The sequence below is a fragment of the Pseudomonas cichorii genome, assembly GCF_003700275.1.
GTDB lineage: Bacteria > Pseudomonadota > Gammaproteobacteria > Pseudomonadales > Pseudomonadaceae > Aquipseudomonas > Aquipseudomonas cichorii_B.
In genome coordinates this window covers 57672-115342 of the sequence record NZ_RBRE01000033.1, presented here as the reverse complement: position 1 = coordinate 115342, position 57671 = coordinate 57672, and the positions used below count along the sequence as shown (strand labels likewise).

At 59.2% G+C, this 57671-nt stretch carries 51 protein-coding genes and 1 pseudogene (1 of these 52 only partly in view); 39 read left to right on the top strand and 13 right to left on the bottom strand.

What is annotated here, in order from left to right; translation table 11 throughout:
- The 23 genes and pseudogenes from mnmG to ALQ04_RS07660 form a co-directional block, all read left to right on the top strand.
- A protein-coding gene (mnmG, locus tag ALQ04_RS07765; RefSeq protein ID WP_122315207.1) for a tRNA uridine-5-carboxymethylaminomethyl(34) synthesis enzyme MnmG crosses the window boundary here: on the top strand, window positions 1-1347 show its 3' portion. The gene continues 546 nt to the left of window position 1, outside the view; the window shows 1347 of its 1893 coding nt (coding positions 547-1893); the start codon falls outside the window, past its left edge; its stop codon occupies window positions 1345-1347.
- On the top strand, window positions 1344-1988 hold the full coding sequence (gene rsmG / locus ALQ04_RS07760; RefSeq protein ID WP_183142131.1) for a 16S rRNA (guanine(527)-N(7))-methyltransferase RsmG: 645 nt from the start codon (window positions 1344-1346) through the stop codon (window positions 1986-1988). The genes mnmG and rsmG overlap by 4 nt, the downstream gene beginning before the upstream one ends.
- A gap of 18 nt (window positions 1989-2006) precedes the next feature.
- The gene (locus tag ALQ04_RS07755) at window positions 2007-2798 is read left to right on the top strand and encodes a ParA family protein (RefSeq protein ID WP_122315171.1); all 792 of its coding nucleotides are present in this window, start codon (window positions 2007-2009) and stop codon (window positions 2796-2798) included.
- Between the two features lie 9 nt (window positions 2799-2807).
- Window positions 2808-3680 (top strand): ParB/RepB/Spo0J family partition protein, encoded by an 873-nt coding sequence (locus ALQ04_RS07750; protein WP_122315170.1) that lies wholly within the window; start codon window positions 2808-2810, stop codon window positions 3678-3680.
- Window positions 3681-3826: 146 nt separating this feature from the next.
- Complete coding sequence (locus tag ALQ04_RS07745) at window positions 3827-4234, top strand: F0F1 ATP synthase subunit I (RefSeq protein ID WP_122315169.1); 408 nt, start codon at window positions 3827-3829, stop codon at window positions 4232-4234.
- A gap of 16 nt (window positions 4235-4250) precedes the next feature.
- Entirely contained in the window at window positions 4251-5120 is an 870-nt protein-coding gene (atpB, locus tag ALQ04_RS07740) for a F0F1 ATP synthase subunit A (RefSeq protein ID WP_122315168.1), read from the top strand.
- Window positions 5121-5275: 155 nt separating this feature from the next.
- Window positions 5276-5533, top strand: coding sequence for a F0F1 ATP synthase subunit C (gene atpE, locus ALQ04_RS07735; protein WP_002555987.1), 258 nt, complete (start codon window positions 5276-5278; stop codon window positions 5531-5533).
- 57 nt (window positions 5534-5590) lie between these two features.
- Complete coding sequence (locus ALQ04_RS07730; protein WP_122315167.1) at window positions 5591-6061, top strand: F0F1 ATP synthase subunit B; 471 nt, start codon at window positions 5591-5593, stop codon at window positions 6059-6061.
- A 12-nt stretch (window positions 6062-6073) separates the two neighbouring features.
- On the top strand, window positions 6074-6610 hold the full coding sequence (locus tag ALQ04_RS07725; RefSeq protein ID WP_025262617.1) for a F0F1 ATP synthase subunit delta: 537 nt from the start codon (window positions 6074-6076) through the stop codon (window positions 6608-6610).
- Between the two features lie 21 nt (window positions 6611-6631).
- Entirely contained in the window at window positions 6632-8176 is a 1545-nt protein-coding gene (gene atpA / locus ALQ04_RS07720; protein WP_122315166.1) for a F0F1 ATP synthase subunit alpha, read from the top strand.
- Window positions 8177-8226: 50 nt separating this feature from the next.
- Entirely contained in the window at window positions 8227-9087 is an 861-nt protein-coding gene (gene atpG / locus ALQ04_RS07715) for a F0F1 ATP synthase subunit gamma (RefSeq protein WP_025262615.1), read from the top strand.
- A 27-nt stretch (window positions 9088-9114) separates the two neighbouring features.
- On the top strand, window positions 9115-10491 hold the full coding sequence (gene atpD / locus ALQ04_RS07710; protein WP_025262614.1) for a F0F1 ATP synthase subunit beta: 1377 nt from the start codon (window positions 9115-9117) through the stop codon (window positions 10489-10491).
- A gap of 44 nt (window positions 10492-10535) precedes the next feature.
- Window positions 10536-10961 carry a F0F1 ATP synthase subunit epsilon gene (locus ALQ04_RS07705; protein ID WP_122315165.1) on the top strand — a complete coding sequence of 142 codons (426 nt, stop codon included), beginning with the start codon at window positions 10536-10538 and terminating at the stop codon, window positions 10959-10961.
- Between the two features lie 109 nt (window positions 10962-11070).
- Complete coding sequence (gene glmU / locus ALQ04_RS07700) at window positions 11071-12438, top strand: bifunctional UDP-N-acetylglucosamine diphosphorylase/glucosamine-1-phosphate N-acetyltransferase GlmU (protein WP_122315164.1); 1368 nt, start codon at window positions 11071-11073, stop codon at window positions 12436-12438.
- A gap of 131 nt (window positions 12439-12569) precedes the next feature.
- On the top strand, window positions 12570-13337 hold the full coding sequence (locus tag ALQ04_RS07695) for a DeoR/GlpR family DNA-binding transcription regulator (protein WP_122315163.1): 768 nt from the start codon (window positions 12570-12572) through the stop codon (window positions 13335-13337).
- Between the two features lie 9 nt (window positions 13338-13346).
- Complete coding sequence (gene glmS / locus ALQ04_RS07690; protein ID WP_122315162.1) at window positions 13347-15182, top strand: glutamine--fructose-6-phosphate transaminase (isomerizing); 1836 nt, start codon at window positions 13347-13349, stop codon at window positions 15180-15182.
- A gap of 206 nt (window positions 15183-15388) precedes the next feature.
- Entirely contained in the window at window positions 15389-17062 is a 1674-nt protein-coding gene (locus ALQ04_RS07685; RefSeq protein ID WP_122315161.1) for a diguanylate cyclase, read from the top strand.
- A gap of 286 nt (window positions 17063-17348) precedes the next feature.
- A pseudogene (locus ALQ04_RS27645) lies at window positions 17349-18446 on the top strand (methyl-accepting chemotaxis protein); the annotation flags it as partial.
- Complete coding sequence (locus ALQ04_RS27640; RefSeq protein WP_409077241.1) at window positions 18438-19301, top strand: methyl-accepting chemotaxis protein; 864 nt, start codon at window positions 18438-18440, stop codon at window positions 19299-19301. The pseudogene ALQ04_RS27645 and the gene ALQ04_RS27640, both read left to right, overlap by 9 nt.
- A 469-nt stretch (window positions 19302-19770) precedes the next feature.
- Window positions 19771-21381 carry an ABC transporter permease subunit gene (locus tag ALQ04_RS07675; RefSeq protein ID WP_259644966.1) on the top strand — a complete coding sequence of 537 codons (1611 nt, stop codon included), beginning with the start codon at window positions 19771-19773 and terminating at the stop codon, window positions 21379-21381.
- A gap of 12 nt (window positions 21382-21393) precedes the next feature.
- The gene (locus tag ALQ04_RS07670) at window positions 21394-22695 is read left to right on the top strand and encodes an AAA-associated domain-containing protein (protein ID WP_122315158.1); all 1302 of its coding nucleotides are present in this window, start codon (window positions 21394-21396) and stop codon (window positions 22693-22695) included.
- 54 nt (window positions 22696-22749) lie between these two features.
- The gene (locus tag ALQ04_RS07665) at window positions 22750-23814 is read left to right on the top strand and encodes a sensor histidine kinase (RefSeq protein ID WP_122315157.1); all 1065 of its coding nucleotides are present in this window, start codon (window positions 22750-22752) and stop codon (window positions 23812-23814) included.
- Complete coding sequence (locus ALQ04_RS07660) at window positions 23814-24467, top strand: response regulator transcription factor (protein WP_122315156.1); 654 nt, start codon at window positions 23814-23816, stop codon at window positions 24465-24467. Before ALQ04_RS07665 ends, ALQ04_RS07660 begins: the two co-directional genes overlap by 1 nt.
- Here the strand turns inward: ALQ04_RS07660 and ALQ04_RS07655 are convergent.
- The 3 genes from ALQ04_RS07655 to ALQ04_RS07645 form a co-directional block, all read right to left on the bottom strand.
- Window positions 24461-25759, bottom strand: a complete 1299-nt coding sequence (locus ALQ04_RS07655; protein ID WP_122315155.1) for a hypothetical protein — start codon at window positions 25757-25759, stop codon at window positions 24461-24463. The two genes, ALQ04_RS07660 and ALQ04_RS07655, sit on opposite strands and share 7 nt — an antisense overlap.
- 9 nt (window positions 25760-25768) lie before the next feature.
- Window positions 25769-27076, bottom strand: a complete 1308-nt coding sequence (locus ALQ04_RS07650) for a hypothetical protein (protein ID WP_122315154.1) — start codon at window positions 27074-27076, stop codon at window positions 25769-25771.
- Window positions 27077-27341: 265 nt separating this feature from the next.
- Window positions 27342-28961, bottom strand: coding sequence for a glucan biosynthesis protein D (locus ALQ04_RS07645; protein ID WP_122315153.1), 1620 nt, complete (start codon window positions 28959-28961; stop codon window positions 27342-27344).
- Window positions 28962-29005: 44 nt separating this feature from the next.
- Here ALQ04_RS07645 and ALQ04_RS07640 point away from each other — a divergent pair, with 44 nt between their 5' ends.
- The 6 genes from ALQ04_RS07640 to cfaB all read left to right on the top strand — a co-directional run bounded on the left by ALQ04_RS07640 (window position 29006) and on the right by cfaB (window position 36841).
- Window positions 29006-29206 (top strand): hypothetical protein, encoded by a 201-nt coding sequence (locus tag ALQ04_RS07640; protein WP_122315152.1) that lies wholly within the window; start codon window positions 29006-29008, stop codon window positions 29204-29206.
- 293 nt (window positions 29207-29499) lie between these two features.
- Window positions 29500-31464: a protease modulator HflK gene (gene hflK, locus ALQ04_RS07635; RefSeq protein WP_122315151.1), complete on the top strand. Its 1965-nt coding sequence runs from the start codon at window positions 29500-29502 to the stop codon at window positions 31462-31464.
- On the top strand, window positions 31461-32489 hold the full coding sequence (gene hflC, locus ALQ04_RS07630; protein WP_122315150.1) for a protease modulator HflC: 1029 nt from the start codon (window positions 31461-31463) through the stop codon (window positions 32487-32489). The genes hflK (ALQ04_RS07635) and hflC overlap by 4 nt, the downstream gene beginning before the upstream one ends.
- Entirely contained in the window at window positions 32486-33529 is a 1044-nt protein-coding gene (gene hflK / locus ALQ04_RS07625) for a protease modulator HflK (protein WP_122315149.1), read from the top strand. Before hflC ends, hflK (ALQ04_RS07625) begins: the two co-directional genes overlap by 4 nt.
- Window positions 33526-35457, top strand: a complete 1932-nt coding sequence (locus ALQ04_RS07620; RefSeq protein ID WP_122315148.1) for a cation-translocating P-type ATPase — start codon at window positions 33526-33528, stop codon at window positions 35455-35457. The genes hflK (ALQ04_RS07625) and ALQ04_RS07620 overlap by 4 nt, the downstream gene beginning before the upstream one ends.
- Before the next feature lie 199 nt (window positions 35458-35656).
- Window positions 35657-36841, top strand: a complete 1185-nt coding sequence (gene cfaB, locus ALQ04_RS07615) for a C17 cyclopropane fatty acid synthase CfaB (RefSeq protein ID WP_122315147.1) — start codon at window positions 35657-35659, stop codon at window positions 36839-36841.
- Window position 36842: 1 nt separating this feature from the next.
- On the opposite strand, the gene cls is transcribed toward cfaB, so the two are convergent.
- Window positions 36843-38282 carry a cardiolipin synthase gene (gene cls / locus ALQ04_RS07610; protein ID WP_122315146.1) on the bottom strand — a complete coding sequence of 480 codons (1440 nt, stop codon included), beginning with the start codon at window positions 38280-38282 and terminating at the stop codon, window positions 36843-36845.
- Window positions 38283-38453: 171 nt separating this feature from the next.
- Here cls and ALQ04_RS07605 point away from each other — a divergent pair, with 171 nt between their 5' ends.
- Window positions 38454-38975: a DUF3617 domain-containing protein gene (locus ALQ04_RS07605; protein ID WP_122315145.1), complete on the top strand. Its 522-nt coding sequence runs from the start codon at window positions 38454-38456 to the stop codon at window positions 38973-38975.
- A 187-nt stretch (window positions 38976-39162) separates the two neighbouring features.
- Window positions 39163-40389, top strand: a complete 1227-nt coding sequence (locus ALQ04_RS07600) for an N-acetylmuramoyl-L-alanine amidase (RefSeq protein ID WP_122315144.1) — start codon at window positions 39163-39165, stop codon at window positions 40387-40389.
- Window positions 40390-40395: 6 nt separating this feature from the next.
- Here ALQ04_RS07600 and ALQ04_RS07595 read toward each other — a convergent pair whose 3' ends face one another.
- Window positions 40396-40728 carry a glutamine synthetase gene (locus tag ALQ04_RS07595; protein ID WP_409077240.1) on the bottom strand — a complete coding sequence of 111 codons (333 nt, stop codon included), beginning with the start codon at window positions 40726-40728 and terminating at the stop codon, window positions 40396-40398.
- Window positions 40729-40940: 212 nt separating this feature from the next.
- Between ALQ04_RS07595 and zigA the strand changes: the two genes are divergently transcribed.
- Window positions 40941-42149 (top strand): zinc metallochaperone GTPase ZigA, encoded by a 1209-nt coding sequence (gene zigA / locus ALQ04_RS07590; protein ID WP_122315206.1) that lies wholly within the window; start codon window positions 40941-40943, stop codon window positions 42147-42149.
- Complete coding sequence (locus tag ALQ04_RS07585; protein ID WP_122315142.1) at window positions 42149-42799, top strand: DUF1826 domain-containing protein; 651 nt, start codon at window positions 42149-42151, stop codon at window positions 42797-42799. The genes zigA and ALQ04_RS07585 overlap by 1 nt, the downstream gene beginning before the upstream one ends.
- On the opposite strand, the gene ALQ04_RS07580 is transcribed toward ALQ04_RS07585, so the two are convergent.
- Entirely contained in the window at window positions 42796-43158 is a 363-nt protein-coding gene (locus ALQ04_RS07580) for an NADH:ubiquinone oxidoreductase (protein WP_122315141.1), read from the bottom strand. The genes ALQ04_RS07585 and ALQ04_RS07580 overlap by 4 nt on opposite strands.
- A 54-nt stretch (window positions 43159-43212) precedes the next feature.
- On the opposite strand from ALQ04_RS07580, the gene ALQ04_RS07575 reads away from it, so the two are divergent.
- Window positions 43213-44184, top strand: a complete 972-nt coding sequence (locus tag ALQ04_RS07575; RefSeq protein ID WP_122315140.1) for a GTP-binding protein — start codon at window positions 43213-43215, stop codon at window positions 44182-44184.
- Between the two features lies 1 nt (window position 44185).
- On the opposite strand, the gene ALQ04_RS07570 is transcribed toward ALQ04_RS07575, so the two are convergent.
- Complete coding sequence (locus ALQ04_RS07570) at window positions 44186-44578, bottom strand: DUF3301 domain-containing protein (RefSeq protein WP_122315139.1); 393 nt, start codon at window positions 44576-44578, stop codon at window positions 44186-44188.
- A 114-nt stretch (window positions 44579-44692) separates the two neighbouring features.
- On the opposite strand from ALQ04_RS07570, the gene pdxY reads away from it, so the two are divergent.
- A complete protein-coding gene (gene pdxY / locus ALQ04_RS07565; RefSeq protein ID WP_122315138.1) occupies window positions 44693-45559 on the top strand; it encodes a pyridoxal kinase PdxY in 867 nt (288 codons plus the stop codon).
- 65 nt (window positions 45560-45624) lie between these two features.
- On the opposite strand, the gene ALQ04_RS07560 is transcribed toward pdxY, so the two are convergent.
- Window positions 45625-46110 (bottom strand): acyl-CoA thioesterase, encoded by a 486-nt coding sequence (locus ALQ04_RS07560; protein WP_122315137.1) that lies wholly within the window; start codon window positions 46108-46110, stop codon window positions 45625-45627.
- Window positions 46111-46419: 309 nt separating this feature from the next.
- Between ALQ04_RS07560 and ALQ04_RS07550 the strand changes: the two genes are divergently transcribed.
- On the top strand, window positions 46420-48186 hold the full coding sequence (locus ALQ04_RS07550; RefSeq protein ID WP_122315135.1) for a cation:proton antiporter: 1767 nt from the start codon (window positions 46420-46422) through the stop codon (window positions 48184-48186).
- A gap of 28 nt (window positions 48187-48214) precedes the next feature.
- Here ALQ04_RS07550 and ALQ04_RS07545 read toward each other — a convergent pair whose 3' ends face one another.
- The 3 genes from ALQ04_RS07545 to uvrD form a co-directional block, all read right to left on the bottom strand.
- Window positions 48215-48622: an SMI1/KNR4 family protein gene (locus ALQ04_RS07545; RefSeq protein WP_122315134.1), complete on the bottom strand. Its 408-nt coding sequence runs from the start codon at window positions 48620-48622 to the stop codon at window positions 48215-48217.
- Window positions 48623-48849: 227 nt separating this feature from the next.
- On the bottom strand, window positions 48850-49692 hold the full coding sequence (locus ALQ04_RS07540) for a Tim44 domain-containing protein (RefSeq protein ID WP_122315133.1): 843 nt from the start codon (window positions 49690-49692) through the stop codon (window positions 48850-48852).
- A 213-nt stretch (window positions 49693-49905) separates the two neighbouring features.
- Entirely contained in the window at window positions 49906-52089 is a 2184-nt protein-coding gene (gene uvrD / locus ALQ04_RS07535) for a DNA helicase II (protein WP_122315132.1), read from the bottom strand.
- 234 nt (window positions 52090-52323) lie between these two features.
- Here uvrD and ALQ04_RS07530 point away from each other — a divergent pair, with 234 nt between their 5' ends.
- Window positions 52324-54816, top strand: a complete 2493-nt coding sequence (locus ALQ04_RS07530; protein ID WP_122315131.1) for a bifunctional diguanylate cyclase/phosphodiesterase — start codon at window positions 52324-52326, stop codon at window positions 54814-54816.
- A gap of 171 nt (window positions 54817-54987) precedes the next feature.
- A complete protein-coding gene (gene hexR, locus ALQ04_RS07525; RefSeq protein WP_122315130.1) occupies window positions 54988-55854 on the top strand; it encodes a transcriptional regulator HexR in 867 nt (288 codons plus the stop codon).
- A gap of 84 nt (window positions 55855-55938) precedes the next feature.
- Here the strand turns inward: hexR and ALQ04_RS07520 are convergent, their stop codons facing one another.
- Window positions 55939-56259 carry a hypothetical protein gene (locus ALQ04_RS07520; protein ID WP_122315129.1) on the bottom strand — a complete coding sequence of 107 codons (321 nt, stop codon included), beginning with the start codon at window positions 56257-56259 and terminating at the stop codon, window positions 55939-55941.
- 233 nt (window positions 56260-56492) lie between these two features.
- Between ALQ04_RS07520 and ALQ04_RS07515 the strand changes: the two genes are divergently transcribed.
- Entirely contained in the window at window positions 56493-56717 is a 225-nt protein-coding gene (locus ALQ04_RS07515) for a PA3496 family putative envelope integrity protein (protein ID WP_122315128.1), read from the top strand.
- Here the strand turns inward: ALQ04_RS07515 and ALQ04_RS07510 are convergent.
- Window positions 56668-57621 (bottom strand): LysR family transcriptional regulator, encoded by a 954-nt coding sequence (locus ALQ04_RS07510; RefSeq protein ID WP_183142130.1) that lies wholly within the window; start codon window positions 57619-57621, stop codon window positions 56668-56670. The genes ALQ04_RS07515 and ALQ04_RS07510 overlap by 50 nt on opposite strands.
- Window positions 57622-57671: the final 50 nt, after the last annotated feature.

The window sequence follows — 57671 nt, the reverse complement described above, 5'->3', positions numbered from 1 at the left end:
CTTGCACGGCGGTTACGTGAATTGCCATTGCGCGTCGGACGCTTGAAAACCGGAACGCCACCACGTATCGATGGACGTTCGGTCGACTTTTCTGTCATGACCGAACAACCTGGCGATACGCCAATTCCGGTCATGTCGTTCCTGGGTTCCAAGGAGCAGCATCCGCAACAGGTAAGCTGCTGGATTACTCATACCAACGCTCGGACCCACGAAATCATTGCCTCCAACCTTGATCGCTCGCCGATGTATTCCGGTGTGATCGAAGGTATCGGCCCACGCTACTGTCCTTCGATCGAAGACAAGATCCATCGCTTTGCCGACAAGGAAAGCCATCAGGTCTTCATCGAACCGGAAGGCCTGACCACCCATGAGCTGTATCCGAACGGTATTTCCACGTCGCTGCCGTTCGATGTGCAACTGCAGATCGTGCGCTCGATTCGCGGCATGGAAAACGCACACATCGTTCGTCCCGGCTATGCCATCGAATACGATTACTTCGATCCGCGGGACTTGAAATACAGCCTGGAAACCAAAGTCATCGGCGGTCTGTTCTTTGCTGGCCAGATCAACGGCACTACCGGTTACGAAGAAGCCGGTGCACAAGGTCTGCTGGCCGGAACCAACGCGGCATTACGTGCGCAGGGCAGGGAAAGCTGGTGTCCGCGTCGCGACGAGGCGTATATCGGCGTGCTGGTTGACGACCTGATTACTCTCGGTACCCAAGAGCCTTACCGGATGTTCACATCCCGTGCCGAATATCGCCTGATCCTGCGTGAAGACAACGCCGACCTGCGTCTGACCGAAAAAGGTCGTGAGCTGGGTCTGATCGACGATGCGCGCTGGGCGGCGTTCTGCACCAAGCGGGAAAACATCGCGCTTGAAGAACAACGCCTGAAAAGCACCTGGGTACGTCCGGGCACCGAACAGGGCGATGCGATTGCCGCACACTTCGGCACGCCACTGACCCATGAATACAATCTGCTCAACCTGCTGACTCGTCCGGAAGTCGACTATGCGAGCCTGATTTCCCTTACCGGCCAGGGTTGCAGCGACCCGCAAGTGGCCGAGCAGGTTGAAATCAAGACCAAGTACGCCGGTTACATCGATCGGCAGCAGGACGAAATTGCCAGGCTGCGGGCCAGCGAAGACACCAGACTGCCTGAAGACATCGACTACACCACGATTTCCGGGTTGTCGAAGGAGATTCAAGGCAAGCTGGGGATAACTCGTCCCGAGACGCTGGGGCAGGCATCGCGCATCCCTGGCGTTACGCCGGCGGCGATTTCCCTGTTGATGATTCATTTGAAAAAACGCGGCGCGGGCCGTCAGTTGGAGCAAAGCGCTTGAGTTCTATGGTTACCCCGCAGCATGCTCAGGAATTATCCACAGGTGCCCGGGAACTGGGCGTGGATCTGAGTGAAAAACAGCATGGCCAGTTGCTGGCTTATCTTGAGCTGTTGATAAAGTGGAACAAAGCCTACAACCTGACGGCTGTGCGCAATCCGGACGAGATGGTTTCGCGCCATTTGCTCGACAGCCTGAGTGTCGTCCCATTCGTCGAAGGTCCACGCTGGCTCGACGTTGGCAGTGGCGGCGGGATGCCCGGCATTCCATTGGCTATCATGTTTCCGGAAATGAAAATTTCGCTTCTGGACAGCAATGGCAAGAAAACCCGGTTTCAGACTCAGGTCAAGCTTGAGCTGAAACTCGACAATCTCGAAGTTATCCACAGCCGTGCAGAAGCGTATCAGCCAGATGTGCCGTTCACGGGAATCGTTTCCCGGGCATTCAGCAGTCTGGAAGACTTTACCGGGTGGACTCGCCACATGGGCGACACCGATACACGTTGGCTGGCGATGAAAGGGCTGCATCCGACCGATGAACTGGTAGCATTGCCAGCAGACTTCCATCTCGATAGCGCACAAGCCTTGACCGTTCCAGGTTGCCAAGGCCAACGCCATCTGCTGATACTGCGCCGCACGGCATGACTGGGAACACAAGCAAGAATGGCTAAGGTATTCGCGATAGCGAACCAGAAAGGTGGTGTGGGTAAAACCACCACCTGTATCAACCTCGCAGCGTCACTGGTCGCAACCAAGCGACGCGTGCTGTTGATCGATCTCGACCCTCAGGGCAACGCGACCATGGGCAGCGGTGTGGATAAACACACCCTGGAAAACTCGGTATACGACTTGCTGATCGGTGAATGCGATCTGGCCGAGGCGATACAGTTTTCCGAACATGGCGGTTATCAACTGCTACCGGCCAACCGCGACCTGACGGCGGCCGAAGTGGTGTTGCTGGAAATGCAGATGAAGGAAAGTCGCCTGCGCACTGCGCTGGCGCCGATCCGCGAGAATTACGATTACATTCTCATCGACTGCCCACCGTCGCTGTCGATGCTCACCCTCAATGCCCTGGTTGCATCCGATGGCGTGATTATCCCCATGCAGTGTGAATACTTTGCACTGGAAGGGCTCAGCGACCTTGTGGATAACATCAAGCGCATCGCTGAACTGCTCAACCCTCAACTGAAAATCGAAGGGTTGCTGCGCACCATGTACGATCCGCGCCTGAGCCTGATCAACGATGTTTCCGCGCAGCTCAAGGAACACTTTGGCGAACAGCTCTACGACACCGTGATCCCGCGCAATATCAGGCTTGCCGAAGCGCCGAGCTTTGGCATGCCGGTGCTGGCCTATGACAAGGCTTCCCGTGGTGCGCTGGCTTACCTGGCCCTGGCGGGTGAACTGGTACGTCGTCAACGTCGCAGCTCGAAAGCCGCTCAGCCAACCTAAGGAATTCCCATGGCCGTCAAGAAACGAGGTCTCGGACGTGGGTTGGACGCACTTCTGAGCAGTCCAACCGTCAGTTCGCTGGAAGAACAGGCCGTCAAGGCCGATCAGCGCGAGTTGCAACATGTTCCTCTGGATCTGATCCAGCGCGGCAAGTACCAGCCGCGCCGCGACATGGATCCCCAGGCGCTTGAAGAACTGGCGCTGTCGATCAAGTCCCAGGGCGTCATGCAGCCGATTGTGATTCGTCCAATCGCAGACAACCGCTATGAAATCATCGCGGGTGAGCGCCGCTGGCGTGCCAGCCAGCAGGCCGGCGTAGAAACGATTCCGGCGATGGTTCGCGATGTGTCCGATGAAAACGCTATCGCGATGGCGTTGATCGAAAACATCCAGCGCGAAGACCTCAACCCCATCGAAGAGGCACTGGCCCTGCAGCGGTTGCAGCAGGAATTCCAGCTGACCCAGCAGCAAGTGGCCGATGCGGTAGGCAAGTCGCGCGTCAGCGTCGCCAACCTGTTGCGCCTGATTGCCCTGCCTGAAGTCATCAAGACCATGCTCTCGCACGGTGACCTGGAAATGGGCCATGCCCGTGCCTTGCTCGGTTTGCCTGAAGAAAGGCAGGTCGAAGGTGCGCGACATGTTGTCGCACGCGGCCTCACTGTGCGTCAGACCGAAGCACTGGTCAGGCAGTGGCTCAGTGGCAAACCGGCGCCGGTCGAGGCAGCTAAAACAGATCCGGATATCAGTCGGCTGGAACAGCGTCTTGCCGAGCGGCTGGGCTCTGCGGTCCAGATCCGCCACGGACAGAAGGGAAAAGGGCAGTTAGTCATCCGTTACAACTCGCTGGATGAGTTGCAAGGGGTGCTTGCCCACATTCGCTGAAACAATTGCTCTGTAGCGTATAGTCGGAAATCACTACCTTACGGTTGAATAGGGGCTTAACCGCCCCTATACTCTGCGCGCATTTTGTCGGCACAAATTATGCCAAGTTATTGCTTATGGCGACCGACATTCAAGGAGCAGTTGCGATGGAATCACGCATGCCAGACCGCTTGCCGTTCCATCGACTAGTGGTTTTTCCGGTATTGCTGGCTCAATTGATTGTCCTGCTGCTGGCCGCTCTGGCGCTCTGGCAGTGGAAGGGAGTCGTGGCAGGATACTCAGGGCTGTGCGGTGGCCTGATAGCCTGGCTGCCCAATTTGTACTTTGCTCACAAGGCTTTCCGGTTTTCCGGGGCCAGAGCAGCGCAAGCCATCGTCCGGTCTTTTTATGCCGGCGAGGCAGGCAAACTGATTTTGACGGCAGTGCTTTTTGCATTGACGTTCGCAGGTGTGAAGCCACTGGCGCCGCTAGCTGTATTCGGCGTGTTCATGTTGATCCAGGTGGTCAACTGGTTCGCTCCCCTGCTAACGAGAACAAGACTTTCGAGACCTTAGGGCGTTTGAGGCAAAAATGGCAGAGCAAACAGCTTCGGGCTATATCCAGCACCACTTGCAGAACCTGACTTTCGGTCAGCTACCCAACGGCAGCTGGGGCTTTGCCCACACCGCAGCAGAAGCAAAAGAAATGGGCTTTTGGGCTTTCCACGTCGATACCCTCGGCTGGTCGGTCGCACTGGGCCTTATTTTCGTTCTTCTTTTCCGCATGGCGGCCAAGAAGGCAACTTCCGGTCAGCCCGGCGCTCTGCAGAACTTCGTGGAAGTTCTGGTCGAGTTCGTCGATGGCAGCGTGAAGGACAGCTTCCACGGTCGTAGCCCGGTCATCGCACCGCTGGCCCTGACCATTTTCGTCTGGGTATTCCTGATGAACGCCGTCGACCTGGTTCCGGTCGACTGGATTCCTCAACTGGCAATGCTGATTTCCGGCGATGAGCACATTCCGTTCCGTGCCGTTCCGACCACTGACCCGAATGCCACTCTGGGCATGGCTCTGTCGGTCTTCGCACTGATCATTTTCTACAGCATCAAGGTCAAGGGCATCGGTGGTTTCATCGGCGAACTGACTCTTCACCCGTTCGGCAGCAAGAACATCTTCGTTCAGGCCCTGCTGATTCCGGTGAACTTCCTGCTTGAATTCGTAACCCTGATCGCCAAGCCGATTTCCCTGGCTCTGCGTCTGTTCGGCAACATGTATGCTGGCGAGCTGGTATTCATCCTGATCGCGGTCATGTTCGGCAGCGGCCTGCTCTGGCTCAGTGGCCTGGGTGTGGTGCTGCAATGGGCGTGGGCTGTATTCCACATCCTGATCATCACCCTGCAAGCGTTCATCTTCATGATGCTGACCATCGTCTACCTGTCGATGGCTCACGAAGATAACCATTAAGATTCGCCATACGGCGCGTCTGATGACCCTCTCGCCAATTGGTGAGAGGGAGCCGCAAGCGGGAAACCGCAAGGGCTGATGTAACAAAACGATTTTGCTTTACCGCTTTAATCTAAGAAAACCTAACCAATACGACGTAAAAGTCGGGAGGAAAGATGGAAACTGTAGTTGGTCTAACCGCTATCGCTGTTGCACTGTTGATCGGCCTGGGCGCACTGGGTACTGCAATCGGTTTCGGCCTGTTGGGCGGTAAGTTCCTGGAAGGCGCAGCGCGTCAACCGGAAATGGTGCCAATGCTGCAAGTTAAAATGTTCATCGTTGCGGGCCTGCTCGACGCCGTTACCATGATCGGTGTTGGTATTGCTCTGTTCTTCACCTTCGCGAACCCCTTCGTTGGCCAACTCGCAGGCTAATCGCTCGAATTTTCGAGCTGATTGGTGTGATGGACAACGAACGAGCGAGGTGTTGGCGTGAATATTAATGCAACCCTGATTGGCCAGTCCGTTGCGTTCCTGATCTTTGTGCTGTTCTGCATGAAGTTCGTGTGGCCTCCGGTCATCGCGGCTTTGCACGAACGTCAGAAGAAGATCGCGGATGGACTGGACGCTGCTACACGAGCAGCTCGCGACCTGGAGTTGGCCCAAGACAAAGTGGGTCAACAACTGCGCGAAGCTAAGGCTCAAGCAGCTGAAATCATTGAGCAGGCCAAGAAACGCGGTACTCAGATTGTCGACGAAGCCCGTGAACAGGCTCGCGTTGAAGCTGACCGTGTGAAGGCTCAGGCTCAGGCCGAGATCGAGCAGGAACTGAACAGTGTCAAAGACGCTCTGCGCGCCCAGTTGGGTAGCCTGGCAGTCAATGGCGCCGAGAAGATCCTGGGTGCCACAATCGATCAAAACGCGCACGCGGAGCTGGTTAACAAACTGGCTGCTGAAATTTAAGCGAGGGCGATCATGGCAGAACTGACCACGTTGGCCCGACCTTACGCTAAGGCGGCCTTCGAGCACGCGCAGGCCCACCAGCAACTGGCCAATTGGTCAGCCATGCTCGGCCTGGCTGCTGCGGTGTCGCAAGACGACACCATGCAGAGCCTGCTCAAGGCCCCGCGACTGACGAGCGCACAAAAGGCCACCACTTTTATTGAAGTGTGTGGCGACAAGTTCGATGCCAAGGCACAGAATTTCATCCATGTCGTTGCTGAAAACGACCGTCTCCCGCTTCTGCCGGAGATCGCCGAACTGTTCGACCTGTACAAGGCCGAGCAGGAAAAATCGGTCGATGTGGATGTCACCAGTGCTTTTGCATTGAACCAAGAACAGCAAGACAAACTCGCCAAGGTTCTCAGTGCACGGCTCGGCCGGGAAGTGCGCCTGCATGCTGCGGAGGATGCCACCCTGATCGGTGGTGTCGTAATCCGCGCCGGCGACCTGGTTATCGATGGCTCAGTTCGCGGCAAGATCGCGCAACTAGCCGAAGCATTGAAATCTTGAGTTTGAAGGGGCAGCAGAGCAATGCAGCAACTCAATCCTTCCGAAATAAGTGAAATCATCAAGGGTCGCATCGAGAAGCTCGATGTAACCTCCCAAGCCCGCAACGAAGGCACCGTCGTCAGCGTGTCTGACGGTATCGTGCGGATTCACGGTCTGGCCGACGTAATGTACGGCGAAATGATCGAGTTTCCGGGCGGCGTCTTCGGTATGGCGCTGAACCTTGAGCAAGACTCTGTAGGTGCCGTTGTACTGGGCGCATACATGACTCTGGCTGAAGGCATGAGCGCCAAGTGCACCGGCCGCATCCTCGAAGTTCCGGTTGGTAAGGAACTGCTGGGTCGCGTTGTCGACGCACTGGGCAACCCTGTTGACGGTAAAGGTCCGCTGAACAACACCGAGACCGATGCGGTCGAGAAAGTTGCTCCAGGCGTGATCTGGCGTAAGTCGGTCGACCAGCCTGTGCAGACAGGCTACAAGGCCGTCGACGCAATGATTCCAGTCGGCCGTGGCCAGCGTGAGCTGATCATCGGTGACCGCCAGATCGGTAAAACCGCCATGGCGATCGACGCGATCATCAACCAGAAAGACAGCGGCATCTTCTGCGTCTACGTTGCAGTTGGTCAGAAGCAATCGACCATCGCCAACGTTGTTCGCAAGCTCGAAGAAAACGGTGCACTGGCTAACACCATCATCGTTGCTGCAAGTGCTTCCGAATCCGCTGCGCTGCAATTCCTTGCACCGTACTCGGGTTGCACCATGGGCGAGTACTTCCGCGACCGCGGTGAAGACGCGCTGATCGTTTATGACGATCTGTCCAAGCAAGCAGTGGCTTACCGCCAGATTTCCCTGCTGCTGCGCCGTCCACCAGGCCGTGAAGCCTACCCAGGTGACGTGTTCTATCTCCACTCCCGTCTGCTGGAGCGCGCATCGCGTGTTTCCGAAGAATACGTAGAGAAGTTCACCAACGGCGCAGTGACCGGCAAAACCGGTTCCCTGACTGCACTGCCGATCATCGAAACCCAGGCTGGCGACGTTTCCGCGTTCGTTCCGACCAACGTGATTTCCATCACCGACGGTCAGATCTTCCTGGAATCGGCCATGTTCAACTCCGGCATCCGTCCGGCTGTGAACGCCGGTGTTTCGGTATCCCGTGTAGGTGGTGCCGCTCAGACCAAGATCATCAAGAAGCTTTCCGGTGGTATCCGTACCGCTCTGGCTCAGTACCGTGAACTGGCAGCATTCGCCCAGTTCGCTTCTGACCTGGACGAAGCCACTCGCAAGCAGCTTGAGCATGGTCAGCGCGTTACCGAGCTGATGAAGCAGAAGCAATACGCGCCGATGTCCATCGCTGATATGTCGCTGTCCCTGTATGCCGCTGAACGTGGCTTCCTGGTGGACATCGAGATTCCAAAAATCGGCAGCTTCGAGCAGGCTCTGATTGCTTACTTCAACCGCGATCACGCCGACTTGATGGCGAAGATCAACGTGAAGGGTGACTTCAATGACGAAATCGACGCTGGCCTCAAAGCCGGTATCGAGAAGTTCAAGGCCACCCAAACCTGGTAAGCCGCAGCGGGAGCCGAGAGGTTCCCGCTTGCTAACCTGATAGGTGTTACATGGCAGGCGCAAAAGAGATTCGCAGCAAGATTGCGAGCATCAAAAGCACGCAAAAGATCACCAGCGCCATGGAAAAAGTGGCGGTCAGTAAAATGCGCAAGGCTCAGTCGCGCATGGCTGCTAGCCGTCCTTACGCGGAGCGCATCCGTCAGGTGATTGGTCATCTTGCCAACGCCAACCCGGAATACCGCCACCCGTTCATGATCGAGCGCGAAGTAAAGCGTGTCGGTTATGTCGTTGTGAGCAGTGACCGTGGTCTGTGCGGTGGCTTGAACACCAACCTGTTCAAGGCTTTGGTCAAGGACATGGCGGTAAACCGTGAAAACGGCGTAGAGATCGATCTGTGCGTGGTCGGCAGCAAAGGTGCGGCATTTTTCCGCAACTTCGGCGGTAATGTCGTCGCTGCGATCAGCCACCTGGGCGAAGAGCCGTCGATCAATGACCTGATCGGCAGCGTCAAGGTGATGCTGGATGCCTACCTGGATGGTCGAATCGATCGCCTGTCCGTGGTATCCAACAAGTTCATCAACACCATGACCCAGCAGCCAACGGTGGAGCAATTGATTCCGCTGGTGGCAACCCCGGATCAGAAACTCAAGCACCACTGGGACTATCTCTACGAACCCGATGCCAAAGAGCTGCTTGACGGCTTGATGGTTCGCTACGTTGAGTCGCAGGTGTACCAGGCGGTGGTCGAGAACAACGCAGCTGAACAAGCGGCGCGGATGATCGCGATGAAGAACGCCACAGACAACGCCGGTGATTTGATCAGCGATTTGCAGCTGATCTACAACAAGGCGCGTCAGGCAGCGATCACCCAAGAGATCTCGGAAATCGTCGGCGGCGCTGCCGCGGTTTAACGGTTCAAATATTAGAGGAACCAGCTAATGAGTAGCGGACGTATCGTTCAAATCATCGGCGCCGTGATCGACGTGGAATTCCCACGCGATAGCGTACCGAGCATCTACAACGCGCTGAGTGTACAAGGCGCGGAAACCACTCTCGAAGTTCAGCAGCAGCTGGGCGACGGCGTGGTTCGTACCATTGCAATGGGTTCGACCGAAGGCTTGAAGCGCGGTCTGAACGTCAACGACAGCGGCGCAGCCATCTCCGTACCGGTCGGTAAAGCGACTCTGGGCCGGATCATGGACGTCCTCGGCAACCCGATCGACGAAGCTGGTCCTATCGGTGAAGAAGAGCGTTGGGGCATTCACCGTCCTGCGCCGTCCTTCGCTGAACAGGCAGGCGGCAACGATCTGCTGGAAACAGGCATCAAGGTTATCGACCTGGTTTGCCCGTTCGCCAAGGGTGGTAAAGTCGGTCTGTTCGGTGGTGCCGGTGTCGGCAAGACCGTAAACATGATGGAACTGATCCGTAACATCGCCATCGAGCACAGCGGTTATTCCGTGTTCGCCGGTGTGGGTGAGCGTACTCGTGAGGGTAACGACTTCTACCACGAGATGAAGGACTCCAACGTTCTGGACAAAGTGGCACTGGTTTACGGTCAGATGAACGAGCCACCGGGAAACCGTCTGCGCGTTGCTCTGACTGGCCTGACCATGGCCGAGAAGTTCCGTGACGAAGGTAACGACGTTCTGCTGTTCGTCGACAACATCTATCGTTACACCCTGGCCGGTACCGAAGTATCCGCACTGCTGGGCCGTATGCCTTCCGCAGTAGGTTACCAACCGACCCTGGCTGAAGAGATGGGTACTCTGCAAGAGCGCATCACTTCCACCAAGAACGGTTCGATCACCTCGATCCAGGCGGTATACGTACCAGCGGACGACTTGACCGACCCGTCGCCAGCGACCACGTTCGCCCACTTGGACGCAACCGTCGTACTGTCCCGTGACATCGCTTCCCTGGGTATCTACCCAGCGGTAGATCCACTGGATTCGACTTCGCGCCAGCTGGACCCGAACGTCATCGGCCAGGAACACTACGACACCGCTCGCGGCGTTCAGTACGTGTTGCAGCGTTACAAGGAACTGAAGGACATCATCGCGATCCTGGGTATGGACGAGCTGTCGGAAACCGACAAACAGCTGGTTAACCGTGCTCGTAAGATCCAGCGTTTCCTGTCCCAGCCGTTCTTCGTGGCTGAAGTCTTCACTGGTGCATCGGGTAAATACGTTTCCCTGAAAGACACCATCGCTGGCTTCAAAGGCATCCTCAACGGTGACTACGACCACCTGCCAGAACAAGCGTTCTACATGGTCGGCGGCATCGAAGAAGCGATCGAGAAAGCCAAGAAACTGTAATCCCGGCGCCCGGCAACGGGCGCTAATTAGGTTGAGGCAAGCAAATGGCTATGACAGTCCATTGCGACATCGTCAGCGCGGAAGGAGAAATCTTCTCCGGTCTGGTCGAGATGGTGATTGCGCACGGCAACCTGGGTGATCTCGGTATCGCTCCAGGCCACGCGCCGCTGATCACTAACTTGATGCCGGGCCCGATCCGCTTGACCAAGCAGGGTGGGGAAGAGGAGTTGTTCTACATCTCCGGTGGTTTCCTCGAGGTTCAGCCGAACATGGTCAAGGTGCTTGCCGATACTGTGCAACGTGCTGCCGACCTGGACGAAGCTTCTGCTCAGGCCGCCGTCAAGGCTGCCGAGAAGGCCCTGAACGAAAAAGGCGCGGACTTCGATTACGGATCTGCGACTGCTCGTCTGGCCGAGGCTGCAGCTCAGCTGCGCACCGTTCAGCAAATTCGCAAGAAGTTTGGCGGTTAACCCGCCAGCTTCAATGCGCGATTGAGTAAAAGGGTAGCCTCGGCTACCCTTTTTCTTTTTTAAGAATCAGCCCGTCCCGGCCTGGTTGCCGCTCAGTTGGTAGTCCCTCATGTCTCTCGATATCGTTATTCTTGCTGCTGGCCAAGGTACCCGTATGCGTTCGGCCTTGCCCAAAGTCCTGCACCCTGTGGCAGGTAACTCCATGCTTGGCCATGTTATCCACAGCGCCCGCGAGTTATCCCCAAACCGGATTCACGTAGTAATCGGTCATGGTGCCGATGCCGTACGTGAACGTCTGGCAGCGGATGATCTGAATTTCGTCATGCAGGAAAAGCAATTGGGCACCGGTCACGCCGTTGCACAGGCGCTGCCTGAGCTGAGCGCCGACACCGTTCTGATTCTTTATGGCGATGTGCCGCTGATCGAAGTCCAGACCCTACAGCGCCTGCTGGCTCTGGTCACTCCACAGCAACTGGGTTTGTTGACCGTCACCCTCGACGATCCGACAGGCTATGGCCGCATCGTCCGCGACGAGCAGAACCGGGTCTGTGCCATTGTCGAGCACAAGGATGCCACTGACGCCCAGAAGGCGATCAAGGAAGGCAATACCGGCATTCTTGCTGTACCGGGCAAGAACCTGGCTGACTGGCTTGGACGTTTATCCAACAACAATGCCCAGGGCGAGTACTACCTGACCGATGTGATTGCCATGGCGGTCAGCGACGGTCTGGTGGTTGCCACCGAGCAGCCTCACGATGCAATGGAAGTGCAGGGCGCCAATGACCGTAAACAACTGTCGGAACTGGAGCGTCATTACCAGTTGCGTGAAGGTCGTCGTTTGATGGCGGCAGGCGTTACCCTGCGTGATCCGGCGCGTTTCGACGTGCGCGGTGAAGTCACCGTTGGCCGTGATGTGCTGATCGACATCAACGTGATCCTGGAAGGTCGCGTGGTGATCGAAGATGACGTGGTGATCGGCCCGAACTGCGTCATCAAGGACAGCACGCTGCGCAAAGGCGTTGTGGTCAAGGCCAACAGCCACATCGAAGGTGCGATTCTGGGCGAGGGTAGCGACGCCGGTCCATTCGCGCGCCTGCGACCTGGCAGTGTGCTGGGCGCCAAGGCGCATGTGGGTAACTTTGTCGAACTCAAGAATGCTCAGCTTGGCGAAGGCGCAAAAGCTGGTCACCTGACTTATCTGGGCGATGCCGAAGTCGGTGCCCGAAGCAACATTGGTGCTGGCACCATCACCTGCAATTACGATGGCGCCAACAAACACAAAACCACCCTCGGCGAAGATGTATTCATCGGCTCCAACAACTCGCTGGTGGCGCCTGTGGATATCTCTTCGGGAGCCACCACCGCTGCGGGTTCGACCATCAATCAGAACATTCCTGCCGAACAATTGGGCGTCGCTCGTGCCCGACAACGCAATATCGAAGGCTGGAAACGTCCTGTGAAGGTCAAGAAGGACTAAGAATCCGCAGGAGCGAATTCATTCGCGAAAAGCCATTTTTCGCTGATAAATCCGCTCCTGCGGCTTGACCATGTGCTGCGAATAGGGTTTTATTGCTTTCGATATCTTTTGAATCGAAATTTAAAGCCGAAATGTCGAAACGTAATACACCCCAACGTCGCCATAACATCCTTGCCTTGCTCAATGAGCAGGGCGAAGTCAGTGTCGATGATCTGGCCAGACGCTTTGAAACTTCGGAAGTTACGATTCGTAAGGATCTGGCCGCACTTGAAAGCAATGGTCTGCTGCTACGCCGTTACGGCGGTGCGATCACCTTGCCTCATGAACTGATTGCCGAGAACAGCCAGCCAGTTTCCAGATACAAACAGGCCATTGCCCGCGCGGCCGTAGCGCGGATTCGTGAACATGCGAGGATCATCGTCGACAGTGGCAGCACCACCGCTGCGCTGATTCCAGAGCTGGGCACGCAGCCGGGGCTGGTGGTGATGACCAACTCTCTGCATGTGGCCCGGGCGCTGGCCGAGCTTGAGCATGAACCGGTGCTGTTGATGACCGGTGGGACCTGGGACCCGCACTCCGAGTCCTTTCAAGGACAGGTAGCCGAACAGGTTCTGCGTTCCTACGATTTCGATCAGTTGTTCATTGGTGCAGATGGCATCGACCTGATTCGCGGGACCACGACATTCAATGAGTTGCTAGGCCTGAGCCGGGTCATGGCTGAAGTCGCCCGTGAAGTGATCGTCATGGTCGAAGCCGATAAAGTCGGCCGCAAGATTCCCAATCTGGAACTGCCCTGGAGCAGTATCCATACCCTTATCACTGATGAGCGCTTGCCCAACGAGGCGCGCGAACAGATAAAAGCCCGCGGCATTACCCTCATTTGTGCCGCTGTCAGCTAGGAGAGAACCATGTGTGGAATTGTCGGCGCCGTTGCTGAACGTAGTATCACAGCCATTCTGCTGGAAGGGCTCAAACGTCTTGAATACCGTGGTTATGACAGCGCAGGTGTAGCGGTTTTCAGCAATGAAGGCACTCTTGAGCGTCGTCGTCGTTCGGGCAAGGTCAGCGAACTGGAGCAGGCGCTTGCCGGCGAACCTTTGAACGGTCGCCTGGGCATCGCCCACACTCGCTGGGCGACTCACGGTGCGCCGTGCGAGCGTAATGCCCACCCACACTTTTCCGCCGATGAGCTGGCAGTTGTCCACAACGGCATCATCGAAAACCACGAAGCCCTGCGTGAACGCCTCAAAGGTCTGGGTTACGTGTTCGTTTCCGATACTGACACCGAAGTCATCGTTCACCTGATGCACCACCAGCTCAAGGACACCCCTGATCTTGCCACCGCTCTGAAAGCGGCAGTCAAGGAACTGCACGGTGCCTATGGCCTGGCAGTTATCAGCGCCAAACAGCCGGACCGTCTGCTGGCCGCTCGCAGTGGCAGCCCGCTGGTAATCGGTCTGGGCCTGGGCGAGAACTTCCTGGCATCGGACCAGTTGGCACTGCGTCAGGTCACCGACCGTTTCATGTACCTGGAAGAGGGCGATATCGCAGAGATTCGCCGCGACAGCGTACAGATCTGGTCTGTGGATGGTTTGCCGGTGGTACGTGAAACCGTGCAATACCACGAAGGTGCCGAAGCCGCCGACAAGGGCGAGTATCGCCACTTCATGCTCAAGGAAATCCACGAGCAACCCAAGGTTGTGCAACGCACGCTGGAAGGCCGTCTTGGTCAGCAGCAAGTTCTGGTCCATGCCTTTGGCCCGCAAGCCGCTGAACTGTTCGCCAAAGTGCGCAATGTCCAGATCGTTGCCTGCGGCACCAGCTATCACGCTGGCATGGTTGCGCGTTACTGGCTCGAAAGTCTGGCCGGTATTCCTTGCCAGGTCGAAGTGGCCAGCGAGTTCCGCTATCGCAAGGTGGTGGTACAGCCGGACACTCTGTTCGTTTCGATTTCCCAGTCCGGCGAAACCGCCGATACACTGGCCGCACTGCGCAACGCCAAGGAACTGGGCTTCCTGGCCAGTCTGGCGATCTGCAACGTCGGTATCAGCTCACTGGTGCGCGAATCGGATCTGACCCTGCTGACTCAGGCCGGTCCTGAAATCGGCGTGGCATCGACCAAGGCCTTCACTACCCAACTGGTTGCCCTGCTGTTGCTGACCCTGTCACTTGGCCAGGTCAAAGGCACGCTGGAAAGTGGCGTCGAAGCCGAACTGGTCGAAGAACTGCGCCGCCTGCCAACCCGTCTGGGCGAAGCGCTGGCCATGGACAGCACCGTCGAGAAAGTCGCCGAGCTGTTCGCCGAGAAACACCACACCCTGTTCCTGGGCCGTGGCGCACAATTCCCGGTGGCGATGGAAGGAGCCCTCAAGCTCAAGGAAATCTCCTACATCCACGCCGAAGCCTACCCGGCCGGCGAACTCAAGCACGGCCCGCTGGCGCTTGTGGATAACGACATGCCAGTAGTAACCGTTGCCCCCAACAACGAACTGCTGGAAAAGCTCAAATCCAACCTGCAGGAAGTCCGCGCCCGCGGCGGTGAGCTGGTGGTATTCGCCGACGAACAGGCCGGGATGAAAAACGGCGAAGGCACCCACGTGATTGCCATGCCCCACATCATCGATGCACTGGCACCGATTCTCTACACCATCCCGTTGCAACTGCTGTCGTACTACGTGGCGGTGTTGAAAGGCACGGACGTCGACCAGCCGCGGAATTTGGCGAAGTCGGTGACGGTGGAGTGAGTTATCCACAGGGTTGAGTCTTGGCTATACCGATCTCAACAGCTAACAAAAAACAGATGGCGCCCACCAAGGCGCCAATCCGGGGGATCACCACGTGGCCGATCCCCCGCCCCTGCTTCCCCAACCTTCCACTGTCATTTTTCCTTGCCCTTCAACAGCCATATTCGGCATAGAATGCCACTATCCCCACCAGTAGAAGCCCGCTCATGATTAAAGCCAGTCTCCGTAGTCACCTGACCTTATGGTGCGCGGGCTTGTCGTTATTCACTCTCGTGAGTGTTGGTTTCTATGTCGGACATATCGCCACTCAACAGATGAAGCAGGCGAGTGCCAATACGTTGTTGAGTACAGCCAAGTCGGCCGCTGCCTTGCTGGGCGCGCAGCTCTATGAGCGGCAGCTTGAAATGCATCTGCTCAGTCAGGAATCCCATGTGATGAGTGGCAACCTGGACGACCCGGCGATCCTGCGGTCGATGGAGTTGCGCAGCCAGTCTCATTCCGAGTACGCCTGGATGGGGGTTGCCGATACGGAAGGGCGGGTGCGGCAAGCCGTGAATGGTTTGTTGCTCAATCAGTCGGTCAAGGAACGTCCGTGGTTCAAGGCCGGTTTGCAAGGTTCCTATACCGGTGATCCGCATGAGGCGGTGTTGCTGGCCAAATTGCTGCCGAACCCGAGTGGCGAGCCGGTGCGCTTCATTGATTTTGCTTCGCCCATTCGCAATGCCGACGGCAAGGTGGTGGGTGTATTGAGTGCGCATGCGCACTGGAGCTGGATGGCGAGGATTGTCGAGGCGGCCGTCTTGCGCGAAGGCCTGCTGGCTGACACGCAAGTACTGATTGTCGACAGCGTAGGCGATGTTCTTTATCCACAGCAGCGGGTCGGGGAAAAACATCCGGAGCTGCTTGAGTCCAAGGAGCCGGGCTGGTTTGTCGGCAAGGATTTCCTGACCAGCATCGTGAAAGTGCCAACCCCGACGATTTCCGGGCTGGCCTGGTATGTTGCAGTTCGTCAGCCCTTGAGCCAGGCGCTGCAACCTGCGCACAGTCTGTTTTACAGGTTGTTGGGTCTGGGCGTGGTTGCCGCCATTGCCTTCGGGCTGGCGGCCTACTATCTGGCGTTGTACCTGAGCCGCCCTATCGAGCAACTGGCCAGGTCAGCCAGGCAGGTACAGGATCAACAGCCCGATGTGGTCTTTCCTCTGAGCCATTCCGTGCTGGAAATTGCCCAGCTTGGCCAGTCGATACAAAACATGACGCAATCGCTGCTTGGCAAGGAACGTGAACTGCAGGATGCCAATTCCTCGCTGGAGGTGACGGTAGCGCAACGCACTGCATCGCTGACCGAAGCCAATGCCGAACTCCTGAAGCTGGCGACTCACGATGCCTTGACGGGTGTGTATAACCGCCGCCTGTTCGATGAAAAACTGATCGAGTGCAGCCAGCGCTTCGCCTTGACCGGGCGCCCGTTCGCATTGCTGTTTATCGATGCCGACCACTTCAAGCGGATCAATGACACTTATGGCCATGCCATCGGTGATGAAGTGCTGTATCAACTGGCTCAGCTTATTAGCCAGAACATCCGTTCCACAGATTTCCTGGCCCGTTATGGCGGCGAGGAGTTTGCGGTGCTGTTGCCGGAGTTCGATAACCTGCGTAATCCGGAGATTGTGGCAGAGAAGATCCGTGCTGCGATTGCTGCTGCAGAGTTTTCTCTGGTCGGGCAGGTCACTGTCAGTATCGGCATCGGTATTGCCGAATCGGCGGATGCCAATACGACGGCGCTTATCAAGCGTGCTGACCAGCAGCTCTACCAGGCCAAGTCGTCGGGCAGAAACCGGGTTGCCTGCAATGTTCTGAGTAGCCTGCAGTTATCCACATAGCTCCGGCATGTGACAGCGGGCTGCCCGAGTGAAGCGCTTGTGGATAACTTGAACCTCAGCGCTTCAGAACCCGCTCTACAGGCTTTTTTTCTCCGCACAGCCGCCTGAATTCCCCATCTGAACCCCCGCAAACCTGCGCTTCAACCTGAAGCGCGCCTTGCCGCGCCTGCGTTAGAACAATCTTTTTGGCCCGGCTTCGGACTTTTTGATCAAGTTGAGGGTGGGCGGGCCGATATGCATACCGCGCAACTCTGCTGCCTAAAAAAATAAAATCTTCAGCTTTTGCATGGCGCTTTCAGAACATCACGGAGAATTTATGAATAGCAGTTTTGCGAATATTAGCGTCAACATGAAGCTGGCCCTGGGATTTGGAGCCGTTCTGATCTTTACCGCCTTACTGGCACTTGTCGGCTGGAATGGCCTCGACAAGTTGATATCCCGCACCGACCGGATTGGCGATATCACCGAACTGGGCAACAAGTTGACTGTGCTGCGGGTGGCCCGCCTGCAATACATGCTCGCCGACGGCGACGATAACGCCGCGCAGAACGTCCAGACTCAACTGGATACCTTCAAGAAAACTCGCCAGTCCATACTCGCAAACTTCAACAACCCCGCCAATGTGCGATTGCTGGAGAATTTGGGCGACCAGCTCAACACCTATGAAACGCTGCTGAACAAGATGCGTAGCGCTTACCGCAACAGCGCTCAGGTGCGTGCCGAAATGGGCGTCAATGCTGCCCGGGCGAGCGAGCTGCTCTCTGCGATCAATGAGTCCGTGATGAAGCTGGAGCCTTCCGATCCGGCACGCTCCGATCAACTCCAACTGATTGCCAACGCCCGTATGGACGTGCAACTGGTGCGTTACGAGGTGCGCGGTTATACCGGGAATCCTACGGACAAGACCGAGCAGACAGCATTCAAGCAACTGCAAGACGCCATCAAGGGTGTCGACAGGCTCAAGACCGCGTTCGCTGCCGAACACGGTGACAAGGTTGCCCAACTGGAAACGGCGCTGCGCAGCTATCAGGCTTCGGTGCAGGGCTTCAAGGACGCGGATATCGGCATCAATTCCACGCGCAAGGAAATGACGGCGCTGGGCGAGGATATCTTCAAGATGGGCGCTGAGCTTTACAGCCTGCAGGAAGGCCTCGCTCTGGAAGATGCGGCCGATGCTCGTCGCCTGCAGATCATTGGCACGCTGATTGTGTTGCTGCTCGGTGTGGCGGCGGCAATCATCATTACTCGCCAGATCACCCGGCCATTGCAGGAAACCCTGGAAGTCGTGAATCGCATCGCTTCGGGCGATCTGAGCCACACGATGACCGTCACTCGCCGCGACGAACTGGGCGTGCTGCAACAGGGCATTCAGCGCATGGGTACCACGCTGCGTGATCTGATTACCGGGATTCGCGATGGCGTGACCCAGATTGCCAGTGCGGCCGAAGAACTGTCGGCCGTGACCGAACAGACCAGCGCCGGGGTCAACAGCCAGAAAGTCGAAACCGATCAGGTGGCGACAGCCATGCATGAAATGTCAGCCACTGTGCATGAAGTGGCGCGCAATGCCGAGCAGGCCTCGGTGGCCGCTTCGACAGCCGACAAGGAAGCCCGCGAAGGCGACAAGGTGGTAGGCGAGGCCATTCAGCAGATTGAAAAGCTGGCTGCCGAAGTCATCCGTTCCAGCGAAGCCATGACGGTTCTGGAGCAGGAAAGCGACAAGATCGGCAAGGTCATGGACGTGATCAAGGCTGTGGCCGAACAAACCAACCTGCTGGCGCTCAACGCGGCCATTGAAGCCGCGCGCGCCGGTGAAGCGGGGCGTGGCTTTGCGGTGGTGGCCGATGAAGTGCGTGGTCTGGCACAACGTACCCAGCAATCGACCGAGGAAATCGAAAGCCTGGTCGCTGCGCTGCAGAATGGTACTCGGCAGGTTTCCGACATCATGCTCGGCAGCCGTAACCTGACCGACAGCGGCGTTGCCCTGACCCGCAAGGCCGGCACGTCTCTGGAAAGCATTACGCGCACGGTTTCCAGCATTCAGGCCATGAACCAGCAGATCGCTGCCGCAGCCGAGCAGCAGAGTTCGGTGGCCGACGAGATCAGCCGCAGCATCATCAACGTTCGCGATGTCTCCGAGCAGACTGCTGAAGCCAGTGAAGAAACCGCAGCCTCCAGTGTGGAGCTGGCGCGTCTGGGCAATCAGCTACAGATGATGGTGAGTCATTTCCGGGTTTGAGTATCGTCTGGATCCGTCGCGGGCAAGCCCTCTCTCAGAAACTGTATTCATCCTGTGAGAGGGATCTTGCTCGCGACAGCAGTATTCCAGGCAAAAATAAATACAGACCATCGGAGCCAATTCATTCGCGAATATATACCTTGGTATACCCCGGTTATATCCCTGTTTGATAATTGGCTACTTTTGCAGTTCCAAGCATTTTCTGAACCTCTATAAACTTGCCGTGAACAGCGCAGTGTTAGTTGATTAACTTTTCGCTCAACGCTCACGGCAAGTCTCTCTGAACTTTGCCGCCTTGCCTTTATGTATCTGTTCGGGGTGAGCAATGAACTCTGTCTTTGAATCCGATAAAAAACTGCCGACGCTTAAATACGGATCGTCCCGCCGTCATGCCTCTGGCCTGGCCGATTTCATCTGCGTATTGATTCTCGCCGTGAGTGCCGTACTGGTGTTTCATGGTGTAAAGCAGATGGCCCAGCCTCTGGCGGTGTTGAGCAGCACGCCCATGGTGCTGGATCCGGCGCAGTTGCCCGAGTATGCATTACGCACAACCTTGCGCATGTTTGCGGCGCTGGCCGCTTCATTGATCTTCACTTTTATCGTGGCGACGCTGGCGGCCAAGAGTCGCAAGGCCGAGATGATTATCGTACCGGCGCTGGATATTCTGCAGTCCGTACCGGTTCTGGGTTTTCTGGCCTTTACCGTGACGGTATTCATGGGCATGTTTCCCGGTCGACAACTGGGTGCGGAACTGGCGGCGATCTTTGCCATCTTCACCAGCCAGGCCTGGAACATGACTTTCAGTTTCTATCAATCGCTGCGCACCGTGCCCGGCGATTTGCATGAAGTCAGCCGTCAGTTCGGTTTCTCGCCATTGCTCAGGTTCATGCGCCTGGAGTTGCCGTTCGCGATGCCGGGTCTGGTCTGGAACATGATGATGTCGATGTCCGGAGGCTGGTTCTTCGTCGTAGCCTGCGAAGCGATTTCGGTCGCCGATACCCAGATCAACCTGCCCGGCATCGGTTCCTGGCTGGCTCTGGCGATAGCCCGTCAGGATCTGACTGCGGTGGCCTGGGCGGTCGGTGCCATGGCGCTGGTGATTCTTTGCTACGACCAGTTGCTGTTCAGGCCGGTGGTGGCCTGGGCCGACAAGTTTCGTTTCGAGCAGACCGCCTCGCAAAAGCGCCCGCGCTCCTGGATGTACAGCCTGCTGGGACGCTCGCGTCTGGTCCCGGCATTGGGCGCAGTACTGAGCGCTCCCTGGCGCGCCTTGATGCTGCTGGACTGGACGGCTCTGGGTTGGTCGCGCAAAAAGTTATCCACAGCGTCATCTAGCCGCCTGGCCGACAGCCTCTGGTTGCTGCTGGTGCTGGCCGGTTGTGTGGCCGCGAGTGTCTGGCTGGTGCATTTCATCGGTGCATCGCTGGGGCTGGACGATGTCGTGAACGCTTTCGGTCTGGGTCTGGCGACCATGCTGCGTGTGGTCCTGTTGACCGTGATCGCCAGCCTGATCTGGGTGCCGATTGGTGTGTGGATCGGCTTGCGGTCGGTCTGGGCTGAACGGCTGCAACCGGTCGCGCAGTTTCTGGCGGCGTTTCCCGCCAACGTCCTGTTTCCGTTCGCCGTCATTGCGATTGTCGGGCTGCACCTGAATCCGGATATCTGGCTCTCGCCACTCATGGTGCTGGGCACGCAGTGGTACATCCTGTTCAACGTGATCGCCGGAGCCAGCGCGTTGCCGACCGATCTGCGCGAAGTGGCCGGGATCTTCAACATGCGTGGCTGGCAATGGTGGCGGCGCGTGGCCCTGCCGGGAATCTTTCCTTACTACATCACCGGTGCGCTGACCGCTTCGGGCGGCTCCTGGAACGCCAGCATCGTCGCCGAAGCGGTGTCGTGGGGCGACACATCGCTGCAGGCGACCGGACTGGGCTCGTATATCGCCAATGCCACTCAGGCCGGTGATTTCGCCAGGGTTGCTCTGGGTGTCGTGGTGATGTCGGTCTTTGTAATTGCCTTCAACCGCTTGCTCTGGCGTCCGTTGTACGGGTTTGCCGAGCGTCGTTTGAGCCTGGCCTGAGGAGGGGAACCCATGATGACTATCGAAAAGCGCTGCCTGGTGGATGTGCGGGAAGTCCGGCATGTCTACGGCAAGGCCAGCAAAGAGCGCCTGGTGCTCGATAACGTGACGCTCAAGCTCAACGAAAACGAAATCATCGGCCTGCTGGGTCGTTCGGGTTCCGGAAAATCCACCTTGCTGCGCTCCATCGCCGGCCTGGTGGTGCCCACGGCGGGCGAGGTGAGTTTTCCTGCCGGGCCGCAGGGTCGCGCACCGACGGTAAGCATGGTCTTTCAGAGCTTTGCCCTGTTTCCATGGCTGACGGTGCTGGAGAACGTGGAGGTCGGCCTGGAGGCGCAGCGAGTGCCCGCCGAGCAGCGTCGCAAGCGCGCCCTGGCGGCCATCGATCTGATCGGGCTGGACGGTTTCGAGAGCGCCTATCCCAAGGAACTGTCGGGTGGCATGCGCCAGCGCGTTGGCATGGCCCGTGCTCTGGTGATCGATCCCGATGTGCTGCTGATGGACGAACCCTTTTCCGCCCTCGATGTGCTGACCGCCGAAACACTGCGCACCGATCTGCTGGATATGTGGTCGGAAGGGCGGATGCCGATCAAGTCGATCCTGATGGTCACCCATAACATCGCCGAAGCGGTGCTGATGTGCGACCGCATTCTGCTGTTTTCCTCCAATCCCGGGCGGGTGGTCAGCGAGATCAAGGTCGACCTGCCGCAGCCACGCAATCGCCAGGATCCGTCGTTCCGGGCGCTGGTCGAGGAAATCTACGTGCTGATGACTCAGGACAACCACACTGGCGAGCAGCGTCAGGGCGTGTTTCCGGGCACCGGCCTGGGCATGGTGTTGCCGCAGGTATCGATCAACGCGCTGACCGGGCTGATCGAGGCGATTCATGCGCCGCCTTATGGCGCCACGGCGGACTTGCCGGAGCTGGCGAGCGCACTGCACTACAACGCCGACGAGTTGTTCCCGATTGCCGAGGTCCTGCAACTGCTGCGCTTTGCCGAACTCAAGGGCGGCGATATCCGTTTGCTGCCTTCTGCGCGGCGTTATGCGCTGGCCGATGTCGACGAACGCAAACAGCTGTTCGCTCATCACCTGCTGAGTTTCGTGCCGCTGGTTTCGCATATCCGCCGTGTGCTGGATGATCGCGCCAGTCACACCGCGCCGGCGCGGCGCTTCCGGGACCCACTGGAAGACTTCATGTCCGAAAGCGATGCCATGCAGACCTTGCGCTGCGTTACCCAGTGGGGGCGCTACGCCGAGCTTTTTGCCTATGATGAAGTGCTGGATCAGTTCAGCCTCGACAATCCTTCATAGACATTGCCCGAAAACTGGCATATTCAGCCTTCATCAACGAGCGAGACGCTGGCAATGCGAGAGTCGAAAACCTTTGGCAAAGCGGCCATGGCCGTTCGACTAGCCGCGTTGCTGGCGCTGGCGGTGGCCATTGCGATTGCCGATACCCTGACGGATCTGGAGATCGCAGTCGGGGTCTTCCAGATCGCCGTGGTGCTGATGGCTGCCCGCTTCATGCCCACGGCTGGCGTGATCGCGGTCGCGCTGGGCTGCATGGGGCTGACGGTGATCAGCTATGAACTGACCACTTCGCGCTCCAGCGAGTCGGGACTGATCAATTGCGCTATCAGCCTGCTGGCCATCGCCCTGACCACCTATCTGGCACTGCGCCTGGCCGCAGCCGTGCGCACGGCTCATGAAGCGCGTACCCAGTTGGCGCAGATCGCCCGGGTCAATATGCTGGGTGAGCTGACCGCGTCCATCGCCCATGAAGTCAATCAGCCGCTGGCGGCGATTGTCACCAGTGGCAATGCCGGGCTGCGCTGGCTGGCCACCGAGCCGGCCAACCTGCCGAAGGCTCGCCAGGCCATCGAGCGCATGATCGGTGATGCCAACCGGGCCAGCGATGTGATCGTGCATGTGCGGGCGCTGGCCAGACCGGCCCTGACCCACAAGGAATGGGTGAGTGTCGCCGATGCCGTTGCTGAAATCGTCTCGCTTGCTCACAGTGAAATGAACCAGCAGGGCATTGTTCTGAGCGTGGATATTCCCGACGGCTTGCCACCGCTGCTGGCCGACAGGGTGCAGCTTCAGCAGGTGCTGCTGAACATGATGCTCAACGCGCTGGACGCCATGAGTGGTCTGGAGCCGGGCCAAGGTCAGTTGCAGGTGGTTGTGGACTGGAGCGCAGGCACGGATATCAGGTTTTCAGTGCGCGATAACGGGATCGGTGTTCCGGCAGAACATCTCGAACGAATCTTCGATGCCTTCTACACGACCAAGAAACAGGGGATGGGGATCGGTCTGGCGATCAGCCGTTCGATTATCGAAGCCCATGGCGGACGGATCTGGATGACGCCCGGCGAGCATGGCGGCGCGATCTTTCATTTCACCCTGCCTACCGCACGAATGGAGAGTTGATGAAAACCATCGTTCCGGCCCCGCAGGCCGAAGAACCGATCATTTATGTGATCGACGACGATCAATCGGTGCGTTCGGCTCTGGAGGATTTGCTGGCGTCGGTCGGGTTGCGCTCCATGCTGTTCGGCTCGACTCAGCAGTTCCTCGATACCCCGCGCCCCGATGCGCCCGGCTGCCTGATTCTGGACGTGCGCATGCCGGGCATGAGCGGCCTGGATTTTCAGGGTGAGATGGTCCGTCGGGGCATCGGGCTGCCGGTGATTTTCATTACCGGGCATGGCGATATTCCGATGTCGGTGCGGGCGATGAAGGCCGGGGCCCTGGAGTTTCTGACCAAGCCTTTTCGTGAGCAGGACTTGCTGGATGCGATCCAGCAGGGCCTGGTACGTGACCGGGCAAGACGCCAGGCCAGCGCGGTGGAAAGCGAGTTGCAACGACGCTATGCGAGCCTCAACGCTGGCGAACAGCAAGTGCTGGAACTGGTGGTCAGCGGCCTGTTGAACAAGCAGATTGCGGGTCGGCTCAATGTCAGCGAAATAACCGTCAAGGTCCGGCGCGGCTCGGTGATGCGCAAGATGCAGGCGGACTCGCTGGCAGATCTGGTCAAGTTTGCCGAGCGCCTCCAGGCGTCCGGCGCACTGCCGAATCAGTGACGGCTGTTCAGGCTGATGATCTTGGGAAAGTTGGTCAGGCCGATCGTGGCCGAGCAGCGCTCTGCCTGACACTGCCATGACTGAGCGCTGTCTACCTGGCCCTGTTCGGCCCTGACGGTATCGGTCAGCCTTACCGGGCCGCTCATCGGCCCCTTGCTGACGATCTGCTCATCCCGTGGTGCGCCAATCGCCCAGGCCACCAGCACGCGATCTTCGCCCTTGTCGAAATACAGCAGGTAAGTGCTGTCGGTCAGGCTGCTGGCCTGTGCATCGTAGGTGAAACTGCCGACCACCGGCGCAATGGCCTGCATCATGTGGTAGGCCGGCTTGGGCGAAAGGTCTTCGTTGAGCACGCCGAAGTTGTGTTCCTGGTCGTAGCGGTTCGGCCCGTCGTTGAACAGGTCGTACCACCACAGGCCTTTGACATTCGGCACCGTGCGCGCCAGAAAGAATATCCGCGCCATGTACACGGCCTGGGTCACTTCGCTCTTGCCGCAGGGGCCCTGGTGGCTGGGCCAGCCCATTTCGGTGAGATACAGCGGCACCGCACGGCCAACCCGGCTGCGGATGTCCTGCTCGTAGCGGGTCATCCAGCGCACCCAGGCTTCCGGAGTATTGCCGTTGCTGGCCGAGCAATGGGCGTAGGGATGCAGGGAAAGGCCGTCGACCAGATCCAGCACGCCGCTTTCGATCAGGCCGTCCGCGAAACCGCCATTCATGCCGTCGCGGGTAATCGCACCCGCCAGGATCTTCGCCGGAGTGCCGTTGCGGTTGCGGGTGTTCTGGCGGATCACCGGCACGGTGCTGCGCACCAGTTCGGCATAATCCAGGCTGAGCTGCCGGTCCTTTGGGCCATCCAGATCCCACTCGTTCCAGACCTCATAAAAGCTCACCTTGTTGCCCAGTTGCCGGGTGACGTAATCGACGTACTTCAGAAACGGCACCGTGACTGCGGGCGTGCGCGGCTTGGCGTTGTTGTGGAAGTAGGTGCTGTAACCGAGGATTGCGGTTCTGTTGAGCTTCAGGTCATTGGCCGTGTTCAGGTAGCTGCGCCATTGCGGAATGATGCGTAGCTGGTTGGGCCGGGGTTCGGCGGTCGACCAGAAAATATCGTCCCTGACGGCATTGAAACCCGCCTTTGCGGCGAGGTTCAGCGGCTGGCGCAGGGCGTGATCGAAGTTCATCAGGTGGGTGCCGATCCCGACCAGAAAGACCGGCTCGGCCTGCGCCGATGCGCTCCAGGCCAGACAACCAAGCAGGACCAGACGCGCGGCAAGGCATGCAGTGTTCATGGCAAAGCCTCAGTTCTGGGCGGGCAGGGCGGTGATCTGTACTTCCGTCGGGCGGGTCGGCAGCGCATCTTCTTCGCGCCGGGCGAACACGACATGCCCCACGGCCAGGCCGATGAACAGGTTGGCCACTGCGACCTCGAAGATGTCCGTGGTCCAGCTCATCAGGCAGCAGCAGAAACTGATCGACAGTAATACCCGCGCCAGCTGGCTTTGATCGTTGATCAGCGCAAAGAACATGGGAATCTGCAGCGCATACAGCAGCAATCCGGTAATCCCCAGCATGACCCACAGGTACAGGACACTGCTGTCGATGGTCATGAAGATATCGGCGCCCGGCACGGGAAACATGGTCAGCGTGCTGCCGACCATGCCGAAACCCGCCCCGGTAATGCCCCAGCCCGCCAGGGTCATGGCTTCGGTGATATTGGGCCAGGTGTTGTTCAGCCGGTCATACAGCGATGCCATCGAACTGCCGCCGCTGCTGACCGTTCGCGCATCGAAGTCATGCAACAGGCCCAGGGTCGGCAGCAACATGCCGGCCATCACTGCCATGATGCAGGCCAGCCGACAGCTCCAGGTCATGCGCTGGATCAGCAGCAGGCCCAGGGTCAGCAAAAAGGCCACAGCAGGGCCTTTGCTGGTCGTCAGCACGATCGCATAGAGCGTCACGGCGCTGAGCAGCATGATCATCGGGCGCGAGCGGATGAACATGAGCAGGTACAGGCCATAGATGGCGATGAGCACTGCCAGCAGGCTGGACATCCGGGCGAAACCAGCCACCCGGTCTTCCTCGTCGGCACTCCATGAAGTGTTGGCGCTCAGTTGGGTTTCACCCACGCTGTAGCTGTAGCCTTTCCAGGGGACGAAGGTGAACTTGTCCAGCGCCAGCCCTGCCAGGGACGCCAGCAGACAGAAACCGATGGCCCAGCCGAGCAGTTTGCGGCGATGGAACAGGTGCTCGCTGCACACCAGCCCGAACAGCAGCGGGCTCAAGGCGAACAGGCTGAACGCCAGATTGAGCACGCTGGCGCCATGCAGCAGCGCCAGTATCCCGTAGATCAGCCACACCAGCATGCAGGCCCAGAACAGCCGTCCGGCCTTGAGCGTGCGCAGCTCCATGGCGAACAGCAGCACGCAGGCCATCTTGGGCAGGTAGAGCAGCGGGCTGATGCCAGCCTTGTCGAAATAGAAGCGCAGGGCGCCGGAAAAGGTTTCGACCAGAATCAGGCCGATGGCGACCCAGACCACGATGGTCGATTTATCGAAGGACAGGATCGACGACTTCTCTTCTGCCGTGTCCGCAGGGTTCAACTCCATGGTGTAGACCTTCTGAAGGGCGTCAGGAACCTTGAATGGGCAAAGCTACCGCCCTCGACCGCGCCAGGCGGGTCGACAAGGGGATGAATCGGGGAGGGGGAACAGGTCTGGAGCGAATGCTCGCAACGGCGTGACAAGGGTATATCAGTCGCAGTTGAGCGAACTGTCAACCGCAGGAGTAAATTGAGTCATCATTTTCGCGGATGAATCCGCTCCCATTCCAACCGTGTGGGAGCGAATTCATTGGCGAACCGGGGCTACATCCTTACGGATATTTGCGTTTGTCCGGCGCTGGCGGGAAGTACTGGTACAGCCAGGTTTCGCTCAGGGTGCGATCCCCGGTGCGAATGAACATGCGCATTTCCACCGGCTCTACCGAATCGCTGTCTGGCACCCAGTCGAAGGTGATGCGGTAACCCTTGATGTCCGGCAATACCAGGATGTTGAACTCCTGCAACTTGCCATGGGAAACCCTGACCACCGGCTCGATGCCGGTGCCTTCGGGCAGGCGATCCAGACCGCCGCCATGGAAGTCCACCGCAAAGCGGCGCGCCCAGAACTTGGGGTAATGCTCGCCCGGTGCCCAGCCTTCGGTGAAGCCGCCCATACCTGAGCGGGTGGCATGCACCTGGGCCAGCGGCGTGCTGACCGGTGGCAGCGGGCTCCAGAACAGCTTGTAGCCATAATTCAGCGAGTCGCCAGCCTTGACCTTGGCCTTCGGCGTCCAGAACACCACGATGTTATCCATGGTTTCGCCGGTGGTCGGAAGCTCCAGCAGGCTGACTTCGCCTTCGCCCCATGCCGTGGTGGGTTCGACCCACAGGCTCGGACGGCGGCTGTACCAGACCACGGTGTCCTGATAGCTGGAGAACTCGTGATCGCTCTGTACCAGACCGAAACCTTTCGGGTCCTTGTCGGCAAAGGCGTTGAATTGTCCCTTGACCGGGTTGTTCAGCGGACGGCAGATCCACTCGCCGTTGCCGCGCCACATGGACAGGCGGTCGGAGTCGTGGATTTGCGGGTGGATGGTGTCGCACATCCGCCGCTCGTGGGTGCCGCAACTGAACATACTGGTCATCGGCGTGATGCCCATCTGTTCGATGTCGGCACGCGCATTGATATGCGCATCGACTTCCATTACCACCTGGCCGGACTGGCAGTCGATATCGAAGCGATAGGCGCCGGTGGCACTCGGTGAGTCGAGCAGGGCGTAGACCACGAAGCGGGTCGCGTTCTTCTCAGGCGTCTCGAACCAGAACTTGGTGAAGTCGGGAAACTCTTCCTGGCGCTTGGCGTAGGTGTCGATTGCCAGGCCACGTGCGGACAGACCGTACTGCTTGTTGCTGTCCACCGCGCGGAAGTAGCTGGCGCCAAGGAACGACACGATATCGTTGACGGCGATTTCCGGGGCCTTGAACAGTTTGAAGCCGGCAAAGCCGAGGTCACCCTTGACCAGATTCTTGTCGATGCCGCTGTGTTCATAATTGAACAGCTCATGGCGGAAATGTACTTCCCGCGCCTGCTTGGTCTTGGCGTCCAGGCTGTACATGCGCACGGGTGTCTTGAAGCCCATGCCGACATGGAAGAACTGTACATCCAGCTGGCCTTTGACTTCATTCCACAAGGAGTGCGCCGGGTCATAGCGGATGGCGTTGAATTGCAGTGGTGTCATGTTTGCCAGGACTGGCGGCAGCACCTGCTTGGTGCTGACATAGGCCTTGCCGGCCAGTTGTTTGGCGTGAGCCTGGAGTGTCGGGAAATCGAAATGCTCTATCTCGCCGTCGGCTGCTGCGGCAAGCGCTCGCGCAGCAAAAAGCCCCGAGGCTGGCAAGCTGCTGTAGGCGGCCAACGCCATGGAAGCTTTAAGGAGATTCCTGCGATTCATAAAAGTGAAGCCTCTGAGTAATTCTGTGCGTCCTGCACAAGAAAATGGCGCGCCAACGACTCCTTGCCGAACGCAAACTACCCACAACAGATAACAAAGACGAGATGCTGTTCCAAAAAAGGCGAAAAAAAATGCCGCTCATCGTCAATGAATACAGCGTTCAGGAGGCGCTTGATGAAAGGTTTCAGGAGCGAGCCGACAGCCTCGTCACGCTCCCCGCCGCATGGGACAAGGCTTTCGGCTGAGCGGGGCGGATAAGGCGGTTTATCGGAGCCTGTTTAAAACCGGATAAACATGCAATATTCAGCAATCATTTTGATGGCACAGCAACCCCCAAACCAACCCCAGCAGGAGGCAAACAGTTGGACTGTGGGACCGGATCGGGCGGCGCTCCGCTTATCCGGGAAGAGGCTTTTGACATCCCATCGAAACACCGTTTTGCGCGAATCGATTCGCGGATCTTGCTGACGAAAGTTTCACGATCAAGGTTATATCGTAACGCTATCATGCTGATTATCAGGCATGTTCCGGGGTGATAATGCGGGTTGATCTGGATGTCGGGCATGCAGACCTTGAAGGACTGCCACGCTTTCAACTGGCTGCACAGCAGGCGCTGCGCCTGAGCCGACTCATGTATCTGGCTGCCGCAACGGGCGTTACCGGACTGGTGCTGGCGCTGTTCGTCGATCTGTTTTCCCCGACTTCCCTGTGGATGGCAGTGCTGGTCAGCAGCGCTGTGGCCCTGTTGCTGCTGGCGGCAGGCTTGCAATCGGCCATGGGAGTCGCCCGCTGGCGCGCCCGCGCCCTTGGCACACTCGCGCCCGTTGAGTCTGGCCTGCCGTTGGCGCAGAGCGACGAGGCAGGCTGGTATGAACGCCTGCTGACCCGGTTCAGCGATGCCAGTGAAGCGCTGCTTGCCCAACTGGGGGCTCCGGTCTTGTGGCTTGCGGGCTGGTCATTACTGGCGCTGATCTGCATCCGCCTGGTCTGGAACCTGACGCTACCCGGCACCGAGTTGTCATCGGTGGCGAATCTGGCTGGCAGCATCCTGCTGCTGATGGCGTTCGGCTTGCTGGTGCTGGAGCGGCAGTTGAGTCACGAGCAGAGCGCGCAATGGCCCGAAGCCGGGCCATTGGCGCAACTGACCCGCATGGTGATCGGGGTCTTGCTGGTCGGCGCCTTGTGTCTGTTCTTTGCCAGCACCGACCGCGTCTGGCCGCCACGGCTGGCAGTGTTGATCGGCATTCTGCCAACTCTGGTTGCCATCGAGTTTCTGCTGCGCGCACTGCTTTCGCTGTTCACGCCGCGCAATGAACGCCTTGAGCCGCGCTTGCTGGCCAGCAGCCTGACTACCGATCTGCTGCGCTGGCCACCTCGTCCGTTGCTGGTCCTGCAACATGAATTGCACAACCGGTTCGGTATCGACCTGCGCCAGATCTGGGCGTTGAGCTATATGCGTCGCGCCTTTGTTCCGGTACTGGCGGTGATCACGGCCTTGGGCTGGGCGTTGACCGGCGTGCATGAAATCCCCATGCACGGACGCGGGATCTACGAGCGTTTCGGCAAGCCGGTGGAAGTGTTCGGTCCTGGCCTGCAGGTCGGTCTGCCCTGGCCGTTCGGCCAGGTGCTGGCGGTGGAAAACGGCGTGGTTCATGAGTTGGCCACCAGTGTTTCCGAGGCCAGTGCTGTCGAGCAGCTTCAGGATCCTGCCGAAGGTCCGCCGCCCGCCAGTGCCAACCGCCTGTGGGACGCCAGCCATATCAATGAAAAGTCCCAGGTGATCGCCAGCAGCGCGGGCGACCGGCAGAGCTTCCAGGTGGTGAACATGGACGTGCGCTTTGTCTATCGCATCGGTCTGAGCGACGCAGCAGCGCTGGCTGCCACCTACAACAGCGCCGACGTACCGACTCTGATCCGCAGTACTGCCAGTCGGGTACTGGTCCACGATTTTGCCAGCCGCACTCTGGATGAACTGCTCGGCGAGCAACGCACCGGTCTGACCGAGGATATCGGCAAGGCAGTTCAGGCGGACTTGCAGCGTCTGGACAGCGGTGTGGAAATTCTCGCCACCGTGGTCGAGGCGATTCACCCGCCTGCCGGTGCCGCCAATGCCTACCATGCCGTGCAGGCTGCGCAGATCAGCGCCCAGGCCCTGATTGCCCGTGAACGTGGCGCGGCCAGCGACAAGGCCAATCAGGCGCAGCTCAATGCCAGCGTCGCCCATGATCAGGCCAGCGCCAACGCCCGGGAAGTGTTGGCCACGGCCCAGGGTTCGGACCTGCGCTTCAGCGCCGAGCGTCAGGCCTACGCCAAGGCCGGCCAGGCGTTTCTGCTGGAACAGTATCTGGCCCAGCTCAGCCACGGCCTGGGCAATGCCCGTTTGCTGGTTATCGATCACCGTCTGGGCGGCGACAGCGCGCCGACCATCGACCTGCGCACCTTCACCCCACCGGCAGACCCAACGGTGCCGCGTAAAGCCGCTCAGCCAGGAGTCGTCCCTTGAGTCTGTTCCATCACCACCACGACCATCATGAACATGATCACAGCGGTCATGCCCATGGCGTACATCATCACCATCATCATGGTGACGCCGGTCCTGCGCAGCGCACCTGGCTACGCATGGGCCTGGCTGGCGTGCTGATCGCCTTTGCCCTGGCGGCAGCGAGTCTTGTGCAAGTCCGCTCGGGTGAAGCGACGGTCATTACCCGCTTCGGCAATCCGTCCCGGGTCTTGCTGGAGCCGGGGCTGAGCTGGCGCTGGCCGGCGCCGTTCGAGGCGGCCATTCCTGTTGACCTGCGCTTGCGTACCACCTCCAGCGGTTTGCAGGATGTCGGCACCCGCGACGGTCTGCGAATCATCGTTCAGGCGTATGTAGCGTGGCAGGTGCAGGGCGACGGCGACAACGTGCAGCGCTTCATGCGCGCGGTGCAGAACCAGCCCGATGAAGCGGCCCGGCAGATCCGCACCTTTATTGGCTCGGCGCTGGAAACCACGGCCAGCAGCTTCGACCTGTCGAGCCTGGTCAACACCGATGCCAGCAAGGTCAACATCACGGCTTTCGAGAACCAGTTGCGCCAGCAGATCGAGCAGCAGTTGCTCACTACATACGGGGTGAAAGTCCTGCAGGTTGGCGTCGAGCGGCTGACCCTGCCTTCGGTGACGCTTAATGCCACGGTCGACCGGATGCGCGCCGAACGGGAAACCATCGCCACCGAACGCACTGCCGCAGGCAAGCGTGAAGCTGCGCAGATCCGTTCCGCTGCCGAGCGCGATGCGCGGATTGTCGAGGCCGATGCGACGGTCAAGGCTGCCGATATCGAAGCCCAGTCGCGGGTCGAGGCGGCCGAAATCTATGGCCGCGCCTACGCGGGCTCGCCGCAGCTCTACAACCTGCTGCGCTCCCTCGACACGCTGGGTACGGTGGTGACGCCGGGCACCCGGCTGATCCTGCGTACCGACGCTGCGCCGTTCCGGGTGCTGGTGGACGGGCCGCCGACCCTGGATGGCAAGAGCGGATCGCAACCATGAGCGAGCCTTCGGTCAACAGCCCATGGTTGCAGGCCAGTCGCCTGGCGTTTCTGGGGCTGTATGGCGTGACGCTGCTGGCGGCGCTGGGCTGGGTGACGTCCAACGTGCGGCAGATAGATCCTCAGAACCGCGCGGTGGTGATGCGCTTCGGTGCGCTGGAGCGGATTCAGAATGCCGGTTTGCTGATCGCCTGGCCGCAGCCTTTCGAGCGTGTAGTGCTGCTGCCTTCGGCGGACCGGGTGATCGAGCGTCGGGTGGAAACCCTGTTGCGTTCGCCACAGGCGTTGAAGGCCGACGAGGTCGCCACCTTTGCCGTGCCCATGAGCGATGCGCTGGCCGGCTCGGGTTTTCTGCTGACCGGCGATGCCGGCGTGGTGCAACTCGACGTGACGGTGTTCTACAAGGTGACCGATCCATATGCCTTCGTTCTGCAAGGCGAGCATGTGTTGCCTGCACTGGAGCGGCTGGTCAATCGCAGTGCCGTGGCGCTGACGGCGGCGCGTGACTTGGACACTATCCTGGTTGCCCGCCCCGAACTGATCGGCGCCGACAGCGGAGCCGCCGAACGGCGCGAGCGCTTGCGTGGCGATCTGGTGCGCGGCATCAATCAGCGTCTGGCCGAACTCGAAGCCACAGGTGTCGGGATAGGCCTGGAAGTGGCGCGGGTGGATGTGCAGTCCAGTCTGCCCAAGCCTGCGGTCAATGCTTTCAATGCCGTGCTGACCGCCAGTCAGCAGGCGGATCAGGCAGTGGCCAACGCTCATAACGACGCAGAAAAGCTCACCCAGGCCGCCAACCAGCAAGCCGACCGTACCTTGCAGGTGGCGCATGCCCAGGCCTCGGAGCGCCTGGCCAGGGCGCGCACCGATACCGCGACGGTGGCCAGTCTGGCGCAGTCGGTCCAGAACCGGAACGATCCCGGTCTGTTGCAGCGTCTCTACCGTGAGCGGGTGCCGAAAATTCTGGGGCAGGCTGGCTCGGTCACCACTGTCGACCCCAAAGACGATTCCCGCCTGATCATTCAGGGAGCCGAACAATGAGTGGCGAAGCCGTTCACACCCACGCCCGAACTGAACCCGCCAGCCTGCTGAGCGGGGCAGAGCAACGCAGCGCGGCCCGGCAGTTGACCCTGGCCATGCTGGCCTTGGGTCTGTTGGCGCTGGGCCTGATCTGGCACCTGATTGCGCCCGGGCAGACCGGTGTCAGCCAGTTGCTGCTGGGCGTGGCTTCGTTGCTGGTGGCGATTCCGGTGATCAGTGCCGGTTGGCACAGCCTGTGTCATCCAAGCCTGCATGGCATCACCGACCAGTTGATTGCCCTGGCGATGCTGGGCGCATGGGCCACCGGCGATTTGATGACCGCGGCCTTGCTGCCGATCATCATGATCTTCGGCCACGTGCTGGAAGAGCGCAGCGTGATCGGCTCGCAGGAAGCCATTCAGGCGCTGGGGCGGCTGACGCGCAGTCATGCCAGACGAATCAATGCCGACGGCAGTATCGATGAAGTGGATAACTCGACGCTGCTGGCTGGCGACCGGGTCGAAGTGCGGGCCGGCGACCGCGTGCCGGCCGATGGCCGGGTGATTGCCGGTCAGGCCAGCCTAGATACTTCCTCGATTACCGGCGAGTCGGTTCCGCTGGAAGCTCAGGTCGGCATGGAGGTTTACGGCGGGGCGATCAACCTCGACGGCCTGCTGCGCATCGAAGTGACGCGGATCGGCGAGCAGTCCACGCTGGGTAAGGTCATCGCGCTGATGCAGAACGCCGAGCGCTCCAAGCCGCCGATCACCCGCTTGCTGGAGCGTTATGCCGGCAGCTATATGGTGCTGGTATTGCTGATTGCAGCATTGACCTGGTTCATTACCCAGGACGCGCAAGCGATGCTGGCCGTGCTGGTAGCCGCCTGTCCCTGTGCGCTGGTGCTCTCGGCTCCGGCCACCGCCATCGCGGGCATCGCGGTGGCAGCCCGTCATGGAATCCTGATCCGCAGTTCGGCCTTCCTTGAAGAACTGGCCGACCTGACTTCGCTGGTTGTGGATAAAACCGGCACCCTGACTTTCGGCAGCCTGCGTCTGCAATCGATCCAGGACAGCGCCGGACATGCGGACCTGCTGCCGCTGGCGGCCAGCCTGGGATCGGCCAGCAGTCATCCGGTCAGCCGGGCGCTGGCCGGGCTGGTGGACAAGGATCGCTTGCTGGCGCTCAGTGATATTCGCGAGCGCCAGGGATTGGGTGTCGTGGCCATGACCACGCATGGCGAGGCGGCGTTGGGGCGCCCCGAATTGTTCCAGCAACTGGGGATTGCCACGCCTGCGGTGCCCGAGCACGACGGCCCGCTGGCCGGACTGGCGCTGGACGGGGTATTCCAGGCCTGGCTGCTGCTGTCCGACACTCTCAAACCCGAAGCCCACAAGGCGCTGGCGGATTTGCGCGAGTTGGGCCTGGGCCGGCAAGTGTTGCTGACCGGTGATCGTCAGACTGTGGCCGCCAATCTGGCCAGGGAAGTGGGGATTGTCGATGTGCAGGCTCAGGCATTGCCCGAGGACAAGCTCAACCGGGTCAAGGGCGAAATTGCCCAGGGCTTCAGGCCCATGGTGGTCGGTGACGGGATCAACGATTCGCTGGCCTTGAAGGCCGGAGTGGTCGGGGTTGCGATGGGCGCGGGTGGTGCCGATATCGCGCTGGCTTCGGCGGATATCGTGCTGATCGGCAGCGACCTGCGACGTCTCGGTACTTGCGTACGCCTCAGCCGCCTGTGTCGCCAGACCCTGCAAGTCAACGTGATCATCGGCCTTGGCTGGACGCTGGCTATCGTGGCGCTGGCAGCCTTTGGTCTGCTGGGTGTCGCGGGTGCGATGATCGCGGCGGTGCTGCACAACCTCAGCACGTTGCTGGTATTGGGCAATGCCGGACGATTGCTGCGTTTTCAGGAGCCGCTACTAAAATTACCGGTCGACGCTCAAACCTGAAAAGGCTTTGCGCGTTGAAGAACTCCGTTACAAATTGATGGTCATTCAAGACAAGGGTGATCCATGACAGGCTGCACGTTTGGCTCGGGTCAGTGGGCACAAGGCCGTTCCCAGCAGGCGATTCATCAGGCCAATAGCCGCGGTTTTGATTGAACCGTCTGGACTACCTTTTTCCAGTTTCTGGATAAGGGGCAACTTTATGAACGTGCAACTTCCACCGGCCTTGCAGAATCTCCGCCTGCCTTTGCGTCTCAAGCTCTGGGACGGTCACGAACTGGATCTGGGACCTGCGCCCAGCGTAACGATCTTCGTCAAGGACCCGCTGCTGGTTTCGGACTTCACTCACCCCAGCCTGGATCTGCTGGGCAGCGCCTTCGTCGAAGGGCGCCTGGAACTGGAAGGGTCGATCAGTGAAGTGGTCAGGGTTTGCGACGAGTTGACCCACGCACTGCTGGAAGATGAGGATTCCAGCGCACCGGTGCGTACCCACCACGACAAGGCCACCGATGCCGCGTCGATTGCCTATCACTACGACCTGTCCAACGACTTCTATCAGCTATGGCTCGATACGGAGATGGTGTATTCCTGCGCCTACTTCAAGACCGGCAGGGAAACGCTGGAGCAGGCGCAGGAAGACAAGTTTCGCCACCTTTGCCGCAAGCTGCGCCTCAAGCCTGGTGAGTATCTGCTGGATGTCGGGTGTGGCTGGGGCGGTCTGGCGCGCTTTGCGGCGCGGGAGTATGGCGTGAAAGTGTTCGGTATCACCCTCAGCCAGCAACAACTGACACTGGGTCGTGAACGGGTCAAGGCCGATGGCCTGGAAGACCGGGTCGAGCTGCAACTGCTCGATTACCGCGACCTGCCGCAAGACCAGCGTTTCGACAAGGTGGTCAGCGTGGGAATGTTCGAGCATGTCGGCCATGCGAACCTGCCGATCTATGCGCAACGTCTGGCTGGCGCTGTGAAGGAGGGCGGGCTGGTCATGAATCACGGCATCACTGCCCGGCATACCGATGGCCGTCCGGTCGGACGCGGGGCTGGTGAGTTCATCGACCGTTATGTGTTCCCCAACGGCGAACTGCCGCACCTGGCGATGATCAGTGCGCATATCAGTGAAGCGGGGCTGGAAATCGTCGATGTGGAAAGCCTGCGTCTGCATTACGCACGAACCCTGGAGCACTGGAGTTCGCGCCTTGAAGCGCGGCTGAGCGAAGCGGTGGCCATGGTGCCTGAGCATACCTTGCGGATCTGGCGTCTGTATCTGGCCGGTTGTGCGTACGCATTCGCCAAGGGCTGGATCAATCTGCACCAGATCCTCGCCGTCAAACCCTTTGCCGATGGCAGGCACGGCTTGCCGCTGACCCGCGATGATATCTATCGTTGACTTACAGGATCGGTGAAATCAACCGCGCCACGCGCATGCCCAGTTGCTGCAAGTGGCGGGTTTCCCGGCTTTCCTGCAGGGAAATCTCATGGCTCAGATCGAAGTCGGCAGTCAGCATGGCTTCAACTTCACGGGCGAAATCGGTGTCGACGGTCAGTAGCATCAACTCGAAATTCAGCCGGAACGAGCGGTTGTCCAGGTTGGCACTGCCGATGGCAGTGATTTCGTTGTCCACCAGCACCACCTTCTGGTGCAGGAAGCCGGGCTTGTAGCGGAACACCCTGACGCCGACCTGCACCGCATCGAAAGCGAACAGGCTGGAGGCGGCGTACACCACGTAATGGTCGGGACGTGAGGGCAACAGCAGGCGCACATCGACACCGCGCAGCACTGCCAGGCGCAAGGCTGCCGAGACGGCTTCGTCGGGGATGAAATAAGGGCTGGTAATCCACACCCTTTCCGTCGCGGCGTGGATGGCTTCGACAAAGAACAGCGAGCAGGTTTCCTGCGCATCGGCCGGGCCGCTGGCCAGTAACTGGCAGAGCACACCCTGTTCCGGGAATGACTCGGGCAGGTTCATGGGCGGCAGCTCGCGGGTAGCCCAGAACCAGTCTTCGGCAAACGACTCCTGCAAGCAGGCAACTACCGGACCTATGACTTGCACATGGGTGTCGCGCCACGGCGACAAGGGTGGCTTGAGTCCAAGGTATTCATCGCCGACATTGTGGCCGCCCAGATAACCTTTCTCGCCATCGACCACCACTATCTTGCGGTGATTGCGGAAGTTGATCTGAAAGCGATTGAGCCAGCCGCCATGGGTCGCAAAGGCTTTGATCCGCACGCCGCCAGCGCGCAACTGATCGCTGTAGGAAGCGGGCAGGGCATGGCTGCCGATCCGGTCATAGAGCACAAATATCTCTACGCCTTCGGCGGCCTTTTTCAATAACAGGGTTTGCAGACGGCGCCCCAGCTCATCGTCGTGAATGATGAAGAATTGCACGAGGATGGTTTGTCGGGCCTGCTCGATGGCGGCGAACATGGCATCGAAGCTCGCCTGGCCATTGATCAGCAGTTTGACCTGGTTGTTGGCCAGCGCCGGCATGCGCCCGAGCCTGGGCATTGCGCGTAGCGAAGCATAGGCATCGGAACGGCGCGCGGCGACAGCCTCTTCGATCCAGGGTCGCCAGTTGAGGTTGGCGATAGCGTTGCGCATTTCATGGTTGGCATCGCGCCGCGCCTTGATGTAGGCACCGAACGAACTGCGGCCGAATACCAGATAGGGAATCAGGGTGAAGTAAGGAATGAACAATAACGACATCGCCCAGGCAATTGCGCCTTGCGCGGTACGCACGGTCAGCAGTGCATGGATGGCAGCACCTGTACCTAACAGATGGATGAAAGCCAGGACGTAGCCAAAGAAATACGGGCTATGAAAATCCATACGTAAACAATGCTCCTCACCTTTGCGCCTATAACAGACCACAGCCGCCGTGTATTGTCGCTATTTTAATCGCGGTGCAACTGGCCGGGGCTTCTGTCGTCCAAGGCTCATTGCCTTGTCGACGCGGCTCGGTCAGGCTTGCAGGTGTGATGGTCCCATGAGGAATTTTGTATGAACAAACGTGTATTGGCGTTGATGTTTTGTCTGGCAGCACCTGTAGCCCAAGCCCAGATGCTGCAACCGGGCTTGTGGGAACTGACCTCAAGCAACATGAAAGTCGATGGTCAGGCGCTGCCCGATCTGCAACTGATGTTGGGGCAACTGAAAAACCTGCCGCCCGAGCAGCGGGCAATGATGGAGCAGATGATGCAGAAACAGGGCGTCACTCTGGGCGGGCAAGGCGTGCGATTCTGCCTGACCGAGGCGCAGGTCAAGTCGGACGATATTCCGCTGACCGATCCGAAGTCTGGCTGCTCGCAGAAGATCACCGCCCGTAACGGCCAGACCTGGAATTTCCAGTTCAGTTGTCCAAAGGCGCAAGGTAGCGGGCAGGCACAGTTTCTCAGTAACCGCGAGTTCACCACCAAGGTGGTCGGCACCTTCAATGCAACCGGCCAGCAACAGAACGGCAGCATGGATACTCGCGCCGTCTGGCTAGGGCCGCAATGTGGTGCAGTTGCTCCACGAAGCTGATGACGTTCCACGTGGAACATTTTTCTTTTTGCTCATGCACTTACTGCCTGTAATTGCAGGATTCTCGACGGCGCCAATCTTCATGTAACGCTTAAAGTTTCACTTGTAACGTGGTGTTATATTATTACTATTGTTGCGGTGATACTTTCATGAGCCGGGATGCTCGCCTTGTTTCGTGAGACCTGCCATGCACAGACGTCAAATCCTGCTCAATATGCTTGTGGCCAGCGCGGCGCTGGCCTTGCCTGTTGGGGCCGCCTACGCCACGCAGATCCGCAATGCCCGGCTGTGGCGCAGCGATGACAAGCTGAGGCTGGTGCTCGATCTGAGCGGGCCGGTGCAGTACAAGACTTTCACCCTGGCTGCGCCCGACCGCTTGATCATCGATATCAGCGGTTCGCGGTTGAGCGGCGATTTCAGCCAGTTGGCGCTGGACCGAACGGTGATCAAGTCGATCCGCTCCGGGCATTACGGGCATGGCGACGACACGCGGATCGTCCTCGACCTCACTTCGCCAGTGCAACTCAACAGTTTTCTGCTCGGCCCGCAAGGCGGGCAGGGTCATCGTCTGGTGCTGGATCTGAGTTCCACCGCCAGCGCACCGGTACAGATGGCCGAAGTAGCACCGCCCCCTCCGGTTCAGGCTTCCGAAAAACCGCATCCCAAGCGCGACATCATGGTGGTGGTCGATGCCGGACATGGCGGCAAGGACCCCGGTGCTGTCGGCTCCCGAGGCGAACGGGAAAAGGACGTGGTGCTGTCCATCGCGCAATTGCTGGCCAAGCGCTTGAAGCGCGAGAAAGGTTTCGATGTGCGCCTGGTGCGTAACGATGACTTCTTTGTTCCACTGCGCAAGCGTGTGGAGTTTGCCCACAAGTCCAAGGCCGACATGTTCATCTCGGTGCATGCCGACGCTGCGCCGCGCCTGACCGCTTCCGGCGCTTCGGTGTTCGCTCTGTCTGAAGGCGGTGCAACCTCGGCAACTGCGCGTTTCATGGCTCAGCGTGAAAACGGCGCCGACCTGCTGGGTGCCACCTCGTTGCTCAATCTCAAGGACAAGGACCCGATGCTGGCGGGGGTGATTCTCGACATGTCGATGAACGCCACCATCGCCGCCAGCCTGCAGCTGGGGCATACCGTGCTGGGCAGTCTGGAAGGCATCACCACGCTGCACCAGAAGCGCGTGGAACAGGCCGGATTCGCGGTGCTCAAGTCACCGGACGTGCCTTCGATTCTGGTCGAGACCGGTTTTATCTCCAATAGCCGCGACAGTCAGCGGCTGGTCACCGCCCGTCATCAACAGGCTGTGGCCGATGGTTTGTTCGAGGGATTGCAGCGCTACTTTCAGCGCAACCCGCCGCTCGATTCGCACATGGCCTGGGTGCAGGAACAGAACAGGCAGGCTCAGGCCTGAAGTTGCTCAGCGGCAGCCGTTCAAGCGGCTGCAGGTGATCTTGCTGCGCGTGCCGTCCGAGCTGGAAACCCGCGTGATGGTGGTCCAGCCGATGCGCTGGATGGTGCCAACCCAGGCTTCGCCGTTCGAGGCTAGCCCGGTAAAGAACGTCAGTTGCGCAAACTGACTGTTGGTTTGTGCCCAGCGTTTCTTGCCGATGACTTCATAGCCGCGCAAATACGTGGTCGATCCGGCCGTGGCGACGCTGTAGCCATTGCCCAGCGCATCGCTGCACGCCAGCAGATTCGCGCTGCGGGTGCAGGTCGCCAGATCCACGCTGGGCCGGGGACCTGCCGCCATCAGGGGCGTGCTGGCCAGTATCAATACGCTGAACAAGCCTTGTGCAATGTGTTTCACGCAGACGCCCTTTGTCGAACAGGTTGGCTATTTAGCATTGTTATACTATAACATTGTCGGGTGATTAGAGCTGGCTGCCCAAGGTGTCGATAACAGGCCCCGATGCAGCCTACATGAACAAGGTGCAAGCCTTGCAACCTGGCCTGAGAATCCTGATGTCGAATCGTCTGCCCGTTACCGTTTTGTCCGGTTTTCTTGGAGCCGGGAAAAGTACTCTCCTCAATTACGTGCTGCGCAACCGCGAAGATCTGCGCGTGGCGGTGATCGTTAACGATATGAGCGAGATCAACATCGATGGCGGCGAAGTTCAGCGCGATGTCAGCCTGAACCGTGCCGAAGAAAAGCTGATCGAGATGAGCAACGGCTGCATCTGCTGCACGTTGCGCGAAGACCTGCTTGAAGAAGTCAGTCGCCTGGCCCAGGACGGACGCTTCGATTACCTGCTGATCGAATCAACCGGCATTTCCGAACCCTTGCCCGTTGCCGAAACCTTCACCTTCCGCGATGAAGCCGGCAAGAGCCTGGCCGACCTGGCGCGGCTGGACACCATGGTGACCGTGGTCGACGGCGTCAATTTCCTGCTTGATTACCAGGCTTCCGAAAGCCTGGCGACCCGTGGTGAAACCCTGGGCGAAGATGATGATCGTTCGATCACCGACCTGCTGATCGAGCAGATCGAGTTCGCCGACGTGATCCTGCTCAGCAAGATCGATCTGATCAGCTCCAGCGAGCGCCAGGAACTGATGGCGATCCTCAAGCGCCTCAACGCCCATGCCGAGATTGTGCCGATGGTGATGGGCGAGGTGCCGCTGTCGACCATTCTCAACACGGGTCGCTTCGACTTCGAGCGCGCGTCCCAGGCGCCGGGCTGGCTCAAGGAAATGCGCGGCGAGCACGTGCCGGAAACCGAGGAATATGGCATCGCCTCCACGGCATACCGGGCGCGGCGTCCGTTTCATCCGGAACGCTTCTTCAGCTTTATCGACCGCCCGTGGACCAACGGCAAACTGCTGCGCTCCAAGGGCTTCTTCTGGCTGGCGAGCAAATACAAGGATGCTGGCAGCTGGTCACAGGCCGGTGGCCTGATGCGTCATGGCTTTGCGGGCCGCTGGTGGCGTTTCGTGGCGCGCGCGCACTGGCCGCAGGATCAGGAAAACATCAGTTCGATCATGGACAACTGGTCGCCTGAAACCGGCGACTGCCGTCAGGAACTGGTATTCATCGGGCAAAATATCGATTTCGCCCTCCTGACCGCCGAGCTGGATGCCTGCCTGCTCACCGATGATGAATTGGCCATGGGGGCCGAAAGCTGGCGCCTGCTGCCCGATCCTTTCGGTGACTGGTTCGACGAGGAGGCTGCCTGATGCTGGCACCGGTCATGAAATTTCAGCCCCGCGCCCGTCAGGTGCAGGGCGAGACGCCAGAAGTGTTGGGGCTGGTGCTGGAAGACGGCGTCAACCTGTCCGTCTGGCAGCGTCAGTTGCCCGCGCACATCGAGGATTTCGGTGCCTTGCTGCTATCGTTGAACGAGCCACTGGCAGAGTCCATGACTCTGGAAGTGAAGGGCGGTGATGTCGAGCCCAACCTGCAAGGTCTGGCAGCGGGCTATGCCGACTTGCAGGGTTATGACGGGTTTATTGCCGACGTATCCTGGCTGGTCAGCGCCTATGCGTGCCTGCTGGGAGCCGAATGTGTCGGTTTGCGCCTGCGGGCACTGGACAAGGCCATGTGTCCGCGCTTTCACGTCGATCATGTGCCGGTGCGGATGGTCACCACCTACGCCGGGATCGGCAGCCAGTGGCTCAAGGAAAACGCTATCGACCGCAAGCAACTCGGCCGTCCCGAGGCCGAACCGCAGGATCCGGCCCGTATCCAGCAGATCCATTGCGGAGAAGTGGCCTTGCTCAAGGGCGAGCGCTGGAGTGGCAATGAAGGGCTGGGCCTGGTGCATCGTTCGCCACAACTTGAGCGAAACGAGCGGCGGTTGATTCTGACTCTGGACTGGCTGGCCTAATCTGGAGCCAGCCACTTGCCCTTGCTTTGCCCTTCGCAGAACGGCTTGAGGTAAAGCGCGTCGCTGGCCACGCCGTAATAGTGGATGTTCTCGCGATAGGGCATATTGGCGACCTGCGCGTTGCTGCAGATGCCAAAGGCGCCTGCCGGACAGCTCTGCGAGAACGTCACCTCGGTTTTCTGCCCGGCCAGTTGCGGCTGGCAGAAGCTGTCGTGGAACATCTTTGGCGGAATACTGATGTTTTCCTGGCAGACTTTGACGTCCAGCCGCTCGGCCTGGCTGTGCACCAGGCACGCGTCTGCCCACGCCTGGCCTGAAATCATCGCCAGTACCATGAGGGCTGGCCGGATTGCTCGCATGGCTACCTTTCCTTCATATTCGTTTGCAAAGCCATTCTCCAGAAGCGACCCCAGATGCTGCAAAACATCCCGACCCATGTGATCGGTGGCCCGTTGGGCGCCGGCAAGACCAGTGTGATCAGGCATCTGCTCGACCAGAAACCTGCCGATGAGCGCTGGGCGGTGCTGATCAACGAGTTCGGTCAGATCGGTCTGGATGCTGCGTTGTTGACCGTGGCTGGCGATGGTATCGCACTTGGCGAAGTGGCTGGCGGTTGCCTGTGCTGCGTCAATGGCGTGCCGTTTCAGATCGGCCTGGGGCGTCTGTTGCGCAAGGCCCGACCTGATCGACTGTTCATCGAGCCTTCGGGCCTGGGCCATCCGGCGCAACTCATGGCTCAACTGGCTGAAGCGCCATGGCAGAGCGTGCTCAGCGTACAGCCCGGCGTGATGGTGCTGGATTCGATCAGCCTGGCCGCAGGCCAGCCGCTGCCGACGACCCAGCAGGAGGCGCTGGCCACTGCGGGTCTGCTGGTGATGAACAAGTCGCAGCATATGGACGAGGCGTCACGTACGCGGCTGGCCGAGACATTGCCTGGGCATGCTTTGGTCTGGGTTGAGCAGGGTCAGTTGCCGTTGGCGCAATTGCCAGGTTTTCTGCTGGCAGGAGCTGTGGATAACAGCGCTGTGGATAACCTCGTTCTGCCCCGCAGTCTCGGGCAATTGCCAGCCGTGTGGCGTGATCCGGCAGAGCCGATATGCCTGAGTCAGGCAAGTCCGGAAGGCTGGAGCATCGGCTGGCGCTGGCATCCGTCCCGGCAGTTTGATCTGGCGAAACTTGGCCAATGGCTGGAAAACCTTGCATGGCGCCGCGCCAAGATGGTTATCCACAGCCCGACCGGCTGGGTTTCAGCCAACGGGCTTGAGGGTTCGCGTCTCGACTGGCAGGGCAGCGAGTGGCGTCAGGACTCGCGTCTGGAATTGATCTTTGCAACGCCACAGGACAGCACCTTGTTGCAGGCACAACTGGCCGAATGCGTGCGCTGAGTCACTGTTTGCGTTGTTGATGAGTCTCGCGCCACTTGTTCATTTCGATGATTTCAGCGCCAGGTGGTGGCGTTTTAATTTCAAACGGGTAGGGTGCGAGTTCGATCTGCGCCGAATGGGCGCCGAACATCGTGATTGTGCCGGGATGGCGCTGTTCGCCGGTGACCGTGAACTCGAAGCCGTAAACCCGTGCCAGACGCTTGTGGCCCTGGGCATCACGGGCAAAGGTCAGGCGTCGCAAGGCCACATTGCCGTCCAGCAGCTCCAGATCGAGCCGGGCGCAATGCTGTTTGACTCGTTCCAGTGCCCGCTCGCGCAGACCGTGGGAATGCCACAACCAGGCTGCCGCGCTCGCGAACAGCATCAGCACGAAAATGTTTCCCAGGGTCAGCATGGCAGAGTGCTCCAACAAAGGAGCCTCCAGCTTAACTGCCCCAAGTGATTTACAGCCATACTGCGCGACTTAAATTTCTTATTACTGCACTTGCATCGTGTTCAGGATCCTCCAATGAAACGTACACCTCACTTGCTCGCCATCCAGTCCCACGTGGTGTTCGGCCACGCAGGCAATGGGGCAGCGGTGTTCCCGATGCAGCGTATCGGGGTCAATGTCTGGCCGCTCAATACCGTTCAGTTCTCCAATCACACCCAATACAAGCAATGGACGGGCGAAGTGCTGGCTCCCCAGCAGATCCCGGCGCTGATCGAAGGGATCGCGGCAATTGGCGAGCTGGGCAACTGTGATGCCGTGCTTTCCGGTTATCTGGGCAGCGCGGCGCAGGGGCGGGCGATTCTGACCGGCGTGGCGCGCATCAAGGCGGCCAATCCCAAGGCGCTGTACTTGTGCGATCCGGTGATGGGGCATCCCGAGAAAGGCTGTATCGTGCCAGCCGAGGTCAGCGATTTTCTGCTCGAAGAAGCGGCCGCCGTGGCGGATTTCATGTGCCCGAACCAGCTTGAACTGGACAGCTTTGCCGGTCGCAAGCCCGAATCCCTGAGCGATTGCCTGGCCATGGCGCGCGCGTTACTGGCACGCGGCCCGAAGGCGGTGCTGGTCAAGCATCTGGATTATCCCGGCAAGGCTGCCGATGGTTTTGAAATGCTGCTGGTCACCGCCGATGCCAGCTGGCACCTGCGCCGTCCGCTGCTGGCCTTCCCGCGTCAGCCGGTGGGCGTTGGTGATCTGACCTCCGGCCTGTTCCTGGCGCGGGTGTTACTGGGCGACGATCTGGTCGGGGCTTTCGAGTTCACCGCTGCGGCGGTTCACGAAGTGCTGCTGGAAACCCAGGCCTGTGGCAGCTACGAGCTGGAGCTGGTACGCGCCCAGGACCGGATTGCCCATCCGCGGGTGCGGTTCGAGGCGGTACGTTTGTAACAGGCTTGCCTGCAGCGCCAGGAGCCAATTCATTCGCGAATGAATTCGCTCCTGGCGGGTAGTGTCTAGAGGGCTTCTTCCTTGATTTCCTGATAACGCTTTTCCAGTTCCTGGCGGATCTGGCGGCGTTGGCGGCCCTGGATAAAGCGGCGTTTCTCGTCGGCGGTTTCCGGTTCCAGCGGCGGCACGCTGGCCGGCTTGCGGTTGTCGTCCACCGCGACCATGGTGAAGAAGCAACTGTTGGTATGGCGTACCGAGCGCTCGCGGATGTTCTCGGTCACCACCTTGATGCCGACCTCCATCGAGGTATTGCCGGTGTAGTTCACCGAAGCCAGAAAGGTCACCAGTTCACCGACGTGAACCGGTTCGCGGAAAATCACCTGGTCCACGGACAGCGTCACCACGTAGCGACCGGCATAACGGCTGGCGCAGGCGTAGGCGACTTCATCCAGATACTTGAGCAACGTACCGCCATGCACATTGCCAGAGAAGTTGGCCATGTCCGGGGTCATCAATACAGTCATCGACAGCTGGGCGTTTCCGGGTTCCATAGCGTACTCACACGGTTCAAGGTCATCATGAGTGGCGCCTTATGCTGGCGCTCACGAGGGCGGTTCAATTCCTGCAACGACAGTTATCGGGACGCTGGCCGATGTGCAGCCGTCACGCCTTGTAACCGATCTGTTTCCATATATTGCACCGGCTTTCTCGTGCCGGGTGCAGTGTTACTCTCCCAAAACCCGTGGATCGGGTTTTTTCTGACGTTTTTAGTCACGTTTTCCTGATGTAACTTCCGAATTTTCAGCTTCGCTGGCGACCTGGAAGAGGAATGCATCATTTATTCATAAGGAGCCACACCCATGCATGCCGTCAATTTTATCCAGGATTTGGCAGTGATCATGCTGGTGGCGGGTGTGGTGACCATTCTCTTCCATCGCCTCAAACAGCCGGTGGTACTGGGCTATATCGTGGCCGGCTTCATCATCGGCCCGCACACGCCGCCCGTTGGGCTGATTCACGATGAAGGCACGATCAAGACCCTCGCCGAACTGGGGGTGATCTTCCTGATGTTCTGCCTGGGGCTGGAGTTCAGCCTGCGCAAGCTGTTCAAGGTCGGCGCCACGGCGTTCATCGCGGCCTTTCTCGAAATTACCCTGATGATCTGGATCGGCTACGAGATTGGCCAGTTCTTTGGCTGGAAAACCATGGACTCGCTGTTCCTCGGCGCGATCCTGGCAATTTCCTCGACCACCATCATCGTCAAGGCCCTCAATGACCTGAAGATGAAGAATCAGCATTTTGCCCAACTGATCTTTGGCGTGCTGATCGTCGAAGACATTCTGGGGATTGGCATCATTGCCTTGCTGTCGGGCATCGCGGTCAGTGGCTCGGTCAGTTCGGGAGAGGTCTTTTCCACGGTCGGCAAGCTGTCGTTGTTCATGATCGTGGCCCTGGTGATCGGCATCCTGCTGGTGCCGCGGCTGCTGTCTTACGTGGCGAAGTTTGAAAGCAACGAAATGCTCCTGATCACGGTACTGGGTCTGTGTTTCGGTTTCTGTCTGTTGGTCGTGAAACTGGAATACAGCATGGTGCTGGGCGCGTTCCTGATCGGTGCGATCATGGCCGAATCGCGGCAACTGGTGAAAATCGAGGGTCTGATCGAGCCTGTTCGCGACATGTTCAGTGCGATCTTCTTTGTCGCCATTGGCCTGATGATCGACCCCAGGGTCCTGCTTGAATACGCCTGGCCGATCGCGTTGATTACCGTTGCTGTGGTGCTGGGCAAGATGGTGTCCTGCGGGCTGGGGGCTTTCATTGCCGGCAACGATGGCCGCACCTCGCTACGGGTCGGCATGGGTCTGTCCCAGATTGGCGAGTTTTCCTTCATCATCGCGGCGTTGGGCATGACCCTGCAGGTCACCAGTGACTTCCTGTATCCGGTGGCGGTGGCTGTCTCGGCGATTACCACGCTGCTCACGCCGTACCTGATCCGTGCCGCTGACCCGCTGTCGCTCAAACTGGCGGCTGTGGTGCCGCGGCGCATGGCGCGGGTGTTCGGCATGTATGGCGAATGGTTGCGCAGCATCCAGCCGCAAGGGCAGGGCGCGGTACTGGCTTCGATGATCCGGCGGATCTTGCTGCAGGTCGGCGTCAACCTGGCGTTGGTGATCGCGATCTTCTTCAGTGGCGGTTATTTCGCCGAACGCATTGGCACCTACATAAGCGAATGGGTCGGTGACGTTGGTCAGCAGAAAGCCTGGATCTGCGGCGCGGCATTACTGCTGTCGCTACCGTTCCTGATTGCGGCGTACCGCAAGCTCAAGGCGCTGTCGATGCTGCTGGCGGAGATGGGCGTGAAGCCGGAGATGGCGGGCCGTCATACGGTGCGGGTGCGCAAGGTGGTGGCTGAAGTGATTCCGCTGCTGTCGCTGGTGGTGATCTTTCTTCTGTTGGCGGCCCTGTCGGCGAGCATTCTGCCGACCAGCGAGCTATTGCTGGTGATCGTGCTGATTGCGGCAGTTGTGGCGGCGCTGCTGTGGCGCTGGTTCATTCGTGTGCATACGCGGATGCAGATTGCCTTGCTGGAAACCCTGGGCAACAACAATCAGGAGTCGTCCGGGCATTGAGCCCGGCGATACCTGCTAGCGGGGTGTCTCAGCTTTCCAGCCAGACATCCCTGGCCCAGTGCCAGACCGATTCCCAGTTCTCTTCGGTGACCAGCTCTTCTTCGCCGGACCAAAACACGACAGTGCCGTCTTCTTCCACACAGTAATAGTCGTCGCCGCTCTGGCAGATCGGAATCAGTTCACGCGGCACGCCCAGATCCCAGGCGGTCGCGGCGACCTCCGGCAGATAGGTGTGTGACTGCGGATCGGTAACGGTGACCGGCTCGAAGCTGCCATACACGACGTCGCTGACGGTCAGAAGAAATTCCTTGAAGACGTAAGGAATATTGATAAACAGCTGTTCCTCGATCTCGACTAGCTGGTCTTCATCCGGCAGTTCGAGTGGAACCGGAACCGGTTCGTTTTGTTCACGCAGTTGTTCGATGACTTCTTCCACGACATGGGTCCTCTAAGCTTGATGGCGCGGGTTATACAGTAGCCTAAAGCTTTTCTCAAAATAACTACCCGATCGGATAGGCTCTGTACGAAAAATCCCGATAGGCCGCCTTTCAATTAACTTCAAGCGTGGGACCTTTCAGACCGTCTTTTGTTAGTCCCGGGCGACCAAAATAAAAAACCCCGGAACGAGTCCGGGGTTTCGATGCTGCGGGTGCTGTATCGGGATCAGCCGTTCTGGCGAATACCGGCTACCAGCCAAGGCTGGTTTTCGCCCGGGGCACGTTCCATGTTCCAGCTTTCGCTGAAGACTTCGCCCTGATCAAAGCGCGAGGTCTTGGACACGCCCGAGAAGGTCAGGGTCGCGATGGTTTTATCAGCGCGATCATCCACGCCTTCCAGTTGCACCTGCAGATTGTCGATGTAGGTCGACTGGAAAGCATCGCCCAGATCGGCACGTTCCTTTTTCAGGAACTGCAGCATCTGTGGAGTAACGAACTCGGCGATCTTGTCCATCTCGTTCGCATCCCAGTGCTGCTGCAGCGACTGGAAGTGGTTGCGAGCGGCTTCAAGGAAGCGTTCTTCATTGAACCAGGCCGGAGCGTTGATAACCGGAGCTGCTGGAGCCGACGAAGCGCTACCGAAGATCGGGTTCTGCGCTGGCTGGCTGTTTTCACGCTGGTACGGAGCACCGGCACCGGCCATTTTCGGCTGTTGCTGCTGACGACGACGCGCAATGAAGCGGAAGATCAGGAAGGCGATCAGGCCCATGATCAGGATGTCGAAGATTTGCAGGCCGTTGAAGCCATCACCCATGAACATTGCAGCCAGCAGGCCACCGGCAGCGATACCGGCCAATGGGCCTAACCAGCGCGAAGCGCCGCTGGCAGCAGCTGCCGGACGACCGGCAGCGTTAGGCGCTGCCGCTGGAGTGGAAGGGGCTGCCTGGCGTGCCTGGTGAGACGGTGCCGAGCCCATGCTTTTGCCGCCACCAAAACGTGCGGCGTTCACATCCAGACTCATGGTGAGTCCGATGCACAGCGCCATAGCCATGCTTAGAAAACGTTGCATAAGGGTATTCCCGTTGTTTGAGTGCACGCGCGTCATGTTGCACATGCGACCAGCCGATGGCTAGTGCGTTAATGTTTCGGACTTTTGCACGGGGTCTGTAGGAAACCAAACCAAATCGTGTATGAACTCTGTAGGAGCCTCCGCCGCCCCGCTGTCGCGCAGCAAATTTACGACTGTTACGCAGCCAGTCGCGGGCGCTCCTGCACAGTCATCTCAGATCGGCACCAGCTTCGCATAACCCATCATCAGCCACTTGCTGCCTTCGGCGAAGTTGACCTGCACCCTGGCCTGGGCACCGGAGCCCTCGAAGTTGAGGATCACGCCTTCACCGAATACGGCATGCTGTACATGCTGGCCCAGGGTGAACTGGGTTTCGGGGATGCCGGTGCCTGTGAACAGGCTGCTGTTGTTGACCTTCTGGGTTCCGCCGAAAGGACGACTGACGCTATTGGACAGGCGCACTTCCTGGATCAGGGTCGGCGGAATCTCGCGAACGAAACGCGACACCTTGTTGTAGGTTTCGCTGCCATACAGGCGACGGGTTTCGGCGTAGGTCATCACCAGCTGTTGCATGGCGCGGGTGATGCCGACGTAAGCCAGGCGACGTTCCTCTTCCAGACGGCCGGGTTCTTCCAGGCTCATCTTGTGCGGGAACAGCCCTTCTTCCATGCCCACCAGGAACACGTAAGGGAATTCCAGGCCCTTGGCGCTGTGCAGGGTCATGAGCTGGATGCTGTCTTCGTGCTCCTGGGCCTGGGTGTCGCCGGCTTCCAGCGAGGCATGGCCGATGAAGGCGGCCAGCGGCGTCAGGTCTTCGTCATCGTCGCTGTTCTCGAAGTTGCGCGCAGCGCTGACCAGCTCCTCAAGGTTTTCCACCCGCGCCTGGCCTTTTTCGCCTTTTTCCTGCTGGTGGTAGTCGATCAGCCCCGACTGCTCGATGACCGTCTGGGTCATCAGGTGCAAGGGCATGTCCATGACCTTGGCCGCGAGGTTTTCGATCAGCTCGATAAAGGTGTTCAAGGCTCCGGCTGCCCGACCGGTCAGGCCCTTGTTGGCGACCAACAGGCGCATCGCTTCCCACATCGATACATCGCTGTGGCGGGCATGCTCGCGGATTGCCTCGACGGTCTTCTCGCCGATGCCGCGAGCCGGTACGTTGATCACCCGCTCCAAAGCGGCATCGTTGCCACGGCCTTCGAGCAGGCGCAGGTAAGCCATGGCGTTCTTGATCTCGGCACGCTCGAAGAAGCGCTGGCCGCCATAGATGCGGTAAGGAATGCGCTCGCGCAGCAAGGCCTCTTCCAGCACCCGCGACTGGGCGTTGGAGCGATAGAGAATGGCGATATCGTTGCGTGACAGGCCGGTTTTCAGGGCGCTTTCGATGGTTTCGACCACGTAGCGCGCTTCGTCGTGTTCGTTGAAGGCGGCATACAGATTGATCAGTTCGCCATCGCCGACGTCGGTCCACAGTTCCTTGCCCAGGCGACCGCTGTTGTTGACGATCAAGCCGTTGGCAGCCTTGAGGATGCTGGCCGTCGAGCGGTAGTTCTGCTCCAGGCGGATGACTTCGGTATCCGGGAAGTCCGACGAATACTGATGAATGTTCTCGATCTTCGCGCCACGCCAGCCATAAATCGACTGATCGTCATCGCCGACCACCATCAGGCTGTCGCCGCCCTGTGCCAGCAGCCGCAACCAGGCGTACTGCACGGCGTTGGTGTCCTGGAATTCGTCGACCAGCACATGCCGGAAGCGCCGCTGATAGTGCGCCAGCAGGCCGGGATGATCGCGCCACAGGTCCAGGGCGCGCAGCAGCAGCTCGGAGAAGTCGATGACGCCGGCGCGCTGGCAGGCGGCTTCATAGGCTTCGTAGATCGATTTCATGGTGCCGAGGAACAGATCGCCGCCGGCCTGAATATGTTTAGGGCGCAGGCCTTCGTCTTTCTGGCCATTGATGAACCATTGCGCCTGACGGGCCGGCCAGCGCTGTTCGTCCAGACCCAGCTCGCGGATCACCCGCTTGACCAGCCGCTGCTGGTCGTCGCTGTCCAGAATCTGGAAGGTCTGCACCAGCCCCGCTTCCTGCCAGTGTGCCCGCAACAGGCGATGCGCCAGGCCGTGGAAGGTGCCGACCCACATGCCTGCCGGGCTGATGCCCATCAATTGCTCGATGCGATGTCGCATCTCGGCTGCGGCTTTGTTGGTGAACGTCACCGACAGGACCGAATGCGGGGAGGCTTGCTCGACCTGCATCAGCCATGCGATGCGATGCACCAGCACACGGGTTTTGCCGGAACCAGCGCCGGCCAGGACCAACTGACGACCCAGGGAGGCAGCTACGGCCTGACGCTGGGCATCGTTGAGGGAATTGAGAAGAAGAGAGAGATCATCGCGCATCGACGCATTCTAGGGTGCTGCGTCATGGCGGGCAAACCATGCTTTGTCATGGGTAATAAAAAGTCGCCGGGGCTGACGATCGGTCATGCCAGGCAGTTGGTAACGCCAGGCGTGCCTGAGTTGTGCAGAAATGCCGTGATTGTCACAGTTTTATGGTGGTGGCAGTTTGGTCTGGACGAGCGCTTGTGTATGCTCGACATACGTCAAGGCCTTATCAAATACAAGAAATCTGCCATGCCTTTCAGCTTCAGCGCCCACGATGCTTCTGACACCAGCCGGCGAGGCATTCGCAACAAATTCGCGACCCGGTTAGTGGTCGAGCGCACGCGCCTGCTTTATCAGGGATCGCTGTTGCCTACCTTGTTCATGTTCATCAGTGGACTGGTCTGTGCGGGATTGCTCTGGAGCCCTGAACGTTATGTGCTGGTGAGTATCTGGCTGGTCTGGCTGACGGTGCTGGTGGGCCTGCGGGTTATGCAGGTTGCTGCGTTTCGGGCGGCTTCTGCCGAGCGTCAGGCGCAACCGGTCTGGCGCCGGATGTTTCTGCTGGGCGCTGCGGTCAGTGGTCTGACGCTGGCCTGTGCGGCCATGGCGCTGGTGCCTGTCGACAGTTTCGAGCAGCAGGCCTGGGTGTTCGGCATGATCGGCGGCGCGACGCTGTGTGCCAGCGTGGCCTATGCCGTCAGCATGACGGCCTTTCTGACGTTCAGCCTGTCCTGCCTTGTGCCGCCGATCATTTATCTGTTCCTGGGCGGCGGGGTGCCCTTGCGCGGCTGGGGCTGGCTCGGCCTGATTCTGCTGTGTGCCCTGATCGTGGTCGCCTGGCAGATCAATCGCCTGATCCTGCGCAGCCTGTTGCAGCGCTTTCAGAATCAGGCCTTGATCGAGCATTTGCAGCAGGCGCGTGCCACCGGCGACGAACTCAATGAAAGCCTGGCCCGGGAAGTCGAACAGCGGCGGCATGCCGAGCGCAGCCTGCGCGAGGCGCAGACCGGGCTTGAGGAGCGCGTTGCCCAGCGTACGCTGGAGCTGGAAGTGGCCAATCTGGCCTTGAGCAGAAGCCCGCCGCGTCTGGCCGAGAAGGTCTTCGATGCGGTCAGCGAAAGCATCGTGATTTTCGACCCGGATTACCGGATTCTGACCATCAACCAGGCTTTCTCCCGAGTGACCGGCTATGTGCCCGAAGATGTGGTCGGTCGCAAGGTCATGGACATCGCCAGCAGCCGCGATGCCCGTCGTCACTTCCAGGCGATTCACTATGCGCTGGAGCAGACTGGAAGCTGGCAGGGCGAACTGGTGGAAGCGCGGAAGAACGGCGAGCTGTATCCGCAATGGCTACATATGAACGTTGTCCACGATATCACCGGCAATGTCAGCCATATCGTCGGTTTATTCACCGATTTGTCCGCCCGTCGCGAGTCCGAGGAGCGCATGCGCTACCTCACGCATTTCGATGAGTTGACCGGCCTGGCCAACCGCTCGCAGTTCAAGGAGCGCCTGCGTGAAGCCAACCTGCGGGTACGTCAGGGCGGGCGAAGCCTGGCGCTGCTGCATATCAACCTGGATCGTTTCAAGCTGCTCAACGAGAGTCTGGGGCATGAAGTGGCGGACCAGTTGCTCAAGCACGTTGCGCGCCGTCTGGTCAGCGCCATGCCCGAGGCCGACACCATTGCGCGCCTGTCCGGCGATGAGTTCGCGGTACTGTTCGATGCCTACGCCAACCTTTCCAGTCTGGCGCGGGTCACCAGCCGTTTGCTGAGCAAGCTGCGCACGCCCTTGTCGGTGGCAGGCCACGATCTGGTCATCAGCGCTTCGGTGGGGATCAGCCTGCTGCCGGACTCTGCCCGCGAAGTCTCGGCACTGGTAAGCCAGGCCAATATGGCGATGCAGCATGCCAAGCACCTGGGCGGCAACAACTTCCAGTTCTTCACTGAAAGCCTGCGGGCCAGCACGCTGGAACGCCTGCAACTGGAAATCCAGCTGCGCAAGGCCATCGAAGAGCATCAGCTACAGGTTTTCTATCAACCCAAGATGCTTCTGGAAAATGGTCGTCTGGATGCGGCTGAAGCTCTGGTTCGCTGGAGCCACCCGACTCGCGGCATGGTGCCGCCGGGCGAGTTCATCGGTCTGGCCGAAGAAACCGGGCTGATTGGTGAGATTGGTGAGTTCGTGCTGCGTCAGGCCTGTTGGCAGGCGTGTGAATGGCAGCGTCAGGGGCTTGAGCCGATCCGCGTGTCGGTCAACCTCTCGGTGCACCAGTTGCGTCAGGGCAAGCTGGTCAGCCTGGTCCGCCAGGTGCTGGATGAAACGGGGCTGGCGCCGTCGCTGCTGGAGCTGGAACTGACCGAAAGCCAGCTGCTCGACAGCGTTGAACACATCATCTCGACCTTCCAGCAGTTGCGCGAGCTGGGGGTGAAATTGGCCATCGATGACTTTGGCACCGGCTATTCTTCCCTGAGCTATCTGAAACGCTTCCCGGTCGATTACGTGAAAATCGACCAGGCGTTCATCCGCGGCCTGGATGACGGTACGGAAGATGCGGCAATCATTCAGGCAATCATCTCGATGGCCCATAGTCTGGGGCTCAAGGTGGTGGCCGAAGGTGTCGAGAACGAGAAGCAACTGGAGTTTCTCAAGGCGCATGGCTGCGATGAGGTTCAGGGCTATCTGATCAGCCGGCCGATCGAGGCGTCACGGATGGCTGACATGCTGGGTCTGGCCCGCTGAAGTCGATCACGCTCTCGAATGTAGGATTATTCCCACAAAAAAGAGAGATCTGTCATTCAAAGGCTTGTGTATGACGTTCCTGGCTCGTTTAACTGGGCGGCTCGCAGGTCATGTAGTATAACTACAAGAAAGCTACAACCCCGCCAACCGCATCACTAACGAGTCTGCCTCTTGAATCTGCTGCAACACATCGCCCAGTCACGTAATCTGCTGCGCAAGTCGGAGCTCAAGGTAGCCGACCATGTGCTGCTCGACCCTGCGGCTGTGATGCACAGTTCCATGGCTGACCTTGCGCATAGCGTCGGGATCAGTGAGCCGACCATCGTGCGTTTCTGTCGCGCCATCGGTTGCACGGGTTTTCAGGATCTGAAGCTCAAGCTGGCGCAAAGCCTGGCAGCCGGAGCCAGTTTCGGGCAGTTCGCAATTCACGAAGACGATTCGGTTGCCGACTACAGCCTGAAGATTTTCGACACCACGCTGCACACCCTGATGGAAGTTCGCGAGAATCTCGATCCGCATGCGCTGCAACTGGCTGTGACCGCCATGGCGGGTGCCAATCGGGTCGAGTTCTATGGTTTTGGAGCTTCGGGTGCTGTAGCGGCCGATGCCCAGCACAAGTTCTTTCGCCTGCTGCTGAGCGCTGCGGCCTATTCCGATCCGCACATGCAGGCGATGTCGGCGGTGACCTTGAAGCCCACCGATGTTGCAGTGTGCATTTCCCAGTCTGGCCGTTCCAAGGATTTGCTGATTTCGGCGAATCTGGTGCGTGAAAGCGGCGCAACGCTGATCACGCTATGCCCGAGCCAGACGCCATTGGCCGAGCTGTCGTCGGTCAATCTGGCAATCGATGTGCATGAAGACACCGAAATCTATACCCCGCTGACCTCGCGTATCGCGCATCTGGTGGTGATCGATGTGCTGGCGATGGGTGTTGCCATGGCGCGCGGTCCGAGCCTGGTCAACCACCTCAAGAGCGTCAAGCGCAGTCTGCGCAGCCTGCGGCTATCGCCCAAGTCGGTGAAAACCCACGAAGATTGATTGTTCCGGCAGATACAAAAACTCCCGCCAGATACCGCGAGGGTAAATGACGGGAGCCACTGAGAAGAACCTTGCAGGTTGCTATCAGCTAACGACTTCGATCTTGTCGATCACAGCCAGTTTTTCTTCTTTGTAGTAGATCGTTACGTGGGTAACGTCATAGCCCGCTGCTGGCTGCGAGTACGAGACAGTTTTGTCTGTCAGCGCAGGGAGGCCGATGCCTTTGTCTTCCATGTGCAGATCCAGCCTCAGGCCGAGCGACTTGTCCTGACGCGGGCTCAGAACCAGAGTGGCTTCAGTGACGCTGGTAGGTACGGTAACGACGCCGGAAACCACGAGTTTTGGACCTTCGGTGCCAGGCATGGTGTTCAGGTGTGCGTTCCAGTCTTTGTTTTGAATGCTCATTTTTGTCTTCCTTGACTTGTTTAAGTAGTTGTCTTGTTTCGTTTGTTGTTGCGTCCTGCAGGGCTACTATCTCCGCAAAAAACCTCTGTAGAACAATACATATTTATTTTTTCAGATCTTTTTTGCGGCTGGTCGATCTGCGCCAACCTTCATCAAGTTGTCATGCATTCGCCGCCTGATCGTCATGCCCTGGCGTCAGTCTGTACTCCCGCAACGTAATTGGGAGACAGGACATGGCCCGGCATTACGATGACTTACCCAACAGCGCCGTCAAGACTCGCCGTCAGCAGGAAGATCAGCGTCGCATGGAGTTTCGGCGTGCGATTGAAAGCTACTGTGAGGCGCGTCAACTCAATCAGGATCTCTGCGATTACATGGATGGCATAACCGCCAATAACCATTGGCAGGCTAACCAGCCGTCCGCGGACGTCCGTCGAAACGCTCGACCAGCTGGCTGATCTGCGCACGCTCGGTGCGAATGAACGCAAGGAAGGCGTGAGCGACGGGAGACAGGCGTTTATCCCTGGCTTGTACCACGCACCAGCTACGATAGAGCGGCAACTCGGCCACCGGCAGCTCCTTGAGGGTGCCGGTGGCGAGTTCCATGCTGACTGCGTGGCGGGTCATTACCGCCAGGCCGAGTCCGGCGACCACGCATTCGCGCTGGGCCTCGCTGGATGACACTTCCTGAGTCTGGGTGAAGTGCACGCGCTTTTCCTTGAAGTATTCCTCACAGGCTTTTCGGGTTCCCGATCCGGCTTCGCGAATCAGCAACGGCCAGGGCTCCAGGTCTTTCAGGCTCAATTGTTCATGGGCGCACAACGGATGCTCCGCGGGCGCGACCGCGACAATCGGGTTGTTGAGAAACGGCAGGAACTCCAGGCCCATGTCCTGCGGCACCATCGACATCACCACCAGATCGTCGCGGTTATCCGACAGACGCCGGATGACCAGGGCGCGGTTTACCACGGTCAGGTTCAGGATGACTTCCGGATGCTGGCGCTTGAAGGCGGCGAACAGGTGCGGGATGAAGTATTTGCAGCTCGACTCTATCGCCAGTTTCAACTGGCCCTGAAGCGAGCCCTGCATATCGGAAAGCTGCATATCCAGGTTTTCCAGCCGGCCAAAGATGTCGCGGCTGGCCAGTTGCAACGCTTCGGCGGCTTCGGTCAGGTACAGCTTCTTGCCGACATACTCGAACAATGGCTGGCCGATCAGCTCTTCAAGCTGGCGGATCTGCAGGCTGACAGCTGGCTGGGTGAGTGACATTTCCTCGGCAGCGCGGCTGTAGGAGCGCAGGTCGCACACCTCATTGAAGATCCGTAGCTGCCGTAATGTCATACGCATCAATGACTTACGCATTATCAAAAACTCCGGCCAATAGCTGAAGTGCTGACTATAAGCTTTTGCTT

Coding starts and splice junctions, on each gene's coding strand:
- ALQ04_RS07755 (WP_122315171.1), top strand. CDS start 2,007: ATGGCTAAGGTATTCGCGATAGCGAACCAGAAAGGTGGTGTGGGTAAA.
- ALQ04_RS07750 (WP_122315170.1), top strand. CDS start 2,808: ATGGCCGTCAAGAAACGAGGTCTCGGACGTGGGTTGGACGCACTTCTG.
- ALQ04_RS07745 (WP_122315169.1), top strand. CDS start 3,827: ATGGAATCACGCATGCCAGACCGCTTGCCGTTCCATCGACTAGTGGTT.
- atpB (WP_122315168.1), top strand. CDS start 4,251: ATGGCAGAGCAAACAGCTTCGGGCTATATCCAGCACCACTTGCAGAAC.
- atpE (WP_002555987.1), top strand. CDS start 5,276: ATGGAAACTGTAGTTGGTCTAACCGCTATCGCTGTTGCACTGTTGATC.
- ALQ04_RS07725 (WP_025262617.1), top strand. CDS start 6,074: ATGGCAGAACTGACCACGTTGGCCCGACCTTACGCTAAGGCGGCCTTC.
- atpA (WP_122315166.1), top strand. CDS start 6,632: ATGCAGCAACTCAATCCTTCCGAAATAAGTGAAATCATCAAGGGTCGC.
- atpG (WP_025262615.1), top strand. CDS start 8,227: ATGGCAGGCGCAAAAGAGATTCGCAGCAAGATTGCGAGCATCAAAAGC.
- atpD (WP_025262614.1), top strand. CDS start 9,115: ATGAGTAGCGGACGTATCGTTCAAATCATCGGCGCCGTGATCGACGTG.
- ALQ04_RS07705 (WP_122315165.1), top strand. CDS start 10,536: ATGGCTATGACAGTCCATTGCGACATCGTCAGCGCGGAAGGAGAAATC.
- glmU (WP_122315164.1), top strand. CDS start 11,071: ATGTCTCTCGATATCGTTATTCTTGCTGCTGGCCAAGGTACCCGTATG.
- ALQ04_RS07695 (WP_122315163.1), top strand. CDS start 12,570: ATGTCGAAACGTAATACACCCCAACGTCGCCATAACATCCTTGCCTTG.
- glmS (WP_122315162.1), top strand. CDS start 13,347: ATGTGTGGAATTGTCGGCGCCGTTGCTGAACGTAGTATCACAGCCATT.
- ALQ04_RS07685 (WP_122315161.1), top strand. CDS start 15,389: ATGATTAAAGCCAGTCTCCGTAGTCACCTGACCTTATGGTGCGCGGGC.
- ALQ04_RS27640 (WP_409077241.1), top strand. CDS start 18,438: ATGGGTACCACGCTGCGTGATCTGATTACCGGGATTCGCGATGGCGTG.
- ALQ04_RS07675 (WP_259644966.1), top strand. CDS start 19,771: ATGGCCCAGCCTCTGGCGGTGTTGAGCAGCACGCCCATGGTGCTGGAT.
- ALQ04_RS07670 (WP_122315158.1), top strand. CDS start 21,394: ATGATGACTATCGAAAAGCGCTGCCTGGTGGATGTGCGGGAAGTCCGG.
- ALQ04_RS07665 (WP_122315157.1), top strand. CDS start 22,750: ATGCGAGAGTCGAAAACCTTTGGCAAAGCGGCCATGGCCGTTCGACTA.
- ALQ04_RS07660 (WP_122315156.1), top strand. CDS start 23,814: ATGAAAACCATCGTTCCGGCCCCGCAGGCCGAAGAACCGATCATTTAT.
- ALQ04_RS07655 (WP_122315155.1), bottom strand. CDS start 25,759: ATGAACACTGCATGCCTTGCCGCGCGTCTGGTCCTGCTTGGTTGTCTG.
- ALQ04_RS07650 (WP_122315154.1), bottom strand. CDS start 27,076: ATGGAGTTGAACCCTGCGGACACGGCAGAAGAGAAGTCGTCGATCCTG.
- ALQ04_RS07645 (WP_122315153.1), bottom strand. CDS start 28,961: ATGAATCGCAGGAATCTCCTTAAAGCTTCCATGGCGTTGGCCGCCTAC.
- ALQ04_RS07640 (WP_122315152.1), top strand. CDS start 29,006: ATGGCGCGCCAACGACTCCTTGCCGAACGCAAACTACCCACAACAGAT.
- hflK (WP_122315151.1), top strand. CDS start 29,500: ATGCGGGTTGATCTGGATGTCGGGCATGCAGACCTTGAAGGACTGCCA.
- hflK (WP_122315149.1), top strand. CDS start 32,486: ATGAGCGAGCCTTCGGTCAACAGCCCATGGTTGCAGGCCAGTCGCCTG.
- ALQ04_RS07620 (WP_122315148.1), top strand. CDS start 33,526: ATGAGTGGCGAAGCCGTTCACACCCACGCCCGAACTGAACCCGCCAGC.
- cfaB (WP_122315147.1), top strand. CDS start 35,657: ATGAACGTGCAACTTCCACCGGCCTTGCAGAATCTCCGCCTGCCTTTG.
- cls (WP_122315146.1), bottom strand. CDS start 38,282: ATGGATTTTCATAGCCCGTATTTCTTTGGCTACGTCCTGGCTTTCATC.
- ALQ04_RS07605 (WP_122315145.1), top strand. CDS start 38,454: ATGAACAAACGTGTATTGGCGTTGATGTTTTGTCTGGCAGCACCTGTA.
- ALQ04_RS07600 (WP_122315144.1), top strand. CDS start 39,163: ATGCACAGACGTCAAATCCTGCTCAATATGCTTGTGGCCAGCGCGGCG.
- ALQ04_RS07595 (WP_409077240.1), bottom strand. CDS start 40,728: ATGGCGGCAGGTCCCCGGCCCAGCGTGGATCTGGCGACCTGCACCCGC.
- zigA (WP_122315206.1), top strand. CDS start 40,941: ATGTCGAATCGTCTGCCCGTTACCGTTTTGTCCGGTTTTCTTGGAGCC.
- ALQ04_RS07585 (WP_122315142.1), top strand. CDS start 42,149: ATGCTGGCACCGGTCATGAAATTTCAGCCCCGCGCCCGTCAGGTGCAG.
- ALQ04_RS07580 (WP_122315141.1), bottom strand. CDS start 43,158: ATGCGAGCAATCCGGCCAGCCCTCATGGTACTGGCGATGATTTCAGGC.
- ALQ04_RS07575 (WP_122315140.1), top strand. CDS start 43,213: ATGCTGCAAAACATCCCGACCCATGTGATCGGTGGCCCGTTGGGCGCC.
- ALQ04_RS07570 (WP_122315139.1), bottom strand. CDS start 44,578: ATGCTGACCCTGGGAAACATTTTCGTGCTGATGCTGTTCGCGAGCGCG.
- pdxY (WP_122315138.1), top strand. CDS start 44,693: ATGAAACGTACACCTCACTTGCTCGCCATCCAGTCCCACGTGGTGTTC.
- ALQ04_RS07560 (WP_122315137.1), bottom strand. CDS start 46,110: ATGGAACCCGGAAACGCCCAGCTGTCGATGACTGTATTGATGACCCCG.
- ALQ04_RS07550 (WP_122315135.1), top strand. CDS start 46,420: ATGCATGCCGTCAATTTTATCCAGGATTTGGCAGTGATCATGCTGGTG.
- ALQ04_RS07540 (WP_122315133.1), bottom strand. CDS start 49,692: ATGCAACGTTTTCTAAGCATGGCTATGGCGCTGTGCATCGGACTCACC.
- uvrD (WP_122315132.1), bottom strand. CDS start 52,089: ATGCGCGATGATCTCTCTCTTCTTCTCAATTCCCTCAACGATGCCCAG.
- ALQ04_RS07530 (WP_122315131.1), top strand. CDS start 52,324: ATGCCTTTCAGCTTCAGCGCCCACGATGCTTCTGACACCAGCCGGCGA.
- ALQ04_RS07520 (WP_122315129.1), bottom strand. CDS start 56,259: ATGAGCATTCAAAACAAAGACTGGAACGCACACCTGAACACCATGCCT.
- ALQ04_RS07515 (WP_122315128.1), top strand. CDS start 56,493: ATGGCCCGGCATTACGATGACTTACCCAACAGCGCCGTCAAGACTCGC.
- ALQ04_RS07510 (WP_183142130.1), bottom strand. CDS start 57,621: ATGCGTAAGTCATTGATGCGTATGACATTACGGCAGCTACGGATCTTC.